This is a genomic window from Actinophytocola sp. (assembly GCF_050699915.1).
Classification (GTDB): Bacteria; Actinomycetota; Actinomycetes; order Mycobacteriales; family Pseudonocardiaceae; genus Actinophytocola.
The window spans coordinates 1-43634 of sequence record NZ_JBOHGA010000030.1 but is presented as its reverse complement, the minus strand read 5'-3'; the positions used below and the strand labels follow the sequence as shown (position 1 = coordinate 43634).

46 protein-coding genes and 1 riboswitch are annotated in these 43634 nt (G+C 71.8%); of the genes, 32 read left to right on the top strand and 14 right to left on the bottom strand.

The features are described 5' to 3' along the window. Window positions 1–188: 188 nt before the first annotated feature. The 4 genes from rplU (at window position 189) to proB (ending at window position 3438) form a co-directional block, all read left to right on the top strand. Entirely contained in the window at window positions 189–500 is a 312-nt protein-coding gene (rplU, locus tag ACRDSK_RS08570) for a 50S ribosomal protein L21 (protein WP_431439434.1), read from the top strand. A 14-nt stretch (window positions 501–514) separates the two neighbouring features. Further along, entirely contained in the window at window positions 515–772 is a 258-nt protein-coding gene (gene rpmA / locus ACRDSK_RS08565; protein ID WP_431439433.1) for a 50S ribosomal protein L27, read from the top strand. 87 nt (window positions 773–859) lie between these two features. Further along, on the top strand, window positions 860–2311 hold the full coding sequence (obgE, locus tag ACRDSK_RS08560) for a GTPase ObgE (RefSeq protein ID WP_431439431.1): 1452 nt from the start codon (window positions 860–862) through the stop codon (window positions 2309–2311). Window positions 2312–2328: 17 nt separating this feature from the next. Continuing rightward, window positions 2329–3438, top strand: coding sequence for a glutamate 5-kinase (gene proB, locus ACRDSK_RS08555; protein WP_431439436.1), 1110 nt, complete (start codon window positions 2329–2331; stop codon window positions 3436–3438). Window positions 3439–3463: 25 nt separating this feature from the next. Here the strand turns inward: proB and ACRDSK_RS08550 are convergent, their stop codons facing one another. After that, complete coding sequence (locus tag ACRDSK_RS08550) at window positions 3464–4060, bottom strand: TetR/AcrR family transcriptional regulator (RefSeq protein WP_431439430.1); 597 nt, start codon at window positions 4058–4060, stop codon at window positions 3464–3466. 67 nt (window positions 4061–4127) lie between these two features. Between ACRDSK_RS08550 and ACRDSK_RS08545 the strand changes: the two genes are divergently transcribed. Next, a complete protein-coding gene (locus ACRDSK_RS08545; RefSeq protein ID WP_431439428.1) occupies window positions 4128–5615 on the top strand; it encodes a flavin-containing monooxygenase in 1488 nt (495 codons plus the stop codon). 57 nt (window positions 5616–5672) lie between these two features. Here the strand turns inward: ACRDSK_RS08545 and ACRDSK_RS08540 are convergent, their stop codons facing one another. Then, a complete protein-coding gene (locus ACRDSK_RS08540) occupies window positions 5673–6320 on the bottom strand; it encodes a TetR/AcrR family transcriptional regulator (RefSeq protein WP_431439427.1) in 648 nt (215 codons plus the stop codon). 112 nt (window positions 6321–6432) lie between these two features. Here ACRDSK_RS08540 and ACRDSK_RS08535 point away from each other — a divergent pair, with 112 nt between their 5' ends. Continuing rightward, window positions 6433–7749 carry an FAD-dependent oxidoreductase gene (locus tag ACRDSK_RS08535; RefSeq protein ID WP_431439426.1) on the top strand — a complete coding sequence of 439 codons (1317 nt, stop codon included), beginning with the start codon at window positions 6433–6435 and terminating at the stop codon, window positions 7747–7749. 56 nt (window positions 7750–7805) lie between these two features. On the opposite strand, the gene ACRDSK_RS08530 is transcribed toward ACRDSK_RS08535, so the two are convergent. Beyond that, window positions 7806–9911 (bottom strand): RecQ family ATP-dependent DNA helicase, encoded by a 2106-nt coding sequence (locus ACRDSK_RS08530; protein WP_431439425.1) that lies wholly within the window; start codon window positions 9909–9911, stop codon window positions 7806–7808. A gap of 89 nt (window positions 9912–10000) precedes the next feature. Between ACRDSK_RS08530 and ACRDSK_RS08525 the strand changes: the two genes are divergently transcribed. The 8 genes from ACRDSK_RS08525 (at window position 10001) to ACRDSK_RS08490 (ending at window position 17475) form a co-directional block, all read left to right on the top strand. After that, complete coding sequence (locus ACRDSK_RS08525; protein ID WP_431439424.1) at window positions 10001–10420, top strand: RidA family protein; 420 nt, start codon at window positions 10001–10003, stop codon at window positions 10418–10420. 48 nt (window positions 10421–10468) lie between these two features. Continuing rightward, window positions 10469–11059, top strand: coding sequence for a nicotinate-nucleotide adenylyltransferase (nadD, locus tag ACRDSK_RS08520; protein WP_431439423.1), 591 nt, complete (start codon window positions 10469–10471; stop codon window positions 11057–11059). A 70-nt stretch (window positions 11060–11129) separates the two neighbouring features. Next, complete coding sequence (rsfS, locus tag ACRDSK_RS08515; protein WP_431439422.1) at window positions 11130–11531, top strand: ribosome silencing factor; 402 nt, start codon at window positions 11130–11132, stop codon at window positions 11529–11531. Continuing rightward, window positions 11528–12142, top strand: coding sequence for a histidine phosphatase family protein (locus ACRDSK_RS08510; RefSeq protein WP_431439420.1), 615 nt, complete (start codon window positions 11528–11530; stop codon window positions 12140–12142). Before rsfS ends, ACRDSK_RS08510 begins: the two co-directional genes overlap by 4 nt. Window positions 12143–12146: 4 nt before the next feature. After that, complete coding sequence (octT, locus tag ACRDSK_RS08505) at window positions 12147–12860, top strand: diglucosylglycerate octanoyltransferase (RefSeq protein ID WP_431439419.1); 714 nt, start codon at window positions 12147–12149, stop codon at window positions 12858–12860. A gap of 26 nt (window positions 12861–12886) precedes the next feature. Beyond that, window positions 12887–13744 carry a DegV family protein gene (locus ACRDSK_RS08500; protein ID WP_431439418.1) on the top strand — a complete coding sequence of 286 codons (858 nt, stop codon included), beginning with the start codon at window positions 12887–12889 and terminating at the stop codon, window positions 13742–13744. A 141-nt stretch (window positions 13745–13885) separates the two neighbouring features. Further along, the gene (locus ACRDSK_RS08495) at window positions 13886–14842 is read left to right on the top strand and encodes a helix-hairpin-helix domain-containing protein (protein ID WP_431439417.1); all 957 of its coding nucleotides are present in this window, start codon (window positions 13886–13888) and stop codon (window positions 14840–14842) included. Between the two features lie 2 nt (window positions 14843–14844). After that, window positions 14845–17475 carry a DNA internalization-related competence protein ComEC/Rec2 gene (locus tag ACRDSK_RS08490; protein WP_431439435.1) on the top strand — a complete coding sequence of 877 codons (2631 nt, stop codon included), beginning with the start codon at window positions 14845–14847 and terminating at the stop codon, window positions 17473–17475. Here the strand turns inward: ACRDSK_RS08490 and thrC are convergent. Further along, the gene (gene thrC / locus ACRDSK_RS08485) at window positions 17403–18656 is read right to left on the bottom strand and encodes a threonine synthase (RefSeq protein ID WP_431439416.1); all 1254 of its coding nucleotides are present in this window, start codon (window positions 18654–18656) and stop codon (window positions 17403–17405) included. The genes ACRDSK_RS08490 and thrC overlap by 73 nt on opposite strands. Window positions 18657–18667: 11 nt before the next feature. After that, a riboswitch (SAM riboswitch) is annotated at window positions 18668–18796 on the bottom strand. Between the two features lie 138 nt (window positions 18797–18934). Between thrC and holA the strand changes: the two genes are divergently transcribed. Then, entirely contained in the window at window positions 18935–19912 is a 978-nt protein-coding gene (holA, locus tag ACRDSK_RS08480; RefSeq protein ID WP_431439415.1) for a DNA polymerase III subunit delta, read from the top strand. A 424-nt stretch (window positions 19913–20336) separates the two neighbouring features. On the opposite strand, the gene rpsT is transcribed toward holA, so the two are convergent. The 4 genes from rpsT to ACRDSK_RS08460 form a co-directional block, all read right to left on the bottom strand. After that, on the bottom strand, window positions 20337–20597 hold the full coding sequence (gene rpsT, locus ACRDSK_RS08475) for a 30S ribosomal protein S20 (protein ID WP_431439414.1): 261 nt from the start codon (window positions 20595–20597) through the stop codon (window positions 20337–20339). 141 nt (window positions 20598–20738) lie between these two features. Then, window positions 20739–22112 (bottom strand): AAA family ATPase, encoded by a 1374-nt coding sequence (locus tag ACRDSK_RS08470; RefSeq protein WP_431439413.1) that lies wholly within the window; start codon window positions 22110–22112, stop codon window positions 20739–20741. A gap of 51 nt (window positions 22113–22163) precedes the next feature. Continuing rightward, window positions 22164–22379: a hypothetical protein gene (locus ACRDSK_RS08465; protein ID WP_431439412.1), complete on the bottom strand. Its 216-nt coding sequence runs from the start codon at window positions 22377–22379 to the stop codon at window positions 22164–22166. 7 nt (window positions 22380–22386) lie between these two features. Continuing rightward, the gene (locus ACRDSK_RS08460) at window positions 22387–23310 is read right to left on the bottom strand and encodes an SPFH domain-containing protein (RefSeq protein WP_431439411.1); all 924 of its coding nucleotides are present in this window, start codon (window positions 23308–23310) and stop codon (window positions 22387–22389) included. Window positions 23311–23378: 68 nt separating this feature from the next. Between ACRDSK_RS08460 and ACRDSK_RS08455 the strand changes: the two genes are divergently transcribed. From ACRDSK_RS08455 to ACRDSK_RS08415, 9 genes are all read left to right on the top strand, one after another. After that, a complete protein-coding gene (locus ACRDSK_RS08455; protein WP_431439410.1) occupies window positions 23379–24134 on the top strand; it encodes an ABC transporter ATP-binding protein in 756 nt (251 codons plus the stop codon). After that, on the top strand, window positions 24119–25672 hold the full coding sequence (locus tag ACRDSK_RS08450; RefSeq protein ID WP_431439409.1) for a hypothetical protein: 1554 nt from the start codon (window positions 24119–24121) through the stop codon (window positions 25670–25672). Before ACRDSK_RS08455 ends, ACRDSK_RS08450 begins: the two co-directional genes overlap by 16 nt. A 2-nt stretch (window positions 25673–25674) precedes the next feature. Beyond that, the gene (locus ACRDSK_RS08445) at window positions 25675–25839 is read left to right on the top strand and encodes a hypothetical protein (RefSeq protein ID WP_431439408.1); all 165 of its coding nucleotides are present in this window, start codon (window positions 25675–25677) and stop codon (window positions 25837–25839) included. A gap of 29 nt (window positions 25840–25868) precedes the next feature. Then, window positions 25869–26738, top strand: a complete 870-nt coding sequence (locus tag ACRDSK_RS08440) for an EamA family transporter (RefSeq protein ID WP_431439406.1) — start codon at window positions 25869–25871, stop codon at window positions 26736–26738. Between the two features lie 13 nt (window positions 26739–26751). Continuing rightward, complete coding sequence (locus ACRDSK_RS08435) at window positions 26752–28449, top strand: circularly permuted type 2 ATP-grasp protein (RefSeq protein ID WP_431439405.1); 1698 nt, start codon at window positions 26752–26754, stop codon at window positions 28447–28449. Next, on the top strand, window positions 28436–29383 hold the full coding sequence (locus tag ACRDSK_RS08430) for an alpha-E domain-containing protein (RefSeq protein ID WP_431439404.1): 948 nt from the start codon (window positions 28436–28438) through the stop codon (window positions 29381–29383). Before ACRDSK_RS08435 ends, ACRDSK_RS08430 begins: the two co-directional genes overlap by 14 nt. Window positions 29384–29456: 73 nt before the next feature. Next, entirely contained in the window at window positions 29457–30299 is an 843-nt protein-coding gene (locus tag ACRDSK_RS08425; protein ID WP_431439403.1) for a transglutaminase family protein, read from the top strand. 132 nt (window positions 30300–30431) lie between these two features. Next, complete coding sequence (locus tag ACRDSK_RS08420) at window positions 30432–31022, top strand: redoxin domain-containing protein (protein WP_431439401.1); 591 nt, start codon at window positions 30432–30434, stop codon at window positions 31020–31022. Continuing rightward, window positions 31022–31858 (top strand): cytochrome c biogenesis CcdA family protein, encoded by an 837-nt coding sequence (locus ACRDSK_RS08415; protein ID WP_431439400.1) that lies wholly within the window; start codon window positions 31022–31024, stop codon window positions 31856–31858. The genes ACRDSK_RS08420 and ACRDSK_RS08415 overlap by 1 nt, the downstream gene beginning before the upstream one ends. Here the strand turns inward: ACRDSK_RS08415 and ACRDSK_RS08410 are convergent. Next, window positions 31849–33189: an FAD-binding oxidoreductase gene (locus tag ACRDSK_RS08410; protein ID WP_431439398.1), complete on the bottom strand. Its 1341-nt coding sequence runs from the start codon at window positions 33187–33189 to the stop codon at window positions 31849–31851. The genes ACRDSK_RS08415 and ACRDSK_RS08410 overlap by 10 nt on opposite strands. Window positions 33190–33235: 46 nt before the next feature. On the opposite strand from ACRDSK_RS08410, the gene ACRDSK_RS08405 reads away from it, so the two are divergent. The 3 genes from ACRDSK_RS08405 to lepA are packed head-to-tail and all read left to right on the top strand — an operon-like array spanning window position 33236 to window position 37192. Continuing rightward, on the top strand, window positions 33236–34654 hold the full coding sequence (locus ACRDSK_RS08405) for a PLP-dependent aminotransferase family protein (RefSeq protein WP_431439397.1): 1419 nt from the start codon (window positions 33236–33238) through the stop codon (window positions 34652–34654). Beyond that, on the top strand, window positions 34651–35292 hold the full coding sequence (locus ACRDSK_RS08400) for a heme oxygenase (biliverdin-producing) (protein ID WP_431439396.1): 642 nt from the start codon (window positions 34651–34653) through the stop codon (window positions 35290–35292). The genes ACRDSK_RS08405 and ACRDSK_RS08400 overlap by 4 nt, the downstream gene beginning before the upstream one ends. 52 nt (window positions 35293–35344) lie before the next feature. Next, window positions 35345–37192 (top strand): translation elongation factor 4, encoded by a 1848-nt coding sequence (lepA, locus tag ACRDSK_RS08395; protein ID WP_431439395.1) that lies wholly within the window; start codon window positions 35345–35347, stop codon window positions 37190–37192. Between the two features lie 9 nt (window positions 37193–37201). Here the strand turns inward: lepA and ACRDSK_RS08390 are convergent, their stop codons facing one another. Then, entirely contained in the window at window positions 37202–38086 is an 885-nt protein-coding gene (locus tag ACRDSK_RS08390; protein WP_431439394.1) for a phosphotransferase family protein, read from the bottom strand. A gap of 106 nt (window positions 38087–38192) precedes the next feature. Here ACRDSK_RS08390 and ACRDSK_RS08385 point away from each other — a divergent pair, with 106 nt between their 5' ends. Further along, window positions 38193–38549, top strand: a complete 357-nt coding sequence (locus ACRDSK_RS08385; protein ID WP_431439393.1) for an MmcQ/YjbR family DNA-binding protein — start codon at window positions 38193–38195, stop codon at window positions 38547–38549. A 148-nt stretch (window positions 38550–38697) separates the two neighbouring features. On the opposite strand, the gene ACRDSK_RS08380 is transcribed toward ACRDSK_RS08385, so the two are convergent. Together ACRDSK_RS08380 and ACRDSK_RS08375 are read right to left on the bottom strand one after the other, a co-directional pair. Beyond that, on the bottom strand, window positions 38698–39132 hold the full coding sequence (locus tag ACRDSK_RS08380; protein ID WP_431439392.1) for an HD domain-containing protein: 435 nt from the start codon (window positions 39130–39132) through the stop codon (window positions 38698–38700). Window positions 39133–39138: 6 nt separating this feature from the next. After that, window positions 39139–40116 carry a zinc-binding dehydrogenase gene (locus ACRDSK_RS08375; protein ID WP_431439391.1) on the bottom strand — a complete coding sequence of 326 codons (978 nt, stop codon included), beginning with the start codon at window positions 40114–40116 and terminating at the stop codon, window positions 39139–39141. Window positions 40117–40184: 68 nt separating this feature from the next. On the opposite strand from ACRDSK_RS08375, the gene ACRDSK_RS08370 reads away from it, so the two are divergent. Genes ACRDSK_RS08370 through ACRDSK_RS08360 form a run of 3 tightly spaced genes read left to right on the top strand, consistent with a single transcriptional unit; the run spans window position 40185 to window position 41243 of the window. Next, window positions 40185–40541 carry a hypothetical protein gene (locus ACRDSK_RS08370; RefSeq protein ID WP_431439389.1) on the top strand — a complete coding sequence of 119 codons (357 nt, stop codon included), beginning with the start codon at window positions 40185–40187 and terminating at the stop codon, window positions 40539–40541. 10 nt (window positions 40542–40551) lie between these two features. Continuing rightward, a complete protein-coding gene (locus tag ACRDSK_RS08365; protein ID WP_431439387.1) occupies window positions 40552–40956 on the top strand; it encodes a ribonuclease domain-containing protein in 405 nt (134 codons plus the stop codon). A gap of 5 nt (window positions 40957–40961) precedes the next feature. Continuing rightward, on the top strand, window positions 40962–41243 hold the full coding sequence (locus ACRDSK_RS08360) for a barstar family protein (protein ID WP_431439385.1): 282 nt from the start codon (window positions 40962–40964) through the stop codon (window positions 41241–41243). On the opposite strand, the gene ACRDSK_RS08355 is transcribed toward ACRDSK_RS08360, so the two are convergent. Continuing rightward, window positions 41230–42009: an enoyl-CoA hydratase-related protein gene (locus tag ACRDSK_RS08355; RefSeq protein WP_431439384.1), complete on the bottom strand. Its 780-nt coding sequence runs from the start codon at window positions 42007–42009 to the stop codon at window positions 41230–41232. The genes ACRDSK_RS08360 and ACRDSK_RS08355 overlap by 14 nt on opposite strands. A 9-nt stretch (window positions 42010–42018) precedes the next feature. Continuing rightward, complete coding sequence (locus tag ACRDSK_RS08350) at window positions 42019–42459, bottom strand: DUF4396 domain-containing protein (RefSeq protein WP_431439382.1); 441 nt, start codon at window positions 42457–42459, stop codon at window positions 42019–42021. 104 nt (window positions 42460–42563) lie between these two features. On the opposite strand from ACRDSK_RS08350, the gene ACRDSK_RS08345 reads away from it, so the two are divergent. Then, on the top strand, window positions 42564–43616 hold the full coding sequence (locus tag ACRDSK_RS08345) for an aldo/keto reductase (protein ID WP_431439381.1): 1053 nt from the start codon (window positions 42564–42566) through the stop codon (window positions 43614–43616). Window positions 43617–43634 lie beyond the last annotated feature (18 nt).

Genomic DNA, 43634 nt, shown 5'->3' with positions numbered 1-43634 from the left:
GGCGCGTCCCGGCCGGCCGGCCCGCCCGTGTCGGCCACGCACGACGGCTGACCCCGGTTTGCCCGCCGATCAGGCGGCCACGTACCCTGTATGTCGGCCCGCCTTTCGGTGGGCCGACTCGTGCGCGGCGCCGACCGCATGCGCAGCCCTCAGTTTCGAGAACCGAGTAGCAGGAGAGTTCCGTCCCGATGTACGCGATCGTCAAGACCGGCGGCAAGCAGTACAAGGTCGCCGTCGGCGACATCGTCGAGGTCGAGAAGCTCGACGGTGAGCCGGGAGCCGAGCTCTCGTTTCCCGCGCTGCTCGTCGTCGACGGCGACGACGTCACCACCGACGCGGCCAAGCTGGCCAAGGTGTCGGTGCTGGGCAAGGTCGTCGAACAGACCAAGGGTCCGAAGATCCGCATCCACAAGTTCAAGAACAAGACCGGCTACCACAAGCGGCAGGGTCACCGGCAGAAGCTGACCCGCGTCGAGGTAACCGACATCAAGACCAAGTAGGAGCTGACAAAACCATGGCACACAAGAAGGGTGCGTCCAGCTCCCGCAACGGGCGCGACTCCAACGCCCAGCGCCTCGGCGTGAAGCGGTACGGCGGCCAGCTGGTGAACGCGGGCGAGATCCTGATTCGCCAGCGCGGCACCAAGTTCCACCCCGGCGTCAACGTCGGTCGTGGTAGCGACGACACGCTGTTCGCCCTGGCCGCGGGTGCGGTCCAGTTCGGCGAGAAGCGCGGTCGCAAGACCGTGAACATCGTCCCGGTCGAGGGCTGACGCCCGGCGATCAGGAGCGAGACCCCGTGAGGGGCGGGCCGGCGGTACCGCGGCCCGCCCCTCATTGTCATCTCTGGAAGGTTCCCAGTGTCCCGATTCGTCGACCGCGTGGTGATCCACGTGTCCGCGGGCAACGGCGGCAACGGTTGCGCCTCGGTGCACCGCGAGAAGTTCAAGCCGCTCGGCGGCCCGGACGGGGGCAACGGCGGCAACGGCGGTGACGTCGTGCTCGTCGTCGACTCCGGCGTGCACACCCTGCTCGACTTCCACTTCCGGCCGCACGCGCGAGCCGTCGGCGGCAAGCAGGGCCAGGGCAGCAACCGCGACGGCGCCGCGGGCGAGGTGCTGGAGCTGCGGGTGCCCGACGGCACGGTCGTGCTCACCGACGACGGCGAGGTGCTCGCCGACCTGACCGGCAGCGGCACCCGGTTCACGGCGGCCCGGGGCGGTCGCGGCGGGCTGGGCAATGCGGCGCTGGCCTCGAAGGCCCGCAGGGCGCCGGGGTTCGCGCTGCTCGGCGAGCCGGGCGAGGAGCGCGACCTGGTGCTCGAGCTGCGTTCGGTGGCCGACGTCGGGCTGGTCGGCTTTCCGTCGGCGGGCAAGTCGTCCCTGATCTCGGTGCTGTCCTCGGCCCGGCCCAAGATCGCCGAGTACCCGTTCACGACGCTGGTGCCGAACCTCGGCGTGGTCACCGCGGGCGAGTCGACGTTCACGATGGCCGACGTGCCGGGGCTGATCCCGGGAGCGTCCCAGGGCAAGGGGCTCGGCCTGGACTTCCTGCGCCACATCGAGCGCTGCTCCGTGCTGGTGCACGTGGTCGACTGCGCCACCTACGAGCCCGGCCGCGATCCGGTGTCCGACGTGGACGCGTTGGAGGAGGAGCTCGCCCGCTACACGCCGGCGCTCGGCGGCAGCCTGGCGTCGCGGCCGCGGGTGGTCGTGCTGAACAAGGTGGACGTGCCGGACGCGCGGGAGCTCGCCGACCTGGTGGAGGCGGACCTGACCGAGCGTGGCCTGCCGGTGTTCAAGGTGTCGACGGCGAGCCGGGAGGGCCTGCGGGAGCTGTCGTTCGCGCTGGCCAGGACCGTCGAGGAGGACCGCGCGAGCCGGCCGCCGCTGGAGGCGTCGCGGATCGTGCTCCGCCCGCCGGCGGTGGACGAGGCGGGCTTCACGGTGGTCGAGGATCCGGCGGAGGCGGGCGCGTTCATCGTGCGCGGCGAGCGGCCGGAGCGCTGGGTGCGCCAGACCGCGTTCGACAACAACGAGGCCGTGGGCTACCTGGCCGACCGCCTGGCCCGACTGGGGGTGGAGCAGGCGTTGGCCCAGGCGGGCGCGAAGCCGGGCTGCCCGGTGACGATCGGCCGCGTGACGTTCGACTGGGAGCCCTCCACGCCGGCCGGCGTGGCCGTGCTGCTCCAGGAGCGAGGGGACGACCCGCGGTTGGACCGCAACACCCGGGTGGGTGCGACGGAGCGCAAGGCGGCCAGACAGGCGCGGCGCGCGCCGAGCCTCGACCCACCCGCCGGTGACGAGTCGTGAGTGAGCGGGCGGCCGTGCTGTCCGACACGCGGGCGCGGATCGCCGCGGCCGGGCGGGTGGTCGTCAAGGTCGGCTCGTCCTCGCTGACCACCGCGGCGGGCGGCCTCGACCCGGCCCGCCTCGACGCGCTGGTCGACGCCCTCGCCGCGCGGCGCACCGCCGGCAGCCAGGTGGTGCTGGTGTCCTCCGGCGCGATCGCGTCGGGCCTGGCGCCGCTGGGTCTCAGTCGACGGCCGCGCGACCTCGCGACCCAGCAGGCGTCCGCGAGCGTCGGCCAGCTGGCGCTGGGGCACGCCTACGTGTCGTCGTTCGGTCGGTTCGGCCTCAACGTGGGTCAGGTCCTGCTCACCTCCGACGACGTCGTGCGCCGCGCGCACTACCGCAACGCGCAGCGGACCCTGTCCCGGCTGCTGGCCCTGGGCGTGGTCCCGGTGGTGAACGAGAACGACACGGTCGCCACCGAAGAGATCCGCTTCGGCGACAATGATCGTCTGGCGGCGCTGGTGGCGTACCTGGTAGGTGCCGAGGCCCTCGTCCTCTTGTCCGATGTGGACGGTCTCTACGACGGTGACCCGCGACGGGGCGACGCCACCCACATCGCGGAGGTGACCCACGAGTCCGATGTGGACCACGTCCGCGCCGACGAGGCGCCGTCGGACATCGGCACCGGCGGCATGGTCTCCAAGCTGGCGTCGGCCCGCCTGGCCTCGACGGCCGGCGTCCCGGTCCTGATCGCGGCCGCCACGGATGCCGCTCGCGCCCTTGGCCCGGCCGACGTGGGGACCGCCTTCGCCGCGAGCTCCCGCCGCCTGACGCCGAGGCGCTTCTGGCTGGCCTACGCCGCCGACCCCAAGGGCCGCCTACATCTCGACGACGGCGCGGTGGCGGCAGTGGTGGGTCGCCGTAGGTCCCTGCTGGCGGCCGGCATCACAGAGGTGACGGGTGACTTCGAAGCGGGCGACGTGGTCGAGTTGGCGGATGCCGCCGGCCGCACGGTGGCAAGGGGAGTGGTCGCCTTCGACGCGACGGAGCTGCCGGTCCTGATCGGCCGCAAGACCCACGACCTGCCCCCGGAACAAAGAAGAGAGGTCGTCCACGCCGACGACCTGGTCCCACTGCGCCACTGACCCCACGGAGTCGGCACCCCCGCCGCTAGGCATCTTGCGCCGGTATGCCGGCCAGCACCCGCACTGTGTTCACCAGGGCTTTTACCGGCATAGCCGGGTCGATGGAGCGAAACAAGCCGAGACCGACCCCGAGGCAGAGCAGGGCCGTCGCCGCCTCGTTGGTGCGCATCGGCGGTGTGGCCCGGCCGTCCGCCACGTTCGCCACCGCCGACTCCACCACCTCGCCCACCGCGGTCAGCCGGTTCGCCAGCTCCTCCCGCAGCGCCGGGTCCCGACGAGCCTGCACCGCGAACTCGAACTCGAGCGCCGTCCACTGAGGATCGCCGATCACGCGCTCCGCCCACTCCTCGAACCGGCGTAACCGCTCCTCGGTGTCGGGCGCCGCGAGCAGGCCGGCGATCTCCGCGGCCCGCTCTGCCCGGATCTCGTCCAGCACCGCCAGGCACAGCTCGTCCTTGCGGCGGAAGTTCGAGTACACCGCGCCCTTCGAGAAGCCCGCCTCCTCGGCGACCTTGTCGAGCGAGGTCACCAGGTAGCCGTCGCGCAGGAACAGCTCTCGGGCCGTCCGGAGCAGCTGCGTGCGGGTCCGGGCCTGGCTCTCCGCGCGGGTCAGTCGGGTCACGACCGCCAGCCTAGCCGCTTGACATACCGAGCGTATTCGAATACCAAGGGTATCTCGAATGGGAGGGGTGACCGTGACACCCGACTACGACGCGATCATCGTGGGCGCCGGCTTCGGAGGCATGGGCGCCGCGATTCAGCTCAACCGGCTCGGCATCACCAACCTCGTGATCCTCGAACGCGAGGACGACCTCGGCGGCACCTGGCACGTCAACCGCTACCCGGGTCTCGCCGTCGACATCGCGTCGGTCACCTACTCCTACTCGTTCGAGCCGAACCCGTACTGGTCGCGGCTGTTCGCCCCGGGCGCGGAGCTGAAGCGCTACGCCGAGCACGTCGCGGACAAGTACCGCCTGCGCCGCCACATGCGCTTCGGCACGGTGGTCGACGGCGCGACCTGGGACGACCGCGCCCAGGCGTGGACGGTCCGAGTCCGCGGTGGCGAGCGGCTCACCGCCCGGTACCTGGTGACCGCCACCGGCTTCCTCTCCCAGCCCCGGATGCCGGACATCGCGGGCATCGACACCTTCACGGGCAAGGTCATCCACTCCACGGCGTGGGACGACGGCTATGACCTGACCGGCCGCCGCGCCGCGGTCATCGGCACCGGGGCGACGGCCGTGCAGCTCGTGCCGGAGGTCGCGAGCCAGGTCGCCGAGCTGACCGTGTACCAGCGCACGCCGATCTGGGTGACACCGAAGCTCGACGGCCCGATCCCGCGCCCGCTCCAGCGGCTCTTCGCCCGCGTACCGCTCGCGCAGCGGATCGCGCGGTTGCTCAACACGGCCGCTTTGGAGGCGATCATGGTCACCGGCGTGCTGCACTACCGGCACGCCCAGCTGATGAACCGCGGCGCTGAGCGGCTCGCGCGAGCTCACTTGCGCCGTCAGATCAGGGATCCCGAGCTACGCCGCAAGCTCACGCCGGACTACTCGTTCGGCTGCAAGCGGCCGACGTTCTCCAACGACTACTTCCCGACGTTCAACAAGCCGAACGTCCACCTCGAGACGACGCCGATCGACCACGTCGAGCCGACCGCCATCGTCACCACCGACGGCCGCCGGACCGAGATCGACACACTGCTGCTCGCCACCGGGTTCAACCTGTGGGACGTCAACTTCCCCGCGATCGAGATCACCGGCCGAGAGTCCCGTGACCTCGGCTCGTGGTGGCGCGCCAACCGCTTCCAGGCGTACGAGGGCGTGACGATTCCGTACTTCCCGAACCTGATCAGTCTCAACAGTCCGTACTCCTACAGCGGCTTGTCGTACTTCACCACGATCGAGGCGCAGATGCGCCACATGGCAAGGCTCTTCGGCGAGCTGCGCCGGCGGGACGTGACCACCTTCGAGGTGAAGCAGGCCGCCAACGACGACTTCCTCGCGAAGATGCGAGCCCGCCTCGGCGACTCGGTGTTCGAGCTGGGCAGCTGCTCGACCGCGCGCAGCTACTACTTCAACCAGCACGGCGAGCCGGCCCTCCTGCGCCCGACGTCCACCCTCAACGCCCGACGAGCCGCCGCCACCTTCCCGGTGACCGACTACGCCTACGCCTGACGCACGTCAACGCCTGACCAGCTCGACTACGTCGGGCCGCTCGGCCCCGGCAGCTCACTACGGCTGGTCGCTTGCTGGCGGCCGGCTGTTGCCGAGGTGGCGGATGAGTCGCGCGAGCTGGTCGGAGTAGTGGCGGGTGAACTCGTCGGAGTCGGCGTCCTCACCGCAGATCGCCTTGACGATCCGCGGCAGCGTGACCGTCGCACTCGCCGCGGCGAACAAGGCCAGCAGCACGCACGCCGGATCCAGGTCGGCGGGTAGTTCGCCCGCTCCCTGACGGCGTCGGATGTCCGCGACCTGATCCCGGAGGAACTCGTCGTCCTGACCGGTGTCCGGCGACGCGCCGCCGGTGTCCAGGTTCGCCCAGACCATCATGCGCGCCCAGTCCCGGTAGTGGACCGTGCTCATCGTGAAGCCGGCGATCATCGCGTCGAGCGGCTGGTCCGGGTTCGCGAGCGTCGCGCTGGCCTGCCGCCACTGCGCGGACAGCTCCGCGAAGAGGCCCTCCTTCCCGCCGAAGTAGTACGAGATCAGCTGCTTGTTGACGCCCGCTCGGTCGGCGATGTCGCTGACCCGCGCCCCAGCGAAGCCCTTGGCTCCGAACTCGACCTTGGCCGCGTCGAGGATGCGCGCTCGCGTCCGCTCCGGGTCGCGCTGCCGCTCACCGGGAGTCGGCGTGCGTCGCGGATTTCGGCCGGTCGTCATGGGTCAACAGTAGACGATCAACGCCACGGGTGACAGTCTCAGATGTATGGTTGACTTAATCATACAGATGGATGATTATGACTCCTGTCAGGTTCCGATGAAGGAGGTAGCGATGTCCAAGCGTCTCCGAGTAGCGGTCGTCGGCGGCGGTACGGGCGGGTTGGCCCTTGCGCAGGCTCTGCACCAGGCCGGCGTCCACGTGTCGGTGTACGAACGCAGCAGGCTGCGGACCGAACGCCTGCAGGGGTACCGGGTCCATATCAACCCGCACGGTTCACGAGCGCTCCACGAATGCCTGCCGCCCGACCTGTGGCGGGCGTTCGTCGCCACCTGCGGCTCGCCGGGCAGCTCGTTCAGCTTCGTGACCGAGCAGCTCGCGGAGCTGCTGCGCGTCGAGGAGGAGCTCACCTCGGGCCCAGCACGCGACCCGGTCACCGCGCACCACTCGGTCAGCCGCATCACGCTCCACCAGGTGCTGTCCGCCGGATTGGACGGCGTGCTGCACCACGGCAAGGAGTTCGAGCGCTACACCCGTGCCGACGACGGCACCGTCACCCTGCACTTCGCGGACGGCACGACCGCCACCGCCAACGTGCTGGTCGCCGCCGACGGCGCCGCCTCGCGGGTACGTGGCCAGTACCTGCCGCACGCCGAGCGGGTCGACACCGGCGTCCGCACGATCGCGGGCAAGCTCCCACTCACCGAGGAGACCAAGCGGTGGCTGCCGACCCAGCTCCACACCGGACCGAACAACGTCATCCCGCCGGCCGGCTGCGGCATGTTCGTCGCCCCGCACGAGCTCGACGCCGAAGCGCCGGTCGTGAACGGCATCGGTGGCAACGACGGGACGTTCGCCGAGGACACCGTATTGTTCGACAACACCGGCAGCTACGTCATGTGGGCCTACGCCGCCGACCACACCCGGCTCGGGCCGGACGCCGAACTGTCCGCAATGGATGGTGCCGCGCTGCGGGACCTCGTCGGCCGGCTGACCGAGGGCTGGCACCCGTCACTGCGTCGGCTCGTCGCCGACTCACCTGAGCAGAGCGTGTCCCTGCTGCCGATCCGCACGTCTGTGCGGATCCCACGCTGGGAGACGACCAACATCACCCTCCTCGGCGACGCGATCCACAGCATGACGCCGTTCCGCGGCATCGGCGCCAACACCGCGCTTCGCGACGCGCAGCTGCTCGCGCGCAACCTGATCGCCGCCGCCAGAGGCGAGACCGACCTCCTCTCCGCGATCCACGACTACGAGACTCACATGATCGACTACGGCTTCGCGGCGGTACGGATGTCGCGCCGCACCGCGGCACAGACGGTCTCGACGAACCGCATCAGCCGCTCGATGTTCAAGGCGTCGCTACGAATGTTCTCGGCGATTCCCCCTCTCAAGCGAAAGGTGTTCAGTGACCTGGGCAGCAAGTGACCGTTCGGGCCGGGAGCGCCTCGCCAGGGCCGCTCCCGGTCGATGGTCGAGGTGCGTCAGGCCGTTGTGGCCAGTGCGAAGGGCAGTACCGCCGGGGCGCCTGCGTCTCGGAGGAGCTTGGTCGCCACGGTCATCGTCCAGCCGGTGTCCAGTCGGTCGTCCACCAGCAGCACCGGACCATCCACAGTGGCCAGTCGCTCCGTCAGTGCCGGACCGACCTCCAGCGCACGCCAGATTTGCGCCAGCCGGCGGGCGCTGTTCGCCTGGCGCTCGCCCGACTCGTGCACGTCGAGCTCACCCAGCAGCGGGAGGCGGCCGATCGTCGAGATGCGCTCGGCGAGGCTCGACACCAGCTTCGGACGGTGGACCGAGCCCAGTGCGACCACGCCGACCGGACGCTCCTGCCAGCCCCACGACGCGAGCACCGCGACACAACCGTCGACCACGTCATCCGGCACCGGTCCGTCGGCCGGGGCACCCGGTGCGAACAGCTCACGTAACCGGTTGCCCCACCCGACGTCGGTGAGCCGGCCGAGTGCCCGTCCCGTTTCGGCGAGCTCACCGGCGGCGAGCTTGCCGGACACCGGAACGTCGAGCGCGGCCATCCCGCTTGGCCACATGCGACGCGGCTCGACGTCGACCCCGGGCCTGCGTAAACGCTCCCGCGCCTGCGCGACCGCTTCCCCCGAGACCTCCGCCGTCCACCGAGCTCCGGCACAGTTGTCGCACCGGCCACACGGCGCGGCGTGCGGATCGTCGAGCTGGTGGAGCAGGTACTCCATCCGGCACTTCTCGGTCCGCTGGTACTCCAGCATCGCCTGCTGCTCGGATCGCCGAGCACCCGCGATGCCGACGTACCGATCCTCGTCGTACTCCCAACCCCTACCGGTCGCGATCCAGCCGCCCTTCACCCGGTGCACGGCGCCGTCCACGTCCAGCACCTTCAACACCATGTCCAGCCGGCTGCGGGACAGATCGCATCGCGGCTCGATCGCCACTGTGGACAGTGGACGGTCGGCTTCGGCCAGCACGTCGAGGACCTGGCGCACCACGCGCTCCGGCGGGAAGGCCAGCGACGCGAAGTAGGCCCAGATGTCCTGGTCCTCCGTGCCGGGCAGGAGTAGCACGTCGGCCCGCTCGACACCGCGGCCCGCGCGCCCGATCTGCTGGTAGTAGGCGATCGGCGAGGGCGGCGCGCCGAGGTGGATCACGAAGCCCAGGTCTGGTTTGTCGAACCCCATGCCCAGCGCGGACGTCGCGGCCACCGCCTTGATCCGGTTGGCCAGCAGATCCTGCTCGATGCGCTCGCGGGTGGCCGGGTCGGTCTTGCCGGAGTACGCGCTCACGGAGAACCCCTGCGCGGTCAGGAACGCCGCGACGTCGTTCGCGGCGGCGACCGTGAGCGTGTAGATGATCCCGGACCCGGTCAGCTTCTCCAGGTTCTCCGCGAGCCAGGCGAACCTGGCCTGCGCGGTCGGCAGCCGCAGCACCCCGAGGTGCAGGCTCTCCCGGTCGAGCTGGCCACGCAGGACCAGAGTGTCCCGCGCGCCGAGGTCGAGCTGGTCGGCCACGTCCCGCACCACCCGGTCATTGGCCGTGGCCGTGGTTGCCAGCACCGGCACGCCGGCCGGCAACTCGCCGAGCAGGGTGCGCAGTCGCCGGTAGTCGGGCCGGAAGTCGTGGCCCCAGTCGGAGATGCAGTGCGCCTCGTCGACCACGAGCATGCCGGCCGACGCGGTGAGCTCGGGCAGCACCGTGTCGCGGAACTCCGGGTTGTTGAGCCGTTCCGGGCTGACCAGCAGCACGTCGGTCCGTCCGGCGAGGACGTCTTCCTGCGCCTGGTGCCACTGGTCGATGTTGGCAGAGTTGATCGTGGCCGCGTGCACGCCCGCACGGCCCGCCGCCGCGATCTGGTTGCGCATCAACGCGAGCAGCGGAGAGACGATCACCGTCGGGCCCTGGCCGAGCTCCCTCAACAACGCCGTGGCGATGAAGTAGACGGCTGACTTCCCCCACCCCGTGCGCTGCACGACGAGCGCCCGCCTGCGGTCGACGACCAGGGCCTTGATGGCGGTCCACTGGTCCTCGCGCAGTGCGGCGCCGTCGCCGGCGAGTGCGCGGAGGTGTTGTTCGGCTGAGTTACGGAGCGGTTGCTGGTCCACGCCTCCACCATGACGCATGGGACCGACAGCGGCCAGGAGGAACCCGTGCGAGTGGTCCCTTTCGCACGGGTTGATACCGAGGAGGCAGGATGACCGACAGGTACAACCCGGTGGGCATGTGGCGGCCGAACGGGCGTGCGTTCTCCCAGGGAGTCGTGCAGGGCGAGGGTGTGGTCGTCCACGTCACGGGCCAGGTGGCGTGGGACGAACTCGACAACGTCGTCGGTGTCGGGGATGTCGAGGCGCAGATGGAGAAGGCCGTCGACAACGTCAGGACGGTTCTCGCCGAGGTGGGCGGCACGCTCGGCGACATCGTCTCCATGACGATCTACTTCCTCGACCGCGCCGACCTGCCGGTGATCCAGCGTGTCCGAGCTCGTCATTTCGACGCCGCGACCGCGCCGGCGAGCGTTCTGATCCAGGTGCCCGGGCTGGTCCTGCCGGAGTTCCTCGTCGAGCTCGTCCCGATCGCCGTGGTGCCACCGGGTCGGTTCGTCCGCCCGCGCTGAACTCTTCTGGCCGACTGGCCGATCGACGGTCACGTACGCTGACCAGCTATGTCAGGGCGGAAGATCGGGATCATGGGTGGCACGTTCGATCCCGTGCACAACGGACACCTCGTGGCGGCGAGCGAGGTCCAGGCCAGGTTCGACCTCGACGAGGTGATCTTCGTGCCGACCGGGCAGCCGTGGCAGAAGAGCCATCGCCAGGTGAGTGCCGCCGAGGACCGGTACCTGATGACGGTGATCGCGACCGCCTCGAACCCGCGGTTCTCCGTGAGTCGGGCGGACATCGACCGTGGCGGCACCACCTACACGATCGACACGCTGCGCGATCTCCACGCGGCGCACCGGGACGCGGAGCTGTTCTTCATCACCGGCGCGGACGCGCTGGAGCAGATCCTGTCGTGGCGCCAGGCCGAGGAGCTGTTCGCGCTGGCCCACTTCGTGGGTGTGACCAGGCCGGGCTACTCGCTCGGCGACGAGCACCTGCCCAGCGGCTCGGTGAGCCTGGTCGACGTCCCGGCGATGGCCATCTCGTCGACCGCCTGCCGGGCACGCGTCGCGGCCGGTCAGCCTGTCTGGTACCTGGTTCCGGACGGCGTCGTGCAGTACATCTCCAAGCGCGATCTGTACGGCGCCCAATGATCGGGTCGGCACGGGTACTCTCGTAGGGCTTGAAGGCCTGGACCAAGTAGTTCGACGATCGAGGAGTGACGTGGTCGCAACGCACGACGCACGCGAGTTGGCACTTGTTGCGGCCAACGCCGCGGCCGACAAGAAGGCCAGCGACGTGATCGTGCTCGATGTCTCCGAGCAACTGGTGATCACCGACTGTTTCGTCATAGCGTCTGCGCCAAACGAGCGGCAGGTGGGTGCGATCGTCGACAACGTCGAGAAGAAGATGCGCGACGCCGGCAACAAGGCGGTGCGCCGCGAGGGCGCCCGCGAGGGTCGGTGGGTGCTGCTCGACTTCGTCGACGTCGTCGTACACGTGCAGCACGCCGAGGAGCGGGCGTTCTACGGCCTCGAGCGGCTATGGAAGGACTGCCCTCGGATCGAGTTCGACCCGACCCCGGCCGTCGCCGAGTCGGGTGGCGTAGACGGCAGGCCGACGTGACCCTGAGCCGGCTCGTGATGTGGCGGCATGGCGAGACCGACTACAACGCGACCGGCCGGATGCAGGGGCACCTGGACTCGGTCCTCACCGACGTGGGCCGCAACCAGGCGCGCTTCGCGGTGCCCGCGCTCGCCCGGTTCTCCCCGGACATCGTCGTCACGTCCGACCTGCGCCGGGCCATGGACACGGCCACCACGTTCACCGAGGTCACGGGCGTGCCGCTGCGAGTGGACAAGCGGCTGCGGGAGACCAACCTCGGGCTCTGGCAGGGGATGACCAGCGCGGAGGTCGACGAGCAGTGGCCGGGTTCGCGCCAGCTCTGGCAGACCGATCCGACCTGGACGCCGCCGGGCGGTGAGTCGCGGCTGGAGGTCGCCGCGCGAGCCGCCGAGGTGGTCGGCGACCTCGACGAGTCGACCGAGGACACGGCCGTGCTGTGCGCACACGGCGGCCTGATCACCGCGCTGACCGGGCATCTGCTGGAGCTGCCGATCACCGCCTGGGCGAAGTTGGGCGGCATCGGGAACTGTCACTGGACGGTGCTGACCAGGCGTGGGTCGAGCGGACTGGCCTGGCGGCTGCGGGTGTACAACGCAGGGATCACCGGCTGAGCCGATGCGCGCGCCGACCCTGTTGATGTTCGGGGACTCACTGAGCTTTCACGGCCCGGACGGGCCCTGTCCGGCCGACGACGTGCGGCTGTGGCCCAACCTCGCGGCGGCCTCGCTCGGCGGGCGGACCGAGCTGTTCGCGAGCGCCGGCTGGACCGCGCGGGACGCGTTCTGGGCGCTCGCCGGCGACCCCAGGGTGTGGTCGGCGCTGCCCAAGGCGGACGTGCTCGTCCTGGGTGTCGGCAGCATGGACACGCTGCCCTCACCGCTGCCCACCTTTCTGCGTGAAGGGCTGCGCTACCTGCGACCCGACGGGCTGCGCAGGCTCGTCCGGGCCCGCTACCAGGCCGCCCAGCCGTGGCTGGCCAGGGCGACCCGGGGACGACCGGTCGCGCTGCCGCCCGCGCTTACCGTGCGCTACCTGGACAAGACGCTCGGGTCGATCCGGGCACTGCGGCCGGACCTGCCCGCGGTGGGCGTGCTGCCGCCGGTGCACCGGGCGGCGTCGTACGGGCTCGTGCACACCGGCCGGCGCGAGGCCGCAGGGGCGATCCGGGGGTGGGGTGACCGGGCGGGCGTTCCGCTGCTCGACCTGGCCGAACTGGTCGGCGAGCACGTGCTGGCCGGGCGCGGGAACCCGGATGGGATCCACTGGGGATGGGAAGGCCACGAGCGGGTCGGCAAGGCGCTCGCAGAGCTTGTCGGACCGTTGCTCTAAGCGGGCACCCCGTAGGCTGACCGACCGTGCCGGTCGCCGTGGTCACCGATTCCAGCGCGTACCTGCCGGACGGATTCGCCGCCCGGCACGCGGTACACGTGGTGCCGTTGCACGTGTTGATCGACGACGAGTCCGGGCTGGACGGGGTGGACATCGGCCCGGCCGAGGTGGCGGCGGCGCTCGGGAGCAAGCGGACGGTTACCACCTCTCGGCCGAACCCGGACGAGTTCGTCGCCGTCTACCGACGGCTGTTGGACGAGGGCGCGGACGGCATCGTGTCCGTGCACCTGTCGCGTGAGCTGTCCGGGACGTGGGAGTCGGCCCGGCTGGCGGCACAGGAGGTCGGCGGCGACCGGGTGCGGGTGGTGGACTCGCGGACCGCGGTGATGGGGCTGGGTTTCGCGGTGTTGCGGGCGGCCTCGGCGGCGATCGGCGGCGGGTCGGGCGAGGCAGTGGAGGACGCGGCGGTCGACGCGGCGGCGCGAACGACGGCCTTCTTCGTGGTGGACACCCTCGAGTACCTGCGGCGGGGCGGGCGGATCGGGTCGGCGGCGGCCTTCCTTGGCACCGCGCTCGCGGTGAAGCCGGTACTGCACGTCGAGGACGGGCGGATCGTGCCGCTGGAGAAGGTGCGGACGACCAACCGGGCCGTGCTGCGGCTGGTGGACCTCGCCGAGCAGGCCGCGGCGGCGACCAACGCCACGGCCGTCGAGCTCGCCGTGCATCACCTCGGCTCGTACGAACGTGCCGCGGAGCTCGCCACGCGGCTCGACGAGCGGATCTCGTCCGCGTCGGGTTGTGTGGTGTCCGAGCTCGGTGCGGCCATCGGCGCGCACACCGGTCCCGGGATGCTCGGCGTGGTGGTGTGTCCGGCCGATCGGTGAATCGGCCAGCGTCGCACACCCCGCCGACAATTCCGCGCCACCGAAGGGAATCTCGCGCCGGTTGTCCACAACCGACTCGTTTGTCCACAGCAGAGGGCCGACCGGCCCGACGCGAGCGCCGCCGGGCATAACGTCGATTGCGTGATCGACACGACCTCCCGACGCGACCGTCGCAGTGCCCGTGCCCGCCGCCGGCTCGCCCGTCTGATCAGCCAGGCCGGCGCCGACCGCCCGGCGGCGGACACCTCGGTGCTGCCGGCGGACCAGCGCTGGCTCGACGTCTCACCCGACGCGCGCCAGCCGCGCGCGGCGGATCCCGAGTGGTGGCCGGATGTCGCGCCACCCGACGTCCGCGCCGGGTCGCCCGACCCTTCTGCGCCGCGCGAACCGGAGCGCGTGCTGCTCGGTTCGCCTCGGCCGGTCGCCGAGCTGTGGTGGCGCCGAAGGCTGGACCGGCTGTTGGAACGCTGGCTGCCGGCCACGGTCGAGGAGCGACCACGGTGGCGGCTGGCCGCCGCCGCGGCGGCCGGGGCCGTGTTGCTCGGTGTCGCCGTGGCGGTCGGGCTCGTGATGTCCGGTTCGAGCAAGGAACCAGAGGTGCCGCCGGCGTTGCCGGCCGCGTCGGTCCGAACGCCGGGTGCGTCGGCTCCGCCGTCCGGTGGCGGCTCGATCGTGGTCAGCGTGGTCGGCCGGGTCGCGCGGCCAGGGCTGATCACGTTGCGGGACGGCGCACGGGTCGCGGACGCACTCGAGGCGGCCGGCGGGCCGGCCCGCGGCGTGAACCTCGGCGGTCTCAACCTCGCTCGCCGGCTCGGCGACGGCGAGCAGATCTACGTCGGCGTCCCGACCCCGGCGGGCGCGGAGCCGCCCGCCGGGGCGTCCGGTGCCGGCGAGCCGGGCGAGGGGTCCGTCGACCTCAACTCGGCGACGCTCACCTCGCTGGACACGCTGCCCGGGGTCGGACCGGTGACCGCGCAGCGGATCCTCGACTGGCGCACCCAGCACGGCCGGTTCGCCTCCGTCGACCAACTTCGCGAGGTCGACGGGATCGGGCCGACTCGGTTCGCCAGGCTCAAGGACCTGGTGGTGGCCAGGTGAGCATGCGCGACCTCGACCTCGCCTCGGCGCCGGACTGGCGGCTGGTGCCGGCGGCGCTGGTCGTCTGGCTCACGACGATGCTCGGCCTGCTCGTCGGCTGGTCGTGGGTCGCCATCGGGAGCGGCGCCACGGTCGCCGCCGGGGTGCTCGTGCTGCTGGCGGCGCGGCGCCGGCCCGAGCCGGCGCGGTGGTGGCGTCTCGGCGTGGGTTGGTCGCTGCTGATCTGCGCGTTGCTGGTCGGCGTGTTCACGACGGGGCGGTTGCGCGAGGCGGCGGGTGACCCGCTGCGGGAACACGCGAACGCCGGCGCCGGAGGCACGTTCCGGGTGACGGTCACCGAACGCCCGCGACCGCTGTTCTCGACGGGGTTCGGCGGTCAGCAGGGCGGAGTGCGAGCGGTCGTGGTGCCGGCACGGGTGCGCGACGCGGTGGTCGCGGGCGCGGTGGTGCCTTCGCACGGGCGCGTCGTGGTGATCGCCCCGGTCGACCGGTGGTCGACGTTGCTGCCCGGACAGGACGTCAGCGCCACCGCGCAGTTGGCGACGACGCGGCCGGGTGAGCTGACCGTGGCTGTGCTGCGGGTGCGCGGACCGCCGGCCGACGTGACCGAGGCGGCCGTGTGGCAGCGGGTCGCGCAGTCGCTGCGGATGGGACTGCGGGACGCCGCCGGAGTGCTCGACCCGGAGTCGGCGGGACTTCTTCCGGGGCTCGTCGTGGGCGACACCGACGAGCTGTCGCGGCAGGTCCAGGAGGAGTTCCGGACGGCCGGCCTGGCGCATTTGTTGGCGGTTTCCGGCGCGAACCTCGCCATCGTGTGTGTCTCGGTGTTGTTGCTGCTGCGCGTGATGCGGGTCGGACCACGGGGTTCGGCCGCCGGGGCCATGCTCGCGCTGGTCGGGTTCGTGGTGCTGGCCGGGCCGGAGCCGAGCGTGCTGCGCGCTGGGGTGATGGGCGCGGTCGGACTGCTGGCCCTGGCGATCGGACGGGAACGGGCGGCCTTACCCGCGCTGGGGACCGCGGTCGTGCTGCTGGTGCTGTGGGACCCGGCGATGGCGGTCAGCTTCGGGTTCGCGCTGTCGGTACTGGCCACCGCCGGCCTGGTGCTGATCGCGCCGCGCTGGGCCGATCGGCTGGCCGCACGCGGCGTGCCGCGCGGGCTCGCCGAGGCGCTCGCCGTGCCCGCGGCGGCCCACCTGGTCACCGCTCCGGTGGTGGCCGGGATGGCCGGGCAGGTCAGCCTCGTCTCGGTGTTGGCGAACCTGCTGGCGGCGCCGGTAGTCGCGCCGGCCACGGTGCTGGGCGTGCTGGCGGCTCTCGTGGCGCCGGTGTGGCCGTGGCTCGCGGAGGTGCTGGTCCGGTTCGCGGGTCCGGAGGTCGACTGGTTGATCCTGGTCGCGCGGCAAGCCTCGCGTGTGCCGGGTGCGGCGATCGACTGGCCGGCCGGCTGGTGGGGCGGGCTCCTGCTGGCGGCGTGCGTCCTTCTGTTGGTGGCGGCACTGCGGCGCCGGCGCCTGCGGGTGCTCGTCGGTGCGGCTCTCGCCGGGCTGCTGGTCGTGGTCGTCCCGATCCGGGTGATCGCCCCCGGCTGGCCACCGGCGGACTGGGCGATGGTGGCCTGCGACGTGGGCCAGGGCGACGCGCTCGTGCTGGCCACGGCCGACGAGGGTCGGGCGGTGGTGGTCGACGCGGGGCCGGAGCCTGGTCCACTGGCCGCCTGCCTCGACCGGCTCGAGGTGTCGCGCGTGCCGCTCGTGGTGCTCAGTCACCTGCACGCCGACCACGTGGGCGGGCTCGACGCGGTGCTGGCGGACCGCGCGGTCGGTGCGGTGGGCGTGGGCCCGGCGAGAGAGCCGGGCTGGGCTTGGCAGGAGGTGCGGGCGAAAGCCGCGGCGGCCGGAGTGCCGGTCGTCCAGCTCGAGGCCGGGCGCCGGCTGGACTGGCCGGGACTGTCGATGGAGGTGTTGGCGCCCTCGGAAAGGGAGGTGATGCCAGCGGCGGAGGCCGACGGCACGGAGATCAACAACGCTTCGGTCGTGCTGCGTGCGACCACGGCCGCAGGCCGGATCCTGCTCAGCGGCGACGTGGAGCTCGCCGCGCAGGCGCAACTGCTGAACGCGCGCGTGGATCTGTCCGCGGACGTGATCAAGGTCCCGCACCACGGCAGCCGGTACACGACGCCGGACCTGTTCACGGCGATCCGTCCACGGATCGCGGTGGTGAGCGTCGGGGCGGACAACCGATACGGCCACCCGAACCCGAGCACGCTCCGGGCGCTGAACCGCGCCGGGATGCTGGTGCTGCGCACGGACACCGACGGCGACGCGGCGATCGTCCCCGGCGACGCGGGTCCGCGGGCAGTGACCCGCGGGACCGTCCCGAGGCCCGCCCGCCGCGGGCTCGGCCCGGCTGGCGGCACAGCAGGTCGGCGGCGCCGGGAGGCCCTCGTGACGCACGCCAGGCACCGCCGACACCTGTCGGTCGATTGCGTCGTGCTCGGTCGTACACGGCAGCCAGACTGTCCATATCGGACAGCAGCGGCGTGGTGTCGGCGGGTGGCTGGTCAGGACTCGAGGGCCCTGCGGACCGCTTCGCTCGATGGGGGCACCACGGCCTTGGGGCCGATCTTGTCCTGAACGGCGTCGAGGGTCTTGAGGCCGTCGCCGGTGATGAGGAGGACGGTCTCGGCGTCGGGATCCAGCTGGCCGGACTCGACGAGCTTCTTCGCCGTCGCCACGGTGACGCCACCGGCGGTCTCGGCGAAGATGCCCTCCGTCCGCGCGAGTAGGCGGATGCCCTCGACGACCTCGTCGTCGGAGACGTCTTCCACCGCGCCGTTGGTGCGGCGTACCGCGTCGAGCACGTACGGGCCGTCAGCCGGCGCACCGATCGCGAGCGAGCGCGCGATCGTGTCCGGCTTCACCGGCCGCACGACATCCTGGCCCGCCTTGAACGCGGCGGACACCGGCGAGCAGCCGGTCGCCTGCGCGCCGAACACTCGGTAGTCCTTGCCGTCGACCAGACCTAGCTCGGTCAGCTCGCGGAAACCCTTGTCCACCTTGGTGAGCTGCGCGCCGGAGGCTACCGGCACGACCACCTGGTCGGGCAGCCGCCAGCCGAGCTGCTCGGCGACCTCGTAGCCGAGCGTCTTCGAGCCCTCGGCGTAGTACGGGCGCACGTTGACGTTCACGAACGCCCAGTCCTCGTGCTCGGCGGCGAGCTCGGTGGCAAGGCGGTTGACGTCGTCGTAGTTGCCGTCGACCGCGATCAGTGCGCCGTCGTACACCGCGGTGGTGAGGACCTTGGCTCGCTCGAGCGAGGACGGGATCAGCACCACCGACCGCCAGCCGGCGCGTGCGGCCGCGGCGGCCACGGCGTTGGCCAGGTTGCCGGTCGACGGGCAGGCGAGCACGGTGAAGCCGAGCTGGCGCGCGGCGGCGAGCGCCACGGCGACGACGCGGTCCTTGAAGGAGTGAGTCGGGTTGCCGGTGTCGTCCTTGACCCACAACGACTTCACACCGAGCGCGGCCGCCAGCCGGTCGGCCTTCACCAGGCGGGTGAGGCCGGGGTCGGTGTTCGGGTGGGCGTCCACATCGGACGGCACGGGCAGGAGTCGCCGGTAGCGCCAGATCGACTTGGGACCGGCCTCGATCTCGGCGCGAGTCACGTCGCCGAACTCGTAGGCGACCTCGAGCGGGCCGAAGCACTCGGCGCACGCGAACTCGGCGGCGAGAGGTACCTGGTTGCCACACTCGCGGCACGTCAGGGCGCGCGCGGGCCCGAGGTCGAGCGTGGTGGTGGCGGCAGTGATCGTCATCGCGAGGTTTCTCCTCATCTGTCCCGCGTGCGGGTCGGAATTGGCACCGTGGTCGTCGCCGCTCCTCGCGGAACACGAATGGCTGACGCCGGTTGCCGGGGCTTCTTCGGGCCGTTTCCCTCTGCCCCTCTGGATGAGCTGTATTCAGTTGTTCGCCGAACACGTTACGGCACGACCCGGCGGGTCGGCCAACGTGAGGTCCATCATTCGAGAAGGCCCCTACCGACACGCGAGGCGGCCGGCGGCGGGCGCGACCACGGTGGTGCGAGGATGGCCGGGTGAAGGCCCCAGCCGTGACCCCGCCCGCGCTCCAGCTCGTTCTCGGGGAGGAGGAGCTGCTGGTCGAGCGCGCGGTCCGGGCCGCGGCCGACGCTGCCAAGCTCGCCGATCCGACCGCCGAGCTGACCCGGGTGAAGGTGTCCGACCTCACCCCGCCCGAGCTCGCGGAGCTGGTCAGCCCGTCGCTTTTCGCCGAGCAGCGGGTGATCGTGATCGAGAACGCGCACGACGCGGGCAAGGACATCGCCGCGGCGATCACGTCGTACGTGCGCGAGCCGGCGGACGGCGTGCAGCTCGTCGTCCTGCACACGGGCGGTGGCCGCAAGCCGGCCAAGGATCTGATCGGCGCGCTGCGGTCGGCGGACGCGCACGTGGTCGAGTGCCCGCGGATCACAAAGCCGGCGGACCGCGAGGCCTTCGTGCGCAACGAGATCCGCCGCGCCGGCGGCAAGACCGACGCGGACGCGGTGAGCGCGTTGATCGACTCGGTCGGCTCGGACCTGCGCGAGCTGGCGTCCGCGGCGGCGCAGCTCGTCGCCGACACGGGTGGTGAGGTGACCGCCGATGAGGTGCGCCGCTACCACCGCGGCCGGGCGGACGTGACCGGGTTCGCGGTGGCCGAGAAGGCGATCACCGGCGACGTGGCGGGTGCGCTGGAGATGCTGCGCTGGGCGATGCAGCTGGGTGTGCCGCACGTGCTGGTGGCCGATGCGCTGGCCGACGGCGTGCGCACGGTGGCGAAGGTCGCGGGTGCGGGCCGCGCGGACCCGTACCGGTTGTCGACCGAGCTGGGCATGCCGACGTGGAAGGTGCGCAAGGCACTGTCCCAGTCGCGCGGCTGGCACCCGGCGGGCCTGGTGGCGGCGATGCAGGTGGTGGCCGAGGTGAACGCGGACGTGAAGGGCGTCGCGGTGGACGCGGACTACGCGCTGCAGCGCGCGGTGCTCCGCTTGGCCGAGGCCCGCCGCCGCAGCTGACGCCCGGGCGAGACCTGTCCACAGGCTTGATCGACTTCAGGCGAAATCGTCAGAGTCGCCCGGTAGATTTGGAATCAGGGGGACCCCCTCGCGGTTGTCCACAAGGCGCGCCACCATCCACAGATTTGCGCGGGTTGGCTCGCGCTCGGCGGGATCGTCGGTGTCGGTCCGTAGGCTGGAAAGCGGGGGGGCCCGCCAGTTCGGAGTTGTCCACAGGGCCGGTTTGGGCGGCCGGGATTGTCGGTGGTGCCGCGTAGGCTGGAATTTTGGGGGCCGGCGGCCGCGATCGGACAGTTGTCCACAGGCTCGCCCCCCGACCGGCCGAAATCGTCGATGCCTCGCCTTAGGCTGGTGATCGGGGGCCGGAGGCCAGAGACGACTGTGCCGGCCACCCACTGGGCGGCCGGCACAGGTGAAAGTCTGTTCAGAGCTGGTTGACTCGCTTGGCCATGGCGGACTTCTTGTTCGCCGCCTGGTTGGCGTGGATCACGCCCTTGCCGGCCGCCTTGTCGAGCTTGCGGCTGGCGTCCTGCAGGAGCTCGACCGCCTTGTCCTTGTCGCCCGCCTCCGCCGCTTCGCGGAACTTGCGGATCGCGGTCTTCACCGAGGACTTGACGGACTTGTTGCGCTGCCGCGCCTTCTCGTTCGTCTTGATCCGCTTGATCTGGGACTTGATGTTCGCCACGCGTGTACTCCTCGATGTCGATCACGGATGTCCGTGCCGCGAAAGGGTGGCCCCGCCAGATCAAGTCCGGCGAGCTTCCTCCTGGGCGGAATGCCACACGGCACGACCGCACGAGGATAACAGCGGGTCACCGGGCGCTGGTCAGCGGCCGCCCAGCATGCTCCGCGTCAGGGCCTGCTGCTGGGACAGCAGCTCGTCCAGCGCCGAGCGCAGGGCCTGCTCGTCGAGCGCGGTGCGGCCCTCGACCGCGCTCAGCACCGCCCGTCGGACCCACTCCTTGACGAACGACGCCGTCACCCCGTCGGTGGCCTCGACCAGCGGCGACGCGTCGGCCAGCCGCAGCGCCGGGCCCGCGTAGAGCCGCAGTAGCCGCTCCCGGCAGGCCGCGTCCGGCTTCGGGATCTCCACCGCAAGGTCTACCCGGCCGGGCCGCTGCGCGAGCGCCTCCTCCATCGTGTCCACCCGGTTGGTCGTCAGCACGAAGGTCACGTCCGCCTCCGAGCCGATGCCGTCCATCTCGTCCAGCAGCTCGAACAGCGCCGGGTTGCCCGACATCGTCATCGAGCGGTCGTGGGCGATCAGGTCGACGTCCTCCACCACGACCACCGACGGCTCCAGCCGCCGGGCCAGCGCCGCGGTGGCACGCAGCCAACGGATCATCGCCACCCCGGACAGCAGGAACACCGTGCACGACGGCAACCGGCTCAGCAGGTACCGCACCGTGTGCGTCTTGCCCGTCCCGGGCGGCCCGTACAGCAGCAGCCCGCGCTTGAGGTGCTGTCCGTGCTCGCGCAGCGCCACGGTCTGCTCGACCGAGCGCACCACGTGCCGCTCGATCGACGACAGCACGCCGTCGGCCAGCACCACCTGGTCGGTCCGCAGCTCGGGCCGCGGCAGGAACGTCAACAGCCGGTTGCCGCGATGCTCCGACGTCCCGAAGGCCAGCACCTGGCCGCGGAAGACGTCGTGCTCGCGGGTCAGCGCCAGGATCTCCTCGCGCACCGCCGCGGCCGTCGACCGGTCCGCCGCCAGCACCTGCAGATGGCAGCGGTCCTCGCCGCGATCCTCGTCGGCGCCCTGGATGGCCAGGACCACCGGCGTGCCATCCGGCCCCAACGTGCACACCAGTCCCAGCTGCACCGCCTCGGCCGCACTCGACGGGCCGGTCGCGACGGTCGTGTAGTCCACCGCGCCGAGCCGGTACTGGCCGCTCGTGTCCGCCATCGCGAGCATGTCGACGACGGACGTGAAGTGCCGGCTGCCCGCGATCCCGAACCAGGCCGCGTCCGGCGAGTGCCGGGCCAGGTAGGCGTCCACGCCGCGCTGCAGGTTCGCGTGGTCCCAGCTCGGCAGGTGCTCGGCCACGGTGGGGATCTCGTCGAGCGGGCAGCCGACGTGCTCGGCGATCCGCGCGATCAGCGGCGAGCCGGCCGCCGTCACGGCCTGGCGGCTCGCGTCGAGCAGCTCGGTCAGGGCCCGGGCGAGGCCGCGGGCCTCCTCGGTGGGCAGGTTCACCCCACAACGGTGCCAGAACTCACCGGCCGCCGCCCGAAGATCGGGAGGGAGCTAGTCGGTGGGTTCCGTGTCCTGGTTCTTCGGCGGGCGGCCTCGTCTCGGGAGGCGGCCGGCGTTGTCGGGGAGCCGGCCCGCCTGTGAGAGGGCCCTGCGCAACAGGAACTCGATCTGCGCGTTGGTGCTGCGCAGCTCGTCGTTCGCCCACCTGGCCACCGCGTCGTGGACCGCGGGGTCCAGACGCAGCAGCAGCTTCTTGCGCTCGGCCACGAGGCGGTCAGTTGTACAGCGAGCCCGTGTTGACCACGGGCTGGGTGTCCCGGTCGCCGCAGAGCACGACCAGCAGGTTGCTCACCATGGCGGCCTTGCGCTCCTCGTCGAGGTCGACCACCTCCTGCTCCGCCAGCCTGTCCAGCGCCAGCTGAACCATCCCCACCGCGCCCTCGACGATCCGCTGCCGTGCCGCCACGACCGCCCCGGCCTGCTGGCGGCGCAGCATCGCGCCGGCGATCTCCTGCGCGTACGCCAGGTGCGTGATCCGCGACTCGATCACCTCTACGCCGGCCGACTCCACCCGCGCGGCGATCTCCGTGGACAGCTGGTCGGTGATCTCCGTGGTGTTCTGCCGCAGCGACAGCTGCTCGTCGCTGTCGGCGTCGTACGGGTAGGAGGTCGCGATGTGCCGGACCGCGGTCTCCGCCTGGATCGTGACGAACTCGTGGTAGTCGTCGACCTCGAACATCGCGCGCGCGGTGTCCGTGACGCGCCAGACCACCACGGCGGCGATCTCGATCGGGCTGCCGTCCGCGTCGTTGACCTTGGTCACCGCCGTCTCGTGGTTGCGGATCCGGGTGGAGATCTTGCGCCGCATGGTGAACGGGTTGATCCAGCGCAGCCCGTCGCGCCGCACGGTGCCCACGTACCGGCCGAGGAACTGGATCACCCGCGCCTCGCCGGGCGCGACCATGATCAGTCCGCCGCCCACCACGGCCCCGGCGACCACCAGGAGCGCGCCGGCCACCATCAGCACCACCAGACCCACGCTGAAGCCGCCGATCAGGTTCAAGACGCCGACGAGTGTCAGCGCCAGCCCGGCCAGCACCAGCAGGACCGACACCAGGAGCGGGAGCATCCCGCCCGTGCCGAACGCTTGCCGCTCCCGCACCTGTGGCGCGGGCATCCGGGGGTCGTCGATCTCCATGGCGGGTCCTCCATCAACGAAGCTGAACTGACTATCAAAGTGATATCACTTTATAGTAGCCTAGCGCCATGACGGAAGCGCTTCGACTCGACCGGCTGTACAAGCGGTTCGGTCCGACCCTCGCGGCCGACCACGTCGACCTCGCCGTGCCGGCCGGCTCGTTCTTCGGGCTCGTCGGCCCGAACGGCGCCGGCAAGACGACCTCGCTGTCCATGGCCGTCGGCCTGCTGCGGCCGGACAGCGGCACCGCGTCGGTCTTCGGCGTCGACGTGTGGACCGATCCCTTGCGCGCCAAGGCTTTGGTCGGTGTGCTGCCGGACGGCATGTCGTTGCCGGAGCGGCTGACCGGCGCCGAGCTGCTCACCTACATGGGTCTGCTGCGCGGGTTGGCCAAGGAGACCGTCGCGCAGCGCACCGACGAGCTGCTCGCGGTCCTCGAGCTCGCCGAAGCGCGCAACCGCCTGGTGATCGACTACTCCGCCGGCATGCGCAAGAAGATCGGCCTGGCGACCGCGCTGCTGCACGCGCCGAAGCTGCTCGTGCTCGACGAGCCGTTCGAGGCCGTGGACCCGGTCTCCGCCAGCACGATCCGCACGATCCTGCAGCGGTTCGTCGCCGCCGGCGGCGCGGTCGTGCTCTCCAGCCACGTGATGGCGCTCGTCGAGCAGCTGTGCACGCACGTCGCGGTGATCACCCGCGGCCGCGTGGTCGCCACCGGGCCGGTCGACGAGGTACGCGGCGGGACGAGCCTGGAGGAGGCGTTCGTGCACATCGTCGGCGGTCGCACCGGGGGCACGGAGGGTTTGTCGTGGTTGACGTCCTGATCCGGATGAAGTGGCGGGTGCTGCGGAACTCGCTGCGCGGCAACCAGGCCTGGGTCACCGGCGCCGGTGCGGTGGTGGGCCTGCTCGCCGCGCTCGGCACGATCGCGTTGTCCGCCGTGGACCACGACCGGGCCGGGGTCGGCGTCGACGTGCTCGCCGCGATCTTTCTCGTGTGGACGGTCGGCTGGCTCTTCGCCCCGGTGTTCACCGGTGGCGGGGACGAGACGCTGCGCCCGGAGCACTTCGCGCTGCTGCCGATCGGCCGGTGGCGGCTGGCGGGCGGGCTGCTGGGTGCCGCCTTCGTCGGTGTGCCGGCGGTCGTCACCTTCCTCGCGTTCGGCGGCCTGCTGGTGTTCGCGGAGGGTGCCGTGGCGGCCGCCGTCACGGTCGTGGTCTGGCCATTGCAGCTGGTGTTCGTGGTGCTGCTGTCCCGGGTCATGATGGCCTCGCTCGGCGCGGTGCTGCGCTCCCGCCGCGGCCGCGACCTCGGAGTGGTCCTCGCCGCGCTGGTCGGGCTCTCCGGGTTCGCGCTGCAGGCGGCGTTCCAGTCGGTCGGGCCGGTGCTGGTGGAGGGCCGCTCGCCGACGCTGTCCACGGTGCTGCGGGCGCTGCCGTCCGGCTGGGGGACCGTCGCCGTGGACGCGTCCGCGCGCGGCGAGTGGCTGCTGGTGCTCGGCGCCGTCGCGGGGCTGCTCGTGCTCGTCGCCGGGCTGCTCGCGGTGTGGGGTGTGCTGCTCGAGCGCCGGACCACGCGGGTCGCGGTCAACATCGGGCCGCGCGAGCGGCGCACCCGGTCGGGCCTCGGCCACTGGCTGCCCCCGACCCGGATCGGCGCGGTGGCCGGCAAGGAGCTGCGCACCTGGGCGCGGGACGCCAGGCGGCGGGTCGCCCTGCTGTCGATGCTGTTCCTCGGCGTGTTCGTCTCCGTCCTGCCGGCGGTGACCGGTGACGACCCCGGCAGCCTCCAGTTCACCGCGCCCGTGGTCGTCACGCTGAGCTGCCTGCTCGCCGGGAACCTGTACGGGATGGACGGCAGCGCGCTGTGGCACACGCTGGTCGTGCCGGGCGCCGAGGAGGTCGACGTGCGCGGCCGGCAGCTCGCGTGGCTGCTCATCGTGGGCCCGGTGGCGCTCGTGCTCGCGCTCGTACTGCCCGCGCTCACCGACCCGAGCACCTACCCGGGGGCGCTGGGGCTCGTGCCCGCCCTGCTCGGCGCCGGCTCCGGGCTGGTCCTGATGCTGTCGGTGTACACCGGTTACCCGATGCCTCCGCAGCAGGCCAACCCGTTCGCCGCCGGCGGCAACCCCGGCCTCGCGCGGGTCGGGAAGCAAATGGGGATCGCGTTGCTGATGGTCGTCGTGGCGCTGCCGGTGATCCTGATCGTCGCGTTCGGCTCGGGCACGCCGGTCGAGTGGCTCGCGCTGCCGGTCGGTCTCGGAGTCGGCGTGCTCGGCTGGTGGTGGTGGGGCCGCCTCGCGGTGCGGCGGCTCACCGCACGCGGACCGGAGCTGCTGGCCGAAGTCGGCAAGGCGGTGTGACGGTGGACCCGCGAGCCGTAGTCCTGGTCGCAGGCGTCGCGCTGCTGTTGGTGGCGCTGTGCATGCCGGTGGGGAGCGGGGTCGCGGCGAGCGTGGCGCTCGACTGGGTTCTCGTCGCGGTACCGGCCCTGCTCACAGCGTTGGGCCGGCCGGTCTCCCGCGCGTGAGACGAACGCACGTCTGACAGGGTGGATGGATGCACCCTGCCGCCGTCGCGCTCGTGGTCGGCGCCGCGGTCGCGCACGCCGGCTGGAACCTGTGTGCCAAGCGGGTGGCCGACGGCGGCGCGTTGTTCGTCTGGCTCGCCGCGGTGTGGTCGGCGATCTTCCAGCTGCCCGTCGCGGTCGTCGTGGTCGTGTCGGCCGCCGCGACCGGCGGGTCTATCCCGGCCACCTGGTGGCTGGCCGTGGTCGTCAGCGGACTGATCCACACGGGCTACTTCGTGATCCTGCAACGGGGTTATGCGGTCGGTGACCTGTCCGTCGTCTACCCGCTCGCGCGCGGGACCGGCCCGACGCTGTCGGTGATCGCGGCGATCTGGCTGCTCGGCGAGCGGCCGGGCCCGGTGGCGCTCGCCGGCACCGTGGCCGTCGTGCTCGGGATCTGGGTGATCGGCGGGCTCGGCTCGTCGGCGGGCGGCTCGTGGGGGACCGGGGTGGGTTACGGGCTCGCCTGCGGCGTGACGATCGCCACCTACACGCTGTGGGACGCGCACGCCGTGACCGCGCTCGCGGTGCCCCCGCTCGTGCTGATGGCCGGCTCCTCGATGTTCGAGACGGTCGTGCTCGGCCCGTACGCGCTGGCCCGCCGCCGGGAGGTCGGCGCGCTGTGGCGCGAACACAAGGTCCCGATCCTCGCTGTCGCGGTGCTCTCACCGCTGGCCTACCTGCTCGTGCTGTTCGCCCTGCGGCTCGCGCCGGTCAGCCTCGTGGCGCCGGCCAGGGAGCTCTCGATCGTGCTCGGCAGCATCGGTGCGTGGCTGCTGCTGCGCGAACCCGACCCCGCGCGCCGGCTCGTGGGCGCGGTGATCGTCCTTGCCGGGGTTGCGGGCATCGCCGCCGGCTGACGAAGATGCGTTGATGAAGCGATCAGCAGCGTCCGCGACCTCAGCGTCGAGATCGTCCAGGTCATCGTCCGGGCGGGACGGCCAGCTGTTCGACGGCTACCTCGACGGCAGGCGGCCACATGCCGACGCCTACGACGAGATGTTCGCTCCGGACGGGACGTTGCGGGCGGCCTACCGGCGGTTGCACGAGTCGCTCGCGCCGGCCGTGCCGGCCGAGCTCGGCGCGCGGGCCGAGGCGCTGGACCGCGCGCTGGTCGACCAGGGCATCACGTTCTCGCTGTCCGGTCAGGAGCGCCCGTTCCCGCTCGACCTGATCCCGCGGGTGATCACCGCCGCCGAGTGGGCCCGGCTCGAACGCGGCATCGCGCAGCGGGTCCGCGCGCTCGAGGCGTTCCTCGCCGACGTCTACACCGACCAGCAGATCATCCGCGACGGCGTGCTGCCCAAGCGGCTGATCACGTCGTGCGCGCACTTCCATCGCCAGGCCGCGCGCCTCGTGCCGCCCAACGGGGTGCGCGTGCACGTCGCCGGCATCGACCTCGTGCGCGACGAGGACGGCGTGTTCCGCGTGCTGGAGGACAACCTGCGCAGCCCGTCCGGGGTGTCCTACGTGATGGAGAACCGGCGCACGATGGCCCGGGTGTTCCCGGACCTGTTCGCCAAGCACCGGGTCCGCGCGGTGGGCGACTACGCCGTGCACCTGCTGCGCGCGCTGCGGGCGGCTGCCGCGTCCAACGTGCCCGACCCGAACGTCGTGGTGTTCACCCCGGGTGTGCACAACTCCGCGTACTTCGAGCACTCGCTGCTCGCCCGGCTGATGGGCGTCGAACTGGTCGAGGGCCGCGACCTGTTCTGCCGCGACCACACCGTCTACATGCGCACCACGCAGGGCGAGCGCGTGGTCGACGTGATCTACCGGCGGATCGACGACGAGTACCTCGACCCGGTGCACTTCAAGCCCGACTCCGTGCTCGGCGTCGCGGGCGTGATCAACGCCGCGCGCGCCGGCAACGTGGTGCTCGCGAACGCGGTCGGCAACGGCGTCGCCGACGACAAGCTCGTCTACACCTACCTGCCGGAGATCCTGAAGTACTACCTCGGCGAGTCCCTGCTGCTGCCCAATGTGGACACCTACCGCTGCTGGCTTCCCGACGAGAAGACGCAGGTGCTCGACCGCCTCGGTGAGCTCGTCGTCAAGCCGGTGGAGGGTTCCGGCGGCTACGGCATCGTGTTCGGCCCGTCGGCCACCCAGCGCGAGCTCGCGTTGCTGCGCAGGCGGATCCGCAACAACCCGCGCGGCTGGATCGCGCAGCCGGTGGTGCAGCTCTCGACCGTGCCGACGAAGGTGGGCCACCGGCTCAAGCCCCGGCACGTGGACCTGCGGCCGTTCGCGGTCAACGACGGCAAGTCGGTGTTCGTGCTCCCCGGCGGGCTGACCCGGGTCGCGCTGCCGGAGGGCAGCCTGGTGGTGAACTCCTCGCAGGGCGGCGGTTCCAAGGACACCTGGGTGCTCGCCGGCCGGTCGTCCACGGCGGACGCCGAGCTCGCCGGCACCGGCCTGGCCGGCGGCGCGGGGCAGGCCGTGGAGGACCTCGCGCCCGAGCGCGGGCCGGAGCTGACCCTCGGCCAGCAGCAACAGCAGCAACAGCAGCAACAGCAGCAACAACAGCAACAACAACAGCGACAGGAGTCGTCCGATGCTGGCGCGTAACGCCGAGTCGCTGTACTGGATCGGCCGCTACGTCGAGCGGGCCGACGACACCGCGCGCATCCTCGACGTCTCCGTGCATCACCTGCTCGAGGACGCCACCGTCGACCCGGACGCGTCGAGCCGCCAGCTCCTCGGCGTCCTCGGCATCACGCCGCCGCAGGGCGAGCCGCTCGACGTGCGGCCGCTCACCGACCTGGTCGCCTTCTCCCGCGAGCACTCCGGGTCGATCGTCACGTCCATCTCCAGTGCCCGGGAGAACGCGCGGGTCGCCCGCGAGGTCGTCTCGACCGAGCTGTGGGAGTGCGTCAACGCGATGCGGAACGCCGTCCCCGAGCGGCAGCGGGCGTCGAAGCGGCTGGGCCCGCACGAGTTCTTCTCGTTCGTCGAGGAGCGCGCGGCGATGTTCTGGGGCCTGTCGGACTCGACGATGAGCCGCGACGACGGCTGGCGGTTCCTGGTGCTGGGCCGCTCGGTCGAGCGGGTGGACATGATGGTGCGGCTGCTGATGTCGCGGGTGAAGGACAAGCCGTCCTCGCCCGGCTGGGTCACGGTGCTGCGCTCGGCGGGCGCGCACGACACGTACCTGCGCACCTACCGCGGCGCGCTCGACTCGGGCCGGGTCGTGCAGTTCCTGTTGCTGGACCGGCTGTTCCCGCGCTCGGTGTTCTACGCGCTGCGCCAGGCCGAAGCGGTGCTGGAGCAGCTGGACCTGCGGCCGACCGCGCGGGTCGGCGCGAAGGGCGAGGCGTTGCGGCTGCTCGGCAAGTGCCGCAGCGACCTGGAGTTCCTGCGCGACGACGAGCTGCTCGACGACCTCACCGCCCGGCTCGCCGGCCTGCAGAAGACCGTCCGCGACGTCGGCGAAGCCGTTGCGCTGCAATACTTCCACTCGGTGCCGTGGGTGGCCTGGACGAACGCGGGGGTGAGCCTGTGAGCGGAGCTTGCGGAGCGAACCATCGAACACAGGGCGACCGTGAACGGCGTCACCGAGCCTGCGAGGGGGCGTCGTGAACTGGCGGGTCAGGGTCGTGCACACGACGGGGTACCGCTACTCCGCGCCGGTCACCCAGTCCTACAACGAGGCTCGGCTGACCCCGCGCAGCGACCGGCGGCAGAACCTCGTGGTGAGCCGGGTGGAGACCGAGCCCGCGACCCGGTCCTACCGCTACACCGACTACTGGGGCACCGAGGTCACCTCGTTCGACCTGCACGCGCCGCACACCGAGCTGAAGATCGTGTCGTCCTCGGTGGTGGAGACGGGTGAGCTGGTGACCCCGGTCAACGAGGCGGCCTGGACCGACCTGCGCTCGCCCGACGTCGTCGACCGCTATGCCGAGTTCCTCGAGTGGACCCCCTACATCCCGCGCAACCGCGAGCTCGCCGCGATCGCCCGCGAGCTGCGCAAGGGCCGGCGGCCGGCGGAGGCGGTGCTCGCGGTGTCGGAATGGGTACACGACAAGCTGACCTACCAGCGGGGGACGACCGGTGTGCATTCCTCGGCGGTGGACGCGTGGCACGCGCGGGAGGGCGTGTGCCAGGACTACGCGCACCTGACGCTGGCGCTACTGCGGTCGATCGGGATCCCCGCCCGGTACGTGTCGGGCTACCTGCACACGAAGCCGAACGCGGCCGTCGGCGAGACCGTGAGCGGCGAGAGCCACGCGTGGATCGAGGCGTGGACCGGCGGTTGGTGGGGCTTCGACCCGACCAACGACGTGGAGGTCGGCCCGCGGCACATCTGGGTGGCGATCGGCCGGGACTACGGGGACGTGTCGCCGCTGAAGGGCACCTACTCGGGCGGCGCCGCCACCGCGATCGAGGTCTCGGTCGACGTGACCAGGCTGGCCTGAGCCGTACCTTCGGCTGTTGTGAGGCCGACCGTCCTGCGCCAGGATGGCGGCCGTCACGGGTTCGTAAGGGTCTGTTCGGGCCGCCCGGGGCCATGATGCGGTGGACGAAACGGACAACCGATGGAGGACTCGATGGCACGGCTGCGTCCGGTGATGGTCGCGGTGGTCGGTGCGGTGCTGGTACTCGGCGGCTGTGGCGGCACGGAACCGCAGGCGGCCGACCAGCCGGCACCCGTCCCGCCCTCGACCAGCGTCGCGGATGACGCTCCGGCGCCGACGTCGGCCAAGCCCGAGCCGAAGCCCAAGCCGCCGGCACCCAAGCCCGTGCCGGAGCTGCTCCGGTTCGACGCCAAGACGGTGGACGGCAAGGACTTCTCCGGCGCCTCGCTGGCCGGCAAACCGGCACTGCTGTGGTTCTGGGCGCCGTGGTGCTCGAACTGCCAGGCCGAGGCGCCGACCATCGCCGAGGCCGCGAAGAGCTCCAAGGTGCAGTTCGTCGGCGTCGCCGCGCAGGACCAGGTGCAGGCGATGCAGGGCTTCGTCGACGAGTACGGCCTCGGCACGTTCCCGCACGTCGCGGACGTCGAGGCCGACATCTGGAAGCGGTTCGGCGTGACCTACCAGCCGGCCTACGCGTTCGTCAGCTCGAACGGCGACATCGAGGTCGAGACGGACATCCTCGACAGGGACGAGCTGCTCGGTCGCGTGGACGCCCTGCGCTGATGGGCGACGAGCTCGCGTTCGCCATCGGCGCGGGGATGCTCGCCACGGTCAACCCGTGCGGCTTCGCCATGTTGCCGGGCTACCTCGCGATGGTCGTCGGCGACGCCGGGGGCAGCCGTTCCGCGCGGCTGGGCCGGGCGCTGGCCGCGGCCGGCCTGATGACCGTCGGGTTCGTCGCGGTGTTCGGGGTCTTCGGGCTGCTCAGCGCACCGCTGGCGGCGTCGCTGCAGCAGTGGCTGCCGGTGGTCACGCTGGTTCTCGGGGTCGGCATGGTGGTGCTGGGCGTCGTGCTGCTCACCGGGCGTCAGGTCGGGCTGCTGTTGCCGAAGCCGGCGCGGGGCGCGCCGTCCACCCGGATCGTGTCGATGGTCGGCTACGGGGTCGCGTTCGCCATCGCGTCGCTGTCGTGCTCGATCGGGCCGTTCCTGGCCGCGGCCGGCGTGGCGCTGCGCTCGGGCGAGCTCGGCACCGGCCTCGCGACGTTCGCCGCGTACGCGGTGGGCATGGGTCTGGTCGTCGCGGTCCTCGCCGTCGCGGCGGCGCTCGCCAGCACGGCGGTGGTCACCGGCCTGCGGCGTGCGCTGCCGTACGTGACCCGGATCGGTGGCGCGCTGCTCGTGGTCACCGGCGCGTACGTGGCCTACTACGGCTACTACGAGCTGCGCCTGTTCCACGCCGACGGCAGCCCCGCGGACCCGGTCGTCGAGGCGGCCGGCACGGTGCAGCGCACCCTCGTCGGTTGGGTGGACGCCGCCGGCCCGCTCGTGCTCGCGGTCGTGCTGGGCGTGCTCGTGGCGGGTGGGCTGCTGCTCACCCGCCGCGTGCGTCAGCGCTGAGTCGGGCGGATGTTGGCGTTCAGGTGGAAGACGTTGTCCGGGTCGTAGGCGTCCTTGATCGCGGTCAGCCTGGCCAGCTTCGCCGGTGGGTAGGCGCGGCGCACGCCCTCGGCGCCCTCGTCGGCGAGGGAGTTCACGTACACGCCGCTCGCGAAGGGTTCCATGGCCGCGGCCGCGCGGCGGGCCGTCGCGATGCGCTCGGCGTCCTGCGCCGGGTCGGTCCAGCGGGCGCCAGAGCCCCACTCGAACATCGTGCCCCGGTGCCCGAACGCGGCGTCGGCGTCGGGCACGTCGTCGATCGCGCCGCCGTGTGCCTGCAGGCCCGCGCTCGGCAGGTCGGTCTCGGCACCGTCGCCCCGCAGCAGGAACGCCTCGATCGCCGCATCCGGCAGCGCGCGCAGGTAGTGGCCCTTCGAGTAGCGCCGGTACGCGTGTCCCTGCACGGCGTCCTCCCGCGACTGTAGGTCCACATAGGACATCTCCTGGACCCGGGTGGCGACCGGCCGGCCCAGCGCCGCCAGCGAGGGCAGGTACGCCCGGGCGCCCGCCGGGTCGCCGACCCACACGAAGCCGAGCTTGACCAGCCCGTCGCGGCCGGCGTCCGCGGTGAACGTCGCCTGCCGCGGCGCGGCCGCGCTCAGGTCCCGCCACGCCCGCATCGCCCCGAAGGCCCGATCGACGGGGAAGTCGTACTGGGCGGCCAGGCTCCGGGTCCCGGTGCGGTGGAGCCGGAACTCGAACTCGGTCACGACGCCGAAGTTGCCGCCGCCGCCCCGCAGGCCCCAGTACAGGTCCGGGTGCTCGTCGCGGCTGGCGCGCAGGACCTCGCCGCTGGCCGTGACCACCTGATAGGACTCGACGTTGTCGCAGGTCAGCCCGTGCTGCCGGGCGAGCCAGCCCATGCCGCCGCCGAGCGTGAGGCCGCCGACGCCGGTGTGCGAGACGTTGCCGGCGGTGGTCGCGAGGCCGTGTGCCTGCGCCGCGCGGTCCAGCGCGCCAAGCAGCGCCCCGCCGCCCACCCACGCCCGTCGGCGCACCGGGTCGACCCGCACCGCGGACAGCGGGGTCAGGTCGATCATCAGGCCGCCGTCGGGCACCGCGTGGCCGGTGTTGTTGTGTCCGCCGCACCGCACGCCGATCTCGAGGTCCAGCTCGCGGGCGGTGCGCACCGCGGCCACCACGTCGGACACGCTCGCGCAGCGCACGATCAGCCGCGGCCGCCGGTCCACCATCGCGTTCCAGACCGTGCGGGCCTGGTCGTAGCTCTCGTCACCCGGCAGGAGCACTCCCCCGTCCAGGCTCTGCATCGAGGTCTGCATCGAAGTCGTCATGAATGAACGGTGACAGGAATCGGTCCACCGGTTAAGGTCCGATTCGATGACCGCTTCGAGTACCAATTCGCCGGTCGCCGAGGTCCTGATCGAGCTGCGGCGCGACGGCGGCATGCCGCTGCACCGCCAGATCGAGAACGCCATCCGGGAGGCCATCCGAACCGGCCGGCTGCGGCGGGGCAGTGCGCTGCCGCCGACCCGGGCGATCGCCGCCGACCTGGGCGTCTCGCGCGGCGTGGTGGTCGAGGCGTACCAACAGCTCGTCGCCGAGGGCTACCTCACCAGCCGGACCGGCGGCTACACCCAGGTCGCGATCGGCCCGGCGGAGGTCCCGGCCACGCCCGCGGGCCGCGAACCGGGCCGGCGGCCGCGGATCGACTTCGGGTACGGGCGCTCGGACGTGAGCCGGTTCCCGCGCGCGGCGTGGCTGCGCTCGATCCGGACCGTGCTCACCGAGGCGCCGAGCGAGCGGTTCGGCTACCTGTCCGGGCACGGGATGCCCGAGCTGCGCGAGGCGCTCGCCGACTACCTCAACCGGGTGCGCGGCACGTCGGCGCGGCCGGAGCACGTGGTGATCTGCAACGGCTACGCGCAGGGCGCCGGCCTGCTCGTACAGGCGCTGGCCGCGGGCGGGGCACGCCGGCTGGCGGTCGAGGACCCGTCGGTCGGCGACGACGTCGTGCCGGTCGCTACGAGCCTGGGCATGGAGGTGGTGAGCATCCCGGTCGACGAGCACGGCATCCGGGTCGCGGAGCTGGAGCGGTCCGGAGCCGACGTGGTCGCGCTGACGCCGTCGCACCAGTGGCCGACCGGCGGGGTGCTGTCGGCTCAGGCGCGGGTGGCGGTGCTGCGCTGGGCGGCGCGGACGGGTGCGGTGGTGATCGAGGACGACTACGACGCCGAGTACCGCTACGACCGCTCGCCCGTCGGCGCGATGCAGGGGCTCGCGCCCGAGCTGGTCGCCTACGCCGGGTCGGCGAGCAAGACGCTGGCGCCGGGCCTGCGGCTGGGCTGGCTGCTGGTGCCCGCCCGGCTGTCGGACCGGGTCGCCGAGGCCAGGCTCGCCGCCGACCGCGGGTCGCCGGCCATCGACCAGCTGGCCCTGGCGGACTTCCTCACCCGCGGCGAGTTCGACCGGCACCTGCGCCGGATGCGCCAGGTGTACCGGCGGCGCCGGGACGCGCTGCTGGCCGCGCTGGAGCGCCGGCTGCCGGACTTCGAGCCGGTCGGGGCGGCGGCCGGGATGCACCTGGTCGCGTGGCTGCCGCCGGACCTCGCCGAGGAGGACGTCGTGGCGGCCGCGGCCCGGCACGACGTCGCCGTGCAGGGAGTGGCGCCGTACCGGTTCGCCGGCGCGGGGCCGGGCGGGCTGATCTTCGGCTACGCGTCGCTGTCGGAACGGGTCATCGCCGAGGGCGTCGACCTGCTGGCCGCGGCGGTCGCCGAGCTGCGGGCCGCGCGATGACCGGGCTCGCCACGCGGCTGCGGGAGGCGACCCGCGAGGAGCACGAGCGCACCGAGCAGGCACCGTTCGTCGACGCGCTGCTGGCGGGCCGGCTGCCGCGGTCGGCGTACGTGCGGTTGCTGGGCCAGAGCTACCTCTTCTACCGGGTGCTGGAGGAGGCCGGCGCGTCTTGGGCGGCCGACCGGGTGGTCGGCTCGTTCGTGTCGGGTGCGCTGGTGCGCGGGCCGTCGCTGGAGGCGGACCTGGCGTGGCTGTGCGGCCCGTCGTGGCACGCGTCGCTGACGCCGCTACCGGCCACGAAGCGCTACATCGACCGGATCCGGGAGGTGTGCTTCACCACGCGCAGCGCCTTCGTGGCCCACCACTACACGCGGTACCTCGGCGACCTGTCCGGCGGGCAGATCATCCGCCACAAGCTGCGCGGCATCTACGACCTGCACGACGACGGCCTGCGCTTCTACACCTTCCACGAGATCGCCAAACCGAAGCGGTTCAAGGACTCCTACCGCGCGCTGCTGGACGGGACGAGCTGGGACGCGGGCGAGCAGACCACGCTGATCTCGGAGGCCAACGAGGCGTTCCGGCTGAACCGAGCGGTCTTCGACGACCTGGCGGAGACCGTCGGCGTCGAGGGGTGATCCGGGCGCATGGGACCATGGGGTGTATCCGCATCCACCCCGAGGAACCTGAGTGACTACGTTCGCCGACACGACGTTCACAGATCCTGAGCTGATCAGGAACTTCTGCATCATCGCGCACATCGACCACGGCAAGTCGACGCTGGCCGACCGGATGCTGCAGCTCACCGGCGTGGTCGAGGAACGGGCGATGCGCGCTCAGTACCTCGACCGGATGGACATCGAGCGCGAGCGCGGCATCACGATCAAGGCGCAGAACGTCCGGCTGCCCTGGCGGGTCGGCGGCGGGGACCACGTGCTGCACATGATCGACACCCCCGGGCACGTCGACTTCACCTACGAGGTGTCGCGGGCGTTGGAGGCGTGCGAGGGCGCGGTCCTGCTCGTCGACGCCGCGCAGGGGATCGAGGCGCAGACGCTCGCGAACCTGTACCTCGCGATGGAGAACGACCTCACGATCATCCCGGTGCTCAACAAGATCGACCTGCCGGCCGCAGACCCGGACAAGTACGCCGCCGAGCTCGCGCACATCGTCGGCTGCGAGCCGTCGGACGTGATGCGGGTGTCGGCCAAGACCGGCAAGGGCGTGCGCGAGCTGCTGAACGAGATCGTCCGGCTCATCCCGGCGCCGAAGGGCGACACGGACGCCCCGCCGCGCGCGATGATCTTCGACTCGGTGTACGACACCTACCGCGGCGTGGTCACCTACATCCGGGTCGTCGACGGCAAGATCACGCCGCGGCAGCGGATCAAGATGATGTCCACCGGCGCCACGCACGAGCTGCTCGAGGTCGGCATCATCTCGCCGGAGCCCAAGCCGAGCGTGGGACTCGGGATCGGCGAGGTCGGCTACCTGATCACCGGCGTGAAGGACGTCCGTCAGTCCAAGGTCGGCGACACCGTGACCAGCGAGAAGCGCGGCGCCACCGAGGCGCTCGCCGGCTACCGCGAGCCGCGGCCGATGGTCTACTCGGGACTGTATCCGGTGGACGGTTCGGACTACGCGGACCTGCGGGAGGCACTGGACAAGCTGCGGCTCAACGATGCCGCGCTGAGCTACGAGCCGGAGACGTCCGCGGCGCTCGGGTTCGGCTTCCGGTGCGGCTTCCTCGGGTTGCTGCACCTGGAGATCGTGCGGGAGCGGCTGGAGCGCGAGGCCGGCCTGGACCTGATCTCCACCGCGCCCAACGTCGTCTACCGGGTGGAGCTGGACGAGGGCGGCGAGGTGACGGTGACCAACCCGTCGGACTGGCCGGAGGGCAAGGTCGCCGCGGTGTTCGAGCCTGTGGTGAAGTGCACGGTGATCGCGCCGAGCGACTACATCGGCGCGATCATGGAGCTGTGCCAGGGCCGCCGCGGCGTGCTGGGCGGCATGGACTACCTGTCCACCGACCGCGTCGAGCTGCGCTACACGATGCCGCTGGGCGAGATCATCTTCGACTTCTTCGACGCGCTGAAGTCCCGCACCCGCGGGTACGCCTCGCTGGACTACGAGCCGGCCGGGGAGATGTCCGCGGACCTGGTGAAGGTCGACATCCTGCTGCAGGGCGAGCCGGTCGACGCGTTCTCCGCGATCGTGCACCGCGAGTCGGCCTACGCCTACGGCACGAAGATGGCCGCGAAGCTGCGCGCGCTGATCCCGCGCCAGCAGTTCGAGGTGCCGATCCAGGCGGCCATCGGCGCGCGGGTCATCGCCCGCGAGACCGTGCGCGCCATGCGCAAGGACGTGCTCGCGAAGTGCTACGGCGGTGACATCACGCGTAAGCGCAAGCTGCTGGAGAAGCAGAAGGAAGGCAAGAAGCGGATGAAGATGGTGGGCCGGGTCGAGGTGCCGCAGGAGGCCTTCGTGGCGGCGCTGTCCACCGACGAGACGCCGGACAAGACCAAGGCGAAGAAGTAGCCGCGGGGATCAGCCGGGGAAGAGCCAGGACATCGAGGCGCGGCACTTCGCCACGTACGCGGGCCGGTTCGCGACGATGCCGTGCTCGAGGTCCTCGAACACCGTGCAGCGGGCGTAGAACCTGGCCCGCTCGGCGATGCCCGCGACGTCCGCGGTGTGCCGGTAGTGGCGCAGCGCGGTGGCCAGTGCCGTCGGGCCGAGGTCGCGGTGCACCATGCCGAAGTCGAAGGCCGGGTCGACGATCGCCGCGTCGGTCCAGTCGAGCACGCCGGTCACCCGCCAGGTCGTCTGGTCGATGAGGACGTGCTCGATGCCCAGGTCGTTGTGGGAGAACACCGGCACCCAGTCCGCCGCGGGCGGCTCGGTGGCGAGGAACCGCCGCACCGCGTCCCGGTTCGCGGGCGGCACCTGTTCGGCCAGCCGTTCGTGGTACGTCGTCGCCTCCTCGAGCCACTCGTGCGGCGGCGGCTGGTCCTCCTCGACCAGGCGGGACATCCGGTCCGCCGGGAGGCCGTGCAGCGCGGACAGGAACTCGCCCAGCGTGGCCGCGATGCCGTCGGCATGCAGCCGCAGGTCGTGCGGCGGCAGCTCGAGCAGCGGCGTGCCCCGCAGCTTCTCGTAGGCGAGGCAGCCCGCGTCGGCGTCGACGAACCGCGGCACCGGGATGGGCACCGGCGACACCGCGGCGACGATGTCGAGCAGGTTGCCCTCGCTGACCACGAGCGTGGCGCGCAGCGACGGGTCGGGCGCGGTGCTGAACCGGAGCACGAGCGTCCCGTTCACGCCGTACGCGGCGTTGTCGCGGCCCGCGCCGAGCGCCTCGACGGCCTCGACCGGGAGACCGGGCAGGTTGCGGGCGAGGACGTCGCGCACGACACCGTCCCAGTTACCCATGGTTGCCAGCGTAGGTACGGCGAGTGGAGTGGCACCGGAGCGCGACTGCACCCGGAGTTCCCATTCGTGCAAGCGAACTCTCCCGGCGTCGCCTACCGTGCCCGGCATGGCGACCGACCCGATACAGCGTCTGCGTGAGCTGTGCCTCGCGCTGCCCGAGGCGCAGGAGAAGCTGAGCCACGGCGAGCCGACCTGGTTCGTGCGCAAGGTCTTCGTGAGCTACGCCGCATACCACCACGACGACCGGCTCGCGTTCTGGTGCGCGGCGCCGCCGGGCGTGCAGGAGGAGCTGGTCGCCGAGGAGCCGGACCGGTTCTTCCGCCCGCCCTATGTCGGGCACCGCGGCTGGCTCGGCGTGTACCTCGACGTGGCGGTCGACTGGACCGAGATCGCCGAGATCGTCGAGGACGCCTACCGCGCGGTGGCGCCCAAGCGCCTCGTCGCCGAGCTAGGGCACGACTGACGGATCTCCGGCCGCGCGATTCGCGCCCAGCCGGCCCCTGACCGCGTTGTCGCAACGGCCGAGTACGCCCGGTACGAGGCCATCGCTCCGCCTTGTCAGGAACCGGCTGGATCACGAATCGCATCGACCAAGATCCGCCAGCCGCGCCCTAGACGCCGTCTAGCTGACGCAGGGCGGCCTCGTACTTCGCCTGCAGGCGCTCCTGGGTGGAGACGTCGAGGCGGCTCAGCCGGTCGGGCGACATGTTGTCCGCGATGTCCGCCCGCTTCACCGCCAGCGCGATCGGGTTGGCCATCACCCGGGCCAGGTAGTCCGCCTGCGGCTCGCCTGGCTGCTTGCTGATCGCCGCCACCGCCGCCAGCACCTCGTCCGGGCAGCCGAGCGCGGCGAGGTCGTCGAGGGTCACGTCGGTGTCCTCGACCACGTCGTGCAGCACCGCGGTCATCCGCTCGTGCTCGTCCCGCAGGTGGCCCATCACCCGTAACGGGTGCGCGATGTAGGGCCGGCCCGACTTGTCCAGCTGACCCTCGTGGGAGCGGCGGGCGAGTTGGATGGCGTCATCCAGTGTGAACGTGCGCGGCATGGCCCCTCACCGAGTGAAAACGATCTTGCCAGCGGTCTCGCCGGCGAGCATCTGCTTGAAGCCGTCCGCGGCGTCGGTCATCGCGAGCTCCGCGCCGATCTGCGGCCGGATGCCGGCGATGTCGCAGAACCGCAGCAGCCCGGCCAGCTCCTCGCGGGTCCCCATCGTCGAGCCGACGACGCGTAGCTGCATGAAGAACAGCCGCTGCAGGTCGGCGCTGGGGTCGGGGCCGCTGGTCGAGCCGGACACCACGATCGTGCCGCCGGGCTTGGCCGAGCGCATGGAGTGCTTCCAGGTGGCCTTGCCGACGGTCTCGAACACGGCGTCCACCCGTTCCGGCAGTCGCTCGCCGGACTCGAACGTCTGGTGCGCGCCCAGCCGGGTCGCCAGCTCGCGCTTCTCCTCGGACCGCCCGGTCACCCACACCCGCATGCCGGCCGCCCGGCCCAGCGCGACCAGCGCGGTCGACACCCCGCCGGACGCGCCCTGCACGAGCATCGTCTGCCCCGGTCGCAGGTTCGACTGGGTGAACAGCATCCGGTAGGCGGTCAGCCAGGCCGTGCCCATGCACGCCGCCTCGGCGAACGACAGCCCGGCCGGCTTGGGCAGCACGTTGCGGGCCGGCACAACCACCATGTCGGCGAACGTGCCCTGGTGCTTCTCGGTCAGCAGCGTCCGCCTGGGGTCGAGCGTCTCGTCGCCGTGCACCGACGCGTCGCCGACGACGCTGTGCAGCACGACCTCCGAGCCGGCGTCCGAACCACCGGCCAGCACCCCGGCGCCGTCGCAGCCGAGGATCATCGGGAACTGCTCGGGCTTGATGCCGACCCCGCGCAGCGTCCACAGGTCGTGCATGTTGAGGCTCGCGGCACGCACGCTGACGGCCACCCAGCCGTCGGGCACCTCGGGGTCCGGCCGCTCGCCCACCCGCAGCGCGTCCAGCGGCTTGTCCGGGTTGGGCTCGGCTGCGTAGACGGCGAACATACAACGCAACTTACCCAGGTTCACGATCCCGCGAACCCTCGGTGTGGTGTGGGTCTACTCTCGATGGCATGTTGTCGGACTGGTGGAACGGCGTCGAGCTGTGGATGCTCGGCCTGCCCTTCCCCTTCCAGTTCGCCCTGGTCGTCGTCGTGCTGGTGCCGGTGTGCCTCGTCGTGGCGCGGGCCATCGACCGGATCGTCGACCACGCGTCGGCCCTCTTCAGCCCGGCCGCGGCGGCCGAGCCGCCGCTCAGCTCGGTGACGCTGGCCGAGACCGATTTCGAGACCGAGACCGAGACCGAGTCGGTCCAGGTCGAGGCCGTCGAGGCGGACACAATGCCCGACGCGGTGTTGGACGTGGTGTCCGGCCCGGAGCCCGAGGCGGAGCCGGTGCCCGCCGAGACCACCGGGCGCGCGGCTTCCTAGGCTCTCGCACGTGGGCTCGTCTCGTCGCATCACGATCGCCCTGGTCGGGCTCATCCTGCTGGTCGTCGCCGGCTGGGTCGGGCGCGAGCTCGTGACCGGCGACGACCCCGCGGTGCCCGGTGCCGACTCGGGTCTGCCGGTCCGGGCGCTGTCCGAGCTGCCGGCCGAGGCGGCCGGCACCTGGCGGCTGATCGAGGCGGGTGGCCCGTTCCCGTACCGGGAGGACGGCTCGGTCTTCGGCAACCGCGAGCGGCTGCTGCCCGCGGAGCGGACCGGCTACTACCGGGAGTACACCGTCGAAACCCCGGGTGGCGAGGACCGCGGCGCGCGCCGGATCGTCACCGGATCCGGGGGCGAGTGTTACTTCACCGAGGACCACTACTCGTCATTCGTCGTCGTCGACCCGGAGCGGTGAGGCACATGGAACACACGATCGACGGCACGGGGATCCGCACCAAGGCCGACTTCTACGACGCGGTCGCGGCCGCACTGTCCTTCCCGGACTGGTTCGGCCGCAACCTCGACGCGCTGGCCGACTGCCTGCGCGACCTGTCCTGGCTGCCGGACGGCGAGCACGTGCTCGTCTGGTCCGCGCCCGAGGTTTTCGAGGACGCCGACCCAGACGGCTACGAGGCCGTCACCGACGTCCTGGCCGACGCGAGCGAGCCCGAGCGGCTGCGGATCGTGCTCAGCCCTCGCTGACCGGCACCCACGACGGCGTGCGCTTCTGCGCGAACGCCGCGATGCCCTCCTGGCCCTCCGGCGCGGCGAAGAACCCGGCGGAGAGCTCGAGCATGTCGGCGAAGTCGTCGGCGAGGTCCGCCGACCGGGCCCGGCGCAGCATCTCCTTGGTGGCCGCGAGTGCGGTCGGGCCGCCCAGGGCGAGCATGCCGGTGTAGCGGGCGACCTCGGCGTCGAGCCGTTCGGCCGGCACGGCGGCGTTGAGCAGCCCGATGGCCACCGCCCGCTCGGCGTCGAACCTCTCACCGGTGAGGAACAGCTCGTGCGCGGCGCGGGGGAGCAGCCGGGGCAGCACGGTCACCGAGATCACCGCGGGCACGAGGCCCAGCCGGACCTCGGTGAACGCGAAGGTGGCGTCGGCGGCCGCGACCGCGATGTCGGCCGCCGCCACGATGCCGACGCCGCCCGCGCGGGCCGGCCCGGCGAGCTTGGCGACGACGGGCTTGGCGCTGGTCCAGATCTGGGTGAGGATCTCGGGGAACTCGTTGACGCCGTCGGTGGCCGAGCCGGCGGAGCCGGCCTCCTTGAGGTCCATGCCGGCGCAGAACACGGGTCCGGCGTGGTCGAGCACGATCACCCGGACCGCGTCGTCGCCGGCCGCGGTCGACAGGTGGTCGCGCAGCTCCCGGCGCAGCTGCGCGGACAGCGCGTTGCGGTTGTGCGGGGAGTTGAGCGTGATCGTCGCGACGCCGTCGTCGGTCACCGTGTAGTGCACCAGCTCAGCCATGAGCCGACCCTAATGGTGGTACTTGTGCACGACCGCGTGGCCTCTGCCACGTCCGATGGTCCACTTGTTCACCGGCCAGGTCACGACGAACGCGATCGCCAAGGCGGCGGCGAGGGCGCCCCAGAACAGCGGTGAGCCCAAGCCGGCCTCCATCGCGCCGGGCACCGCCACGATGATCGCGTTGTCGACGATCTCCATCACGGCGATCGACAGCGTGTCGGCGGCCAGCGCCACCGAGATCGCGGTCCGCAGCGGGACGCCCGCGCGCAGCACGGGGCGCATGGTGAGCGCGTAGCCGAACAGGAACGCCAGCGCGACGGCCAGGATCACGGTCGGCCACGTCGACCAGCCCAGCGCGGTGCCGATGACCATGCCGAGCACCTCGCCGATCGCGCAGCCGGTCAGGCAGTGCAGCGTGGCGCTCGCGGCAGTTCGCCATTGCTCGTTCATGACTCGGACCATATACCCCCTAGGGGTATCATGCAACGTCTCTTGACCTGGAGTTCGGTCCAGCACCTACGGTTCGGACATCCCGCTCCGGAAGGAATCGGCTCATGCGCTATCGCACGCTCGGCGGCACCGGCATCGAGGTCAGCACCCACTGCCTCGGCGCGATGATGTTCGGCCCGGTCGGCAACTCCGACCGCGAGGACTGCGTCCGGATCATCCACGCGGCGCTCGACGCCGGGGTGAACTTCGTTGACACCGCGGATGTGTACTCCGCGGGCGAGTCCGAACAGATCGTGGGCGAGGCGCTGGAACGTCGCCAGGACGATGTCGTGCTGGCCACGAAGGTGCACTTCCCCGACCGCGACGGCCCGAACCGGGGCGGCAACTCCCGGCGGTGGATCGTCCGCGCGGTCGAGGAGAGCCTGCGCCGGCTGCGGCGGGACTGGATCGACCTGTACCAGGTGCACCGGCCGGACGAGCGCACGGACATCGAGGAGACGCTCGCGGCGCTCACCGATCTGGTGCGGGCGGGCAAGATCCGCGCGTTCGGCTGCTCGACGTTCCCGGCGCAGGACATCGTCGAGGCGCACCACGTCGCGACGTCCCGCGGCCTGCACCGGTTCCGGACCGAGCAGCCGCCGTACTCGCTGATCGGCCGGGGCATCGAGGCGGGCGTGCTGCCGACGTGTCAGCGGCTCGGGATGGGCGTGCTGACGTGGAGCCCGCTGGCGTCGGGCTTCCTGTCGGGCAAGATCCGCGCGGGCGAGCCGGTCGACCTGTCGGCGGGCCGGGCCGCGCTGAACCCCGGCCGGTTCGACCCGGAGCTGCCCGGCAACGCGGCGAAGTTCGAGGCGCTGGGGAAGCTCACGGAGCTGGCGGCGGACCTCGGCGTCACGCTGCCGGAGCTGGCGGTGGCCTTCCCCGCCGCGCATCCGGCGGTGACGTCGGTGATCATCGGCCCGCGGACGATGGAGCAGCTGACCGCCGCGTTGAACGGCGCCGCGCTGACGCTGGACGACGCGACGCTGGACCGCATCGACGAGATCGTCCCGCCGGGTACCGATCTGTACAGAGTGGACGGTGCAGGGCCGCCGCCGGTGCTGGTGGACGCCGCGCGCCGGCGTCGCCCACGGCAGAACCGCGCGGCGGCGGACTAGCGCGGCGCCCCCGCCGCG

Bases quoted from the DNA above. Each gene is read 5' to 3' on its own strand.
- ACRDSK_RS08360 (WP_431439385.1), top strand. From the start codon at position 40,962: ATGGAACACACGATCGACGGCACGGGGATCCGCACCAAGGCCGACTTC.
- nadD (WP_431439423.1), top strand. From the start codon at position 10,469: ATGTCAGGGCGGAAGATCGGGATCATGGGTGGCACGTTCGATCCCGTG.
- ACRDSK_RS08345 (WP_431439381.1), top strand. From the start codon at position 42,564: ATGCGCTATCGCACGCTCGGCGGCACCGGCATCGAGGTCAGCACCCAC.
- ACRDSK_RS08440 (WP_431439406.1), top strand. From the start codon at position 25,869: ATGCACCCTGCCGCCGTCGCGCTCGTGGTCGGCGCCGCGGTCGCGCAC.
- octT (WP_431439419.1), top strand. From the start codon at position 12,147: ATGCGCGCGCCGACCCTGTTGATGTTCGGGGACTCACTGAGCTTTCAC.
- ACRDSK_RS08490 (WP_431439435.1), top strand. From the start codon at position 14,845: ATGCGCGACCTCGACCTCGCCTCGGCGCCGGACTGGCGGCTGGTGCCG.
- ACRDSK_RS08380 (WP_431439392.1), bottom strand. From the start codon at position 39,132: ATGCCGCGCACGTTCACACTGGATGACGCCATCCAACTCGCCCGCCGC.
- ACRDSK_RS08435 (WP_431439405.1), top strand. From the start codon at position 26,752: ATGAAGCGATCAGCAGCGTCCGCGACCTCAGCGTCGAGATCGTCCAGG.
- ACRDSK_RS08375 (WP_431439391.1), bottom strand. From the start codon at position 40,116: ATGTTCGCCGTCTACGCAGCCGAGCCCAACCCGGACAAGCCGCTGGAC.
- ACRDSK_RS08405 (WP_431439397.1), top strand. From the start codon at position 33,236: ATGACCGCTTCGAGTACCAATTCGCCGGTCGCCGAGGTCCTGATCGAG.
- ACRDSK_RS08525 (WP_431439424.1), top strand. From the start codon at position 10,001: ATGACCGACAGGTACAACCCGGTGGGCATGTGGCGGCCGAACGGGCGT.
- ACRDSK_RS08400 (WP_431439396.1), top strand. From the start codon at position 34,651: ATGACCGGGCTCGCCACGCGGCTGCGGGAGGCGACCCGCGAGGAGCAC.
- ACRDSK_RS08370 (WP_431439389.1), top strand. From the start codon at position 40,185: ATGTTGTCGGACTGGTGGAACGGCGTCGAGCTGTGGATGCTCGGCCTG.
- ACRDSK_RS08355 (WP_431439384.1), bottom strand. From the start codon at position 42,009: ATGGCTGAGCTGGTGCACTACACGGTGACCGACGACGGCGTCGCGACG.
- ACRDSK_RS08455 (WP_431439410.1), top strand. From the start codon at position 23,379: ATGACGGAAGCGCTTCGACTCGACCGGCTGTACAAGCGGTTCGGTCCG.
- ACRDSK_RS08540 (WP_431439427.1), bottom strand. From the start codon at position 6,320: ATGACGACCGGCCGAAATCCGCGACGCACGCCGACTCCCGGTGAGCGG.
- rplU (WP_431439434.1), top strand. From the start codon at position 189: ATGTACGCGATCGTCAAGACCGGCGGCAAGCAGTACAAGGTCGCCGTC.
- ACRDSK_RS08385 (WP_431439393.1), top strand. From the start codon at position 38,193: ATGGCGACCGACCCGATACAGCGTCTGCGTGAGCTGTGCCTCGCGCTG.
- ACRDSK_RS08420 (WP_431439401.1), top strand. From the start codon at position 30,432: ATGGCACGGCTGCGTCCGGTGATGGTCGCGGTGGTCGGTGCGGTGCTG.
- ACRDSK_RS08460 (WP_431439411.1), bottom strand. From the start codon at position 23,310: ATGGAGATCGACGACCCCCGGATGCCCGCGCCACAGGTGCGGGAGCGG.
- ACRDSK_RS08415 (WP_431439400.1), top strand. From the start codon at position 31,022: ATGGGCGACGAGCTCGCGTTCGCCATCGGCGCGGGGATGCTCGCCACG.
- ACRDSK_RS08535 (WP_431439426.1), top strand. From the start codon at position 6,433: ATGTCCAAGCGTCTCCGAGTAGCGGTCGTCGGCGGCGGTACGGGCGGG.
- rpmA (WP_431439433.1), top strand. From the start codon at position 515: ATGGCACACAAGAAGGGTGCGTCCAGCTCCCGCAACGGGCGCGACTCC.
- ACRDSK_RS08390 (WP_431439394.1), bottom strand. From the start codon at position 38,086: ATGGGTAACTGGGACGGTGTCGTGCGCGACGTCCTCGCCCGCAACCTG.
- ACRDSK_RS08410 (WP_431439398.1), bottom strand. From the start codon at position 33,189: ATGACGACTTCGATGCAGACCTCGATGCAGAGCCTGGACGGGGGAGTG.
- ACRDSK_RS08350 (WP_431439382.1), bottom strand. From the start codon at position 42,459: ATGAACGAGCAATGGCGAACTGCCGCGAGCGCCACGCTGCACTGCCTG.
- ACRDSK_RS08430 (WP_431439404.1), top strand. From the start codon at position 28,436: ATGCTGGCGCGTAACGCCGAGTCGCTGTACTGGATCGGCCGCTACGTC.
- thrC (WP_431439416.1), bottom strand. From the start codon at position 18,656: ATGACGATCACTGCCGCCACCACCACGCTCGACCTCGGGCCCGCGCGC.